This is a genomic window from Dyella sp. M7H15-1 (assembly GCF_004114615.1).
Classification (GTDB): domain Bacteria; phylum Pseudomonadota; class Gammaproteobacteria; order Xanthomonadales; family Rhodanobacteraceae; genus Dyella_B.
In genome coordinates, this window is the sequence record NZ_CP035300.1 from 3,225,532 (window position 1) to 3,282,854 (window position 57,323).

The 57,323-nt window shown below is 58.7% G+C and carries 53 protein-coding genes, 1 tRNA gene and 1 pseudogene (2 of these 55 only partly in view); 26 read left to right on the top strand and 29 right to left on the bottom strand.

From position 1 onward, the window contains the following. Positions 1–424, top strand: partial view of a HEAT repeat domain-containing protein gene (locus EO087_RS14785; protein WP_128899531.1) — the end only. The gene continues 482 nt to the left of window position 1, outside the view; only the last 424 of its 906 coding nucleotides appear in the window; the start codon falls outside the window, past its left edge; the stop codon is at positions 422–424. 720 nt (positions 425–1,144) lie between these two features. Here EO087_RS14785 and EO087_RS14795 read toward each other — a convergent pair. Then, positions 1,145–1,561: a hypothetical protein gene (locus EO087_RS14795; protein WP_164931864.1), complete on the bottom strand. Its 417-nt coding sequence runs from the start codon at positions 1,559–1,561 to the stop codon at positions 1,145–1,147. Between the two features lie 240 nt (positions 1,562–1,801). On the opposite strand from EO087_RS14795, the gene EO087_RS14800 reads away from it, so the two are divergent. Together EO087_RS14800 and EO087_RS14805 are read left to right on the top strand one after the other, a co-directional pair. After that, entirely contained in the window at positions 1,802–2,566 is a 765-nt protein-coding gene (locus tag EO087_RS14800) for an ABC transporter ATP-binding protein (RefSeq protein WP_128899533.1), read from the top strand. A 277-nt stretch (positions 2,567–2,843) separates the two neighbouring features. Further along, positions 2,844–4,179: pseudogene (locus tag EO087_RS14805) on the top strand (IS1380 family transposase). A gap of 428 nt (positions 4,180–4,607) precedes the next feature. Here EO087_RS14805 and EO087_RS14810 read toward each other — a convergent pair. Further along, on the bottom strand, positions 4,608–5,345 hold the full coding sequence (locus EO087_RS14810; protein ID WP_128899534.1) for a 16S rRNA (uracil(1498)-N(3))-methyltransferase: 738 nt from the start codon (positions 5,343–5,345) through the stop codon (positions 4,608–4,610). A gap of 177 nt (positions 5,346–5,522) precedes the next feature. Here EO087_RS14810 and EO087_RS14815 point away from each other — a divergent pair, with 177 nt between their 5' ends. After that, positions 5,523–5,852, top strand: coding sequence for a hypothetical protein (locus EO087_RS14815; protein ID WP_128899535.1), 330 nt, complete (start codon positions 5,523–5,525; stop codon positions 5,850–5,852). Between the two features lie 28 nt (positions 5,853–5,880). On the opposite strand, the gene EO087_RS14820 is transcribed toward EO087_RS14815, so the two are convergent. Continuing rightward, the gene (locus EO087_RS14820; protein ID WP_128899536.1) at positions 5,881–7,245 is read right to left on the bottom strand and encodes an adenosylmethionine--8-amino-7-oxononanoate transaminase; all 1,365 of its coding nucleotides are present in this window, start codon (positions 7,243–7,245) and stop codon (positions 5,881–5,883) included. A 98-nt stretch (positions 7,246–7,343) separates the two neighbouring features. Here EO087_RS14820 and EO087_RS14825 point away from each other — a divergent pair, with 98 nt between their 5' ends. The 6 genes from EO087_RS14825 to EO087_RS14850 all read left to right on the top strand — a co-directional run bounded on the left by EO087_RS14825 (position 7,344) and on the right by EO087_RS14850 (position 12,001). Then, complete coding sequence (locus tag EO087_RS14825) at positions 7,344–8,126, top strand: type II secretion system protein N (RefSeq protein ID WP_128899537.1); 783 nt, start codon at positions 7,344–7,346, stop codon at positions 8,124–8,126. Beyond that, positions 8,123–8,902 (top strand): inositol monophosphatase family protein, encoded by a 780-nt coding sequence (locus tag EO087_RS14830; protein ID WP_128899538.1) that lies wholly within the window; start codon positions 8,123–8,125, stop codon positions 8,900–8,902. Before EO087_RS14825 ends, EO087_RS14830 begins: the two co-directional genes overlap by 4 nt. Positions 8,903–8,973: 71 nt before the next feature. Then, positions 8,974–9,531 (top strand): ADP compounds hydrolase NudE, encoded by a 558-nt coding sequence (nudE, locus tag EO087_RS14835; protein ID WP_128899981.1) that lies wholly within the window; start codon positions 8,974–8,976, stop codon positions 9,529–9,531. A gap of 68 nt (positions 9,532–9,599) precedes the next feature. Then, the gene (cysQ, locus tag EO087_RS14840) at positions 9,600–10,349 is read left to right on the top strand and encodes a 3'(2'),5'-bisphosphate nucleotidase CysQ (RefSeq protein ID WP_128899982.1); all 750 of its coding nucleotides are present in this window, start codon (positions 9,600–9,602) and stop codon (positions 10,347–10,349) included. A 41-nt stretch (positions 10,350–10,390) separates the two neighbouring features. Beyond that, entirely contained in the window at positions 10,391–11,152 is a 762-nt protein-coding gene (mazG, locus tag EO087_RS14845) for a nucleoside triphosphate pyrophosphohydrolase (protein ID WP_240669213.1), read from the top strand. Between the two features lie 75 nt (positions 11,153–11,227). Further along, positions 11,228–12,001, top strand: coding sequence for a DUF4097 family beta strand repeat-containing protein (locus EO087_RS14850; RefSeq protein WP_128899540.1), 774 nt, complete (start codon positions 11,228–11,230; stop codon positions 11,999–12,001). 229 nt (positions 12,002–12,230) lie between these two features. Here EO087_RS14850 and EO087_RS14855 read toward each other — a convergent pair whose 3' ends face one another. The 7 genes from EO087_RS14855 to EO087_RS14885 form a co-directional block, all read right to left on the bottom strand. Continuing rightward, positions 12,231–13,364 carry an SLC13 family permease gene (locus tag EO087_RS14855; RefSeq protein ID WP_128899541.1) on the bottom strand — a complete coding sequence of 378 codons (1,134 nt, stop codon included), beginning with the start codon at positions 13,362–13,364 and terminating at the stop codon, positions 12,231–12,233. 56 nt (positions 13,365–13,420) lie between these two features. After that, positions 13,421–14,053 (bottom strand): glutathione S-transferase family protein, encoded by a 633-nt coding sequence (locus EO087_RS14860; protein ID WP_128899542.1) that lies wholly within the window; start codon positions 14,051–14,053, stop codon positions 13,421–13,423. Between the two features lie 184 nt (positions 14,054–14,237). Further along, positions 14,238–14,912, bottom strand: a complete 675-nt coding sequence (locus EO087_RS14865) for a DUF2931 family protein (protein ID WP_128899543.1) — start codon at positions 14,910–14,912, stop codon at positions 14,238–14,240. 5 nt (positions 14,913–14,917) lie between these two features. Then, positions 14,918–16,036, bottom strand: coding sequence for a DUF2235 domain-containing protein (locus EO087_RS14870; protein WP_164931865.1), 1,119 nt, complete (start codon positions 16,034–16,036; stop codon positions 14,918–14,920). After that, positions 15,942–16,784, bottom strand: coding sequence for a PAAR domain-containing protein (locus EO087_RS14875; RefSeq protein WP_128899545.1), 843 nt, complete (start codon positions 16,782–16,784; stop codon positions 15,942–15,944). The genes EO087_RS14870 and EO087_RS14875 overlap by 95 nt, the downstream gene beginning before the upstream one ends. Positions 16,785–17,026: 242 nt before the next feature. After that, a complete protein-coding gene (locus EO087_RS14880) occupies positions 17,027–19,510 on the bottom strand; it encodes an FtsX-like permease family protein (RefSeq protein ID WP_128899546.1) in 2,484 nt (827 codons plus the stop codon). A gap of 163 nt (positions 19,511–19,673) precedes the next feature. After that, positions 19,674–20,360, bottom strand: coding sequence for an ATP-binding cassette domain-containing protein (locus EO087_RS14885; RefSeq protein ID WP_128899547.1), 687 nt, complete (start codon positions 20,358–20,360; stop codon positions 19,674–19,676). Between EO087_RS14885 and EO087_RS14890 the strand changes: the two genes are divergently transcribed. The 3 genes from EO087_RS14890 to EO087_RS14900 all read left to right on the top strand — a co-directional run bounded on the left by EO087_RS14890 (position 20,359) and on the right by EO087_RS14900 (position 22,820). After that, positions 20,359–20,985: an arylesterase gene (locus EO087_RS14890; RefSeq protein ID WP_128899548.1), complete on the top strand. Its 627-nt coding sequence runs from the start codon at positions 20,359–20,361 to the stop codon at positions 20,983–20,985. The two genes, EO087_RS14885 and EO087_RS14890, sit on opposite strands and share 2 nt — an antisense overlap. Positions 20,986–21,087: 102 nt before the next feature. Continuing rightward, a complete protein-coding gene (locus tag EO087_RS14895; protein WP_128899549.1) occupies positions 21,088–21,819 on the top strand; it encodes a response regulator transcription factor in 732 nt (243 codons plus the stop codon). 20 nt (positions 21,820–21,839) lie between these two features. Next, positions 21,840–22,820, top strand: coding sequence for a HAMP domain-containing sensor histidine kinase (locus EO087_RS14900; RefSeq protein WP_128899550.1), 981 nt, complete (start codon positions 21,840–21,842; stop codon positions 22,818–22,820). Between the two features lie 94 nt (positions 22,821–22,914). On the opposite strand, the gene EO087_RS16920 is transcribed toward EO087_RS14900, so the two are convergent. From EO087_RS16920 to EO087_RS14920, 4 genes are all read right to left on the bottom strand, one after another. After that, positions 22,915–24,270 (bottom strand): 3-oxoacid CoA-transferase, encoded by a 1,356-nt coding sequence (locus EO087_RS16920; RefSeq protein WP_128899551.1) that lies wholly within the window; start codon positions 24,268–24,270, stop codon positions 22,915–22,917. Positions 24,271–24,376: 106 nt separating this feature from the next. Continuing rightward, the gene (locus tag EO087_RS14910; protein WP_128899552.1) at positions 24,377–24,964 is read right to left on the bottom strand and encodes a response regulator transcription factor; all 588 of its coding nucleotides are present in this window, start codon (positions 24,962–24,964) and stop codon (positions 24,377–24,379) included. A 74-nt stretch (positions 24,965–25,038) separates the two neighbouring features. After that, entirely contained in the window at positions 25,039–26,310 is a 1,272-nt protein-coding gene (locus tag EO087_RS14915) for an ATP-binding protein (protein WP_128899553.1), read from the bottom strand. Positions 26,311–26,447: 137 nt separating this feature from the next. Then, positions 26,448–27,998, bottom strand: a complete 1,551-nt coding sequence (locus EO087_RS14920; RefSeq protein WP_128899554.1) for an oligopeptide:H+ symporter — start codon at positions 27,996–27,998, stop codon at positions 26,448–26,450. Between the two features lie 251 nt (positions 27,999–28,249). On the opposite strand from EO087_RS14920, the gene EO087_RS14925 reads away from it, so the two are divergent. The 4 genes from EO087_RS14925 (at position 28,250) to EO087_RS14940 (ending at position 30,811) form a co-directional block, all read left to right on the top strand. After that, complete coding sequence (locus EO087_RS14925; RefSeq protein WP_128899555.1) at positions 28,250–28,624, top strand: diacylglycerol kinase; 375 nt, start codon at positions 28,250–28,252, stop codon at positions 28,622–28,624. A 202-nt stretch (positions 28,625–28,826) separates the two neighbouring features. Further along, entirely contained in the window at positions 28,827–29,447 is a 621-nt protein-coding gene (locus tag EO087_RS14930; protein WP_128899556.1) for a LemA family protein, read from the top strand. A 4-nt stretch (positions 29,448–29,451) separates the two neighbouring features. After that, on the top strand, positions 29,452–30,306 hold the full coding sequence (locus tag EO087_RS14935) for a YgcG family protein (protein WP_205744495.1): 855 nt from the start codon (positions 29,452–29,454) through the stop codon (positions 30,304–30,306). Between the two features lies 1 nt (position 30,307). After that, complete coding sequence (locus tag EO087_RS14940; protein WP_128899558.1) at positions 30,308–30,811, top strand: TPM domain-containing protein; 504 nt, start codon at positions 30,308–30,310, stop codon at positions 30,809–30,811. A gap of 301 nt (positions 30,812–31,112) precedes the next feature. Here EO087_RS14940 and EO087_RS14945 read toward each other — a convergent pair whose 3' ends face one another. Next, positions 31,113–32,618 (bottom strand): hypothetical protein, encoded by a 1,506-nt coding sequence (locus tag EO087_RS14945; RefSeq protein WP_128899559.1) that lies wholly within the window; start codon positions 32,616–32,618, stop codon positions 31,113–31,115. A 933-nt stretch (positions 32,619–33,551) separates the two neighbouring features. On the opposite strand from EO087_RS14945, the gene mltB reads away from it, so the two are divergent. From mltB to EO087_RS14970, 5 genes are all read left to right on the top strand, one after another. Continuing rightward, positions 33,552–34,541, top strand: a complete 990-nt coding sequence (mltB, locus tag EO087_RS14950; RefSeq protein WP_128899560.1) for a lytic murein transglycosylase B — start codon at positions 33,552–33,554, stop codon at positions 34,539–34,541. Further along, on the top strand, positions 34,538–35,446 hold the full coding sequence (locus EO087_RS14955) for a septal ring lytic transglycosylase RlpA family protein (protein WP_128899561.1): 909 nt from the start codon (positions 34,538–34,540) through the stop codon (positions 35,444–35,446). The genes mltB and EO087_RS14955 overlap by 4 nt, the downstream gene beginning before the upstream one ends. 80 nt (positions 35,447–35,526) lie before the next feature. Beyond that, positions 35,527–36,774, top strand: coding sequence for a D-alanyl-D-alanine carboxypeptidase family protein (locus tag EO087_RS14960; protein ID WP_128899562.1), 1,248 nt, complete (start codon positions 35,527–35,529; stop codon positions 36,772–36,774). Positions 36,775–36,991: 217 nt separating this feature from the next. Further along, entirely contained in the window at positions 36,992–37,672 is a 681-nt protein-coding gene (queC, locus tag EO087_RS14965; RefSeq protein ID WP_128899563.1) for a 7-cyano-7-deazaguanine synthase QueC, read from the top strand. 53 nt (positions 37,673–37,725) lie between these two features. After that, positions 37,726–37,801: transfer RNA gene (locus EO087_RS14970), tRNA-Lys, on the top strand. 33 nt (positions 37,802–37,834) lie between these two features. On the opposite strand, the gene EO087_RS14975 is transcribed toward EO087_RS14970, so the two are convergent. The 11 genes from EO087_RS14975 to pilB form a co-directional block, all read right to left on the bottom strand. Beyond that, the gene (locus EO087_RS14975; RefSeq protein WP_128899564.1) at positions 37,835–38,587 is read right to left on the bottom strand and encodes an SDR family oxidoreductase; all 753 of its coding nucleotides are present in this window, start codon (positions 38,585–38,587) and stop codon (positions 37,835–37,837) included. Beyond that, positions 38,580–39,785: an AMP-binding protein gene (locus EO087_RS14980; protein ID WP_128899565.1), complete on the bottom strand. Its 1,206-nt coding sequence runs from the start codon at positions 39,783–39,785 to the stop codon at positions 38,580–38,582. The genes EO087_RS14975 and EO087_RS14980 overlap by 8 nt, the downstream gene beginning before the upstream one ends. After that, complete coding sequence (locus EO087_RS14985) at positions 39,778–40,047, bottom strand: hypothetical protein (RefSeq protein WP_205744386.1); 270 nt, start codon at positions 40,045–40,047, stop codon at positions 39,778–39,780. The genes EO087_RS14980 and EO087_RS14985 overlap by 8 nt, the downstream gene beginning before the upstream one ends. 379 nt (positions 40,048–40,426) lie before the next feature. Beyond that, complete coding sequence (locus EO087_RS14990; RefSeq protein ID WP_128899566.1) at positions 40,427–41,161, bottom strand: VTT domain-containing protein; 735 nt, start codon at positions 41,159–41,161, stop codon at positions 40,427–40,429. Beyond that, positions 41,158–41,715, bottom strand: coding sequence for a nucleoside deaminase (locus EO087_RS14995; protein ID WP_128899984.1), 558 nt, complete (start codon positions 41,713–41,715; stop codon positions 41,158–41,160). The genes EO087_RS14990 and EO087_RS14995 overlap by 4 nt, the downstream gene beginning before the upstream one ends. Positions 41,716–41,886: 171 nt before the next feature. Continuing rightward, positions 41,887–43,635: a glutamine--tRNA ligase/YqeY domain fusion protein gene (locus tag EO087_RS15000; protein ID WP_128899567.1), complete on the bottom strand. Its 1,749-nt coding sequence runs from the start codon at positions 43,633–43,635 to the stop codon at positions 41,887–41,889. 48 nt (positions 43,636–43,683) lie between these two features. After that, entirely contained in the window at positions 43,684–44,334 is a 651-nt protein-coding gene (gene coaE / locus EO087_RS15005) for a dephospho-CoA kinase (protein WP_128899568.1), read from the bottom strand. 2 nt (positions 44,335–44,336) lie between these two features. Next, positions 44,337–46,049, bottom strand: a complete 1,713-nt coding sequence (locus EO087_RS15010) for a phosphoethanolamine transferase (protein WP_128899569.1) — start codon at positions 46,047–46,049, stop codon at positions 44,337–44,339. Positions 46,050–46,059: 10 nt separating this feature from the next. After that, positions 46,060–46,917 (bottom strand): A24 family peptidase, encoded by an 858-nt coding sequence (locus tag EO087_RS15015; RefSeq protein WP_128899570.1) that lies wholly within the window; start codon positions 46,915–46,917, stop codon positions 46,060–46,062. 75 nt (positions 46,918–46,992) lie between these two features. Continuing rightward, a complete protein-coding gene (locus EO087_RS15020) occupies positions 46,993–48,261 on the bottom strand; it encodes a type II secretion system F family protein (RefSeq protein ID WP_128899571.1) in 1,269 nt (422 codons plus the stop codon). Positions 48,262–48,410: 149 nt separating this feature from the next. Next, positions 48,411–50,135: a type IV-A pilus assembly ATPase PilB gene (pilB, locus tag EO087_RS15025; protein ID WP_128899572.1), complete on the bottom strand. Its 1,725-nt coding sequence runs from the start codon at positions 50,133–50,135 to the stop codon at positions 48,411–48,413. A gap of 267 nt (positions 50,136–50,402) precedes the next feature. Here pilB and EO087_RS15030 point away from each other — a divergent pair, with 267 nt between their 5' ends. The 4 genes from EO087_RS15030 (at position 50,403) to EO087_RS15045 (ending at position 54,040) form a co-directional block, all read left to right on the top strand. Continuing rightward, positions 50,403–51,257 carry a glycosyltransferase family 2 protein gene (locus EO087_RS15030; protein ID WP_128899573.1) on the top strand — a complete coding sequence of 285 codons (855 nt, stop codon included), beginning with the start codon at positions 50,403–50,405 and terminating at the stop codon, positions 51,255–51,257. Positions 51,258–51,261: 4 nt separating this feature from the next. Then, complete coding sequence (locus tag EO087_RS15035) at positions 51,262–52,377, top strand: UDP-N-acetylglucosamine 2-epimerase (protein ID WP_128899574.1); 1,116 nt, start codon at positions 51,262–51,264, stop codon at positions 52,375–52,377. 69 nt (positions 52,378–52,446) lie between these two features. Further along, a complete protein-coding gene (locus EO087_RS15040) occupies positions 52,447–53,469 on the top strand; it encodes a glycosyltransferase family 4 protein (protein ID WP_164931866.1) in 1,023 nt (340 codons plus the stop codon). A 43-nt stretch (positions 53,470–53,512) separates the two neighbouring features. Next, complete coding sequence (locus EO087_RS15045; protein ID WP_128899576.1) at positions 53,513–54,040, top strand: hypothetical protein; 528 nt, start codon at positions 53,513–53,515, stop codon at positions 54,038–54,040. Positions 54,041–54,047: 7 nt separating this feature from the next. Here the strand turns inward: EO087_RS15045 and EO087_RS15050 are convergent, their stop codons facing one another. From EO087_RS15050 to EO087_RS15060, 3 genes are all read right to left on the bottom strand, one after another. Next, the gene (locus EO087_RS15050) at positions 54,048–55,256 is read right to left on the bottom strand and encodes a lipopolysaccharide biosynthesis protein (protein ID WP_128899577.1); all 1,209 of its coding nucleotides are present in this window, start codon (positions 55,254–55,256) and stop codon (positions 54,048–54,050) included. 80 nt (positions 55,257–55,336) lie between these two features. Next, positions 55,337–57,313: a hypothetical protein gene (locus EO087_RS15055; RefSeq protein ID WP_128899578.1), complete on the bottom strand. Its 1,977-nt coding sequence runs from the start codon at positions 57,311–57,313 to the stop codon at positions 55,337–55,339. Next, positions 57,310–57,323, bottom strand: partial view of a tetratricopeptide repeat protein gene (locus tag EO087_RS15060; RefSeq protein ID WP_240669069.1) — the 3' end only. Its footprint extends 1,519 nt past the window's final position; the window shows 14 of its 1,533 coding nt (coding positions 1,520–1,533); the start codon falls outside the window, past its right edge; the stop codon is at positions 57,310–57,312. The genes EO087_RS15055 and EO087_RS15060 overlap by 4 nt, the downstream gene beginning before the upstream one ends.

The following is a 57,323-nucleotide window of genomic DNA, read 5'->3' on the forward strand; positions in this document are numbered from 1 at the left end:
TATGGGCAGGGTGATGGTATACAAGGAAAAGGAGGACGTTCATACCCAATTTCCACCAGATGAATTATCGATTTCCTTGAACGTCATGGTGACTCCAAATACCGATCTCATGTCTGACCAATATTTTTTTGATCCTCATCAAAAGCGGATCACAGACATGCCAGAGATTGCGCTGGTACATAAAAGAGCATCAATAATCGCCATGCTTGGCTTTATAGCCAACGACAATTCCTTGCAGATATTGCACGATTTAATCGCGAAAGCGCCTTGCCGACGGGTTCGAGAAGCAGCACTTGTTGCCATATCTAACATGGCAAATTTTAATTCTTCTGATAAAGATTACCTCTATCGCATCGGCGCATCGGACAAAGATGAATCTGTTCGACGCACCGCGAGGAAACATATTCAAGGACTTAAGGGCTAATCTGGTGATGCAATGAGAAAAGCCGTGGCATGCACCCAGCCACGGCATCCAGTCGATGGGTGCAAATTTGGACAGGAAAACAACATGAAAGCGATTCACCTAGATGATCTTGAAGTATCCATTGCGCCAACCGGAGCCTCTGATGCGGTCGGCGGCGCCGTTTGCGGCGGTGTTTTCGTAGTGCTTCTCCTCGTGCCAATGTGACAAAGCGATAGGGCATCGCAAGACGGCGAATGAACTTCACCGTCTTGCATGTCTCGTCTAATATGACCTACGAATCCTTGACGCAATTCGAGAAGAAGCTGGCACGACATCTTCCGCGCACGGCGGCAAATGTGTCGCGGCTTTATTCCCGACATTGGAGGGAGCGAACCAAGCGGCCAGAAACGCTTTATTTCGCATGTCTGATCGCGACGTGTTTATCTGCTTGCATATATCTTGTTATGGGTAAACATACGCCCTACACCAGGGCACTACCTGTATCCTCGTTAGTTGGTATTGCAAGCGTAGTCTTGTTTATCGGTGCCATCTTTGGTCTAAAAATCTCGTCTTGTTTACATGATTCACGAATTAGTCACTGGCTTTTTTGGTCTCATTCACCGTTGCAAGCTCGACGTCAGGCTATCTTTACAGTTATTGTCTCGCTCGGCTCAGCGCTGAGCATCTCGCAGCTTATAATTTTTGTTCTGTCAAAATTGTTTTTTTTTTGCCTGATCAAAGTCAGATGTGGATCGCAGGATCCTGCATTGCTGGATTTATGGCGACATTTTTCTGCACATCCGTATATCCAAGACGTGGAATATATTCGTCATCGTCGCTTATCTTGCGACGGCTTCCCACGGTCACTGCAACGCAAATAACGAATCTTCCGTTGCTCGCAGGAATAGCTGGCAGCTTCTTGTTCATAACTTGCGGATTGGCTGCCCTGGCTGTTTTCGAGAATGCCATCGGTGCGACGTATATCGGCGGCGCTTCTGCGAGCATAGGTTTCTGGTTGAGCTTAAGCGCTCTTAATTCAGGCCTGGTCCGGTTGCACAACCTCCTGTCTTGGACCGGCGTTGATTTTTTCACGATCGCTATTCGGGCCTTATATCTACCCTTGGTCGCGGCGATCTTGTTATTTTTGCCGCTTATCATTAGCTGTCTTTGGCTAGGACAATGGTTGTTATTGGCACTATTTGTGGCGGCGTTAATCTTTTTAAGTCATTTAACCTGGATCTGGCTCGTCTCAGACTTAATGGTCTTGCAGGAAAGGAGCGCCAGGCTTTTTCTGATCGTGAATGGTGTGATTGCAGCGTTGATTGTATCTAGCGGCCCCCTAGCCTTACTCCTCGGCCCTATTCATTGGTATTGGGTTGCACGTAAGGGGGCCTCATCATGGAACTCGACATGACGCCCGTGATTAGCATTGAACAGCTTTGTTTCAGCTACGGAGCGCGTTCTGTTTTGCAGGGCATCGAGGTTTCCATTGGTGTCGGCGAACTGATCGCGCTGATTGGGGCCAATGCTTCCGGAAAATCCACGCTGATAAATCTCGTTGCCGGCCTCTTGCGTGGATCTTCAGGGTCGGTCGTCTTTTCGGGGTGGCGCGAAGGCCAACGCTTGCCCATTGGGTATGCCGTGGCACCGGAACGCCTCCCCAAAGAGCTTACGGGCTATCAGGCTATGGAGTTGGTTGCCGCGGCGCTTCATGCGCATGATTTGCATCGCGCGCTTGCCTATGCCAAGACCGTCGACCTGGAAGGACAGCTCGGCCGCTCGCTGTCTTCCTATTCCCTGGGAACGAAGCAGAAACTTGCCATTGCCCTGGCTCTGATCGGATGCCCCCAGTTGCTGCTGCTAGATGAATCGCTCAATGGACTTGATATTTATAGCGTTGGCAAGACCTTGGCGTTTCTTAACCACGAAGCTCGGCAATCGCAACTAAGCACCTTGCTGGTGACGCACAATCTCGATCTCGCCCAACACTACGCTGACCGGGTATGGCTGCTGGAACAAGGGAGTCTGGTAAAAAAATGGACGCCTCAGGATCTTGCGTGCATGCGTCGTCGCGGCACGTCCCTGTCCAGGGAAGTGTTGGATCGAGCCTTGGGTGACCTCGCGCCGCTAAATCCTGCCGCCGCGCCATCAAGCCACGCGTAGCGGGAACTGGCCACAACGATCTACCCGTCTCCGTCCTAAAGGAAAAAGGGGTTGTACTTTCACTCGCCTGATTCCGTGAGCTCCCGACTCGCAATCCGCATACACACTTGCTTTGCGAATGATCTCCAACTCACCCACCGGGTGAGCGCTTGCCATGAGTGATCGCTATTCACGCCGCCCTAGCGCTCGATTACGCTAGCGACTGGTTCATCGCCGCGTCACTTTCATGCATCCCACGCCCTTCGTTATTCGCCAATCCCCCCGCGACCTAACCGCGATGTCGGGTCTGGCCTTTGTGGGCATCGCACTGCACCGCTTTGCCCAGATCGCGCAACACATCGATCCGAAGTTTCCCACGCGCCAGGGTTTGCCAAGCAGCCAGATTCTGGCCGGTTACATCGGCTTGCTGGCCGAAGGTAAAAGCGACTTCGAGGCGATCGAAGGCAAGCGTGGCGATCGGTTCTTCGCGCAATCGCTGGGCTTGTCCGGTGTGCCGTCGGCGGCGACCTTGCGTCAGCGCATGGACGCGCTGGGCGTGGCCGGTTCGGAAAGCGTCGATGCGTTCGCTGCGGGTGCCGCTGCTCAAGCGTGGCCGGGCGCATTTCTCGCCCGTGATCACCGGCCATGTGCCGCTCGATCTGGACGTATTTTGCCTGGACAATTCCGATAGCAAGAAGGAAGGCGTCGGACGCACCTATGCCGGTTACGACGGGTTCGCGCCCATCGCGGCCTATTTGGGCGGGGAAGCCGGCTATTGTCTGGCGCTGGAGCTGCGCGATGGCACCCAGCACAGCGCCAAGGAAACCCAGTACGTGCTGGAGCGGGTGATTCCACGGGCGCGGGCGTTGACCAGCGCGCCGATCCTGCTGCGCTGGGATTCGGGTTTCGACAGCGAGCGCATGTTCGTCACCGCGCTCGAACAAGGCCAAGGCCGCGTCGATGTGTTGGGCACATGGAATCCACGCAGCTTCGATGTCGAAGGCTGTGCGGCGGACAAGCGTGCCGATGCCACGACGGCGTGGGTGTCGCCCCGCGAGGGCAAGCGCATCACCACCTGGGAAACCCAAGGGCGAATGCTCACCTTGGCCGATGGCCGCAGCGTGCGCTTGCGGCGCATCCTGCGTCTGACCGAGCGCACGATCAAAGCCGACGGCACTGCACTGTTGTTTCCCGAAGTGGAGATCGACGGTTGGGAAACCACCCTGGCCGAGCCGATCGAAACGATCATCGCGTTGTACCAGGATCACGGCACTCACGAGCAGTTCCACAGCGAGTTCAAGAGCGACCTGGACCTGGAGCGCTTGCCGAGCGGCAAATTCAACACCAACGCTCTGGTGCTGAGCTTGGCGGCAGTGGCTTACAACTTCCTGCGTCTGATCGGCCAGCAAGCGCTGCTGGGCAAGGATGTCCCGCTGCGTCATCCGGTCAAACGTCGACGCTTGAAGACGGTGATGCAGGAGATGATGCGGATAGCCGCGCAACGGACCCTGCACGCGCGACGGGTGACGCTCAACTTCGACCGGCACTGTCCCGTGTTCAAGGTGTGGCGGACGCTCTATGTCACCTGGACCGCCGACGACTGGCTGCCGCCTGTGGCGGCGCGCTGCACCTAGCCCGGGCCTGGCCAGCAACTCATCAATCATCCCTACGCGCGAACGATCGCGAGATGTGCGGCTGCACGCAAGCATGGAAATGACCCCGGCGATGCCTGCAAGCGGCGGTGTAAAAGCCCGCGCGCCGCGGTGAGTGGTTCTTTTCCTGACATCCGATAGCCGAATGCGGCATCACCATCGCGCTGATTGCCTCCTTGGACGGCCAAGCGGAATCATGCCGAGGAGGGGTCACGGAATCAGGTAGTGTCTAAAGTAAATTACGACATGTTAATAGGGTCCACTTTAAGTCTGCAGAGCGACGTAAGATCGTGAATGGCAAAACATCCGATTCGAAAGAAGCGCTCCGCGAAGACAAAAGTGATAGCCCAAAGGAGTACATGCAGGTACCACGGATACAAAAGAAAAAAAGAGGGACAAAAATTGGGTGATTAAAAATCCCCATGCAACGCCTGCAGCGCGGCAAGCGTTGCCAGGCCAGCAGTCTCCGTGCGCAAAATCCGCGGCCCTAATCGCAAGCCCTGAAAACCCGCCTCCCGCAAGGCCGCCACATCGCGCTCGCCAAGGCCACCCTCCGGTCCCACCACCAGCAAGCCGCCGGCATCGCCAAAGCGCAACTCGCGCGCCCGCAACGTTCCTTCAGGCAACAGCGCCAAGCGTTGCGCACCGTTGTCATCAGCCAGGCTGTTCAGCCAATCCGGCAATGTCTGCGCCGGCATCACTTCAGGCATACGAACCCGACCACTTTGCTCACACGCACTAGCCATTACCGCACGCCAATGCAGCAGGCGCTTTTCCGCGCGCGATGCATCCAGCTTGACTTCGGAGCGTTCGGTAAGCAGTGGCACGAGACGAACAACACCCAGTTCGGTGGCCTTCTGCACGATCAGGTCCATTTTTTCACCGCGAGCGACGCCTTGCGCGAGGGTGAGCTTAAGGGGTGATTCGTTGCGGATTTGCTCGCGGTCTTCGATGCGCACGGTGGCGTCGCGTTTACCGATGGAGGTGAGGGTGGCGGTGTAGTCATAACCATCGCCATTGAAGAGGGTGAGTATGTCGCCGGCATCCATACGCAGTACGCGCGTCACGTGCTCGGCTGCCTGTTGGGGCAGGGCCAGTTCGGCGGTGAGGGAGAGCGGTTGGTCGATGTGAATGCGGGTGCTGCGCATACAAGTTTTGTTAACAAAAAGATTGTCTCAGCATACAACTTGCTGTGTTTGGCTGTTCATCCAGATGAACATAAATAGCCGTCTTTATGGATGGCCCTTGCGGTGGGGGCGGCACCGTATCAGCATTGCTGGTTGTCCACGAAGGCTCGTTTCCCCGATCGCGAGCAGGAGGTTGCCATGTCCAAGCTTGTTTCCGTTGTTGTGTTGCTGGCCACTGCCGGCTTTGCTATGGCGACACGCGGAGCGCCGCAAACGACCGTCCCGCCGTCCAACCAAGCCGCAGCCACCGCCGCCGCACCGAACAATCATTCACCGATCAAGCCCGGCGACCATAATTGTGTGCGTGATACGGGCAGCTTGATTCCGCCCAAGAAGGGCGAGTGTCTGCCCGTGACCGGTCGCAGCTACAGCAAGCAAGACATTGATCGCACCGGTAAAACCACGGTCGCGGGCGCGCTGAAGGATCTGGATCCGAGCGTTACGGTCCGCGGTAACGGTGGCAATTAGTCTTGTTATTTGATTGCTGGTCGGCGACTCAGCGCTTTACGGCTTGCTCGATGCCCTCACCAGCCACCCGCACGAGGTGGTCGATGTCGTTTTCGTCAACGACATAAGGCGGCATGAAATAAATCACATGGCCTAACGGGCGCAACAAGGCGCCGTGTTGCAAGCCGTGCAGGTAAACCCGCAAGCCGCGCCGTTCTTCCGCAGGGAAAGGCAAGCGCGTTGCCTTATCGGCAACCAGCTCGATCGCCGCGATCATGCCTTGCTGACGCACATCGGAGACATGTGGATGATCGCGGAACGGTTCCAGCCGCTTGGCAAGGTGGGCGGACAGCACACGATTGCGCGCTAGCACGGGTTCGTCGCGAAAGATAGCCAAGGTTTCCAATGCGGCACGGCAGGCCAGCGGATTGCCGGTGTAGCTGTGGGAATGCAGGAATGCCTTGCCCGCGCTGTATTCGGCATAGAACGCGTCATAGATAGGCTGTGTGGTCAGTACCGCCGATAGCGGCAGCGTACCGCCGGTCAATCCCTTGGACAGGCACATGAAGTCGGGCGCGATGCCTGCCTGTTCGCAAGCAAACAGGGTGCCGGTGCGGCCAAAGCCCACGGCGATTTCATCGGCGATCAGATGCACGTTGTAGCGATCGCATAGGCTGCGCAATCCACTCAGATAGCTGGGGTGATACATGCGCATGCCGCCGGCGCATTGCACCAGTGGCTCGACGATCACGGCACAGGTTTCATGAGCATGGTGTTCAAGCAGGTGACGCATGGCTTCGAGCCGCCGTGTGGCGGTCTGCTCTGGCGATTCCCCCGGCTCACCTTCATAGGCATCGGGTGATGGCGCAAGCAGGGGGGTAAGCAGCAACGGTGCATAGGTCTTGCGATACAACGCAACATCGCTCACCGACAAAGCCCCTAGCGTTTCACCGTGATAGCTGCCGGTGAGCGCGATAAAGCGGGTCTTCTGGCCATGGCCTTGGTTGAGCCAGTAGTGGAAGCTCATCTTCAGCGCCACTTCGATGGCGGCCGAACCATTGTCCGCGAAGAACACTTTGTCGAGCCCGGCCGGCGTGATCTTGACCAACTGCTCTGCCAGCTCAATCGCCGGTGGATGGGTGAAGCCGGCAAAGATCACGTGTTCCAGCGTTTTGGCCTGCTCGGCGAGGCCCGCCGCGATGCGTGGATTGGCGTGGCCAAACAGGTTGGTCCACCAGGAGCTGATGCCGTCCAGATAACGGCGACCGTCGGCATCGATCAGCCACGGACCTTCACCCCGCACGATGGGCACCATCGGCACGTGTTCGTGATCGTGCATCTGGGTGCAGGGGTGCCAGATGTGCTGCAGGTCGCGCCGGGCCAGGGCGATGTTGGCGTCGTGGGGTTGAGTCATCCGGCTATGATCGGGGGATTGGGCCGTGGTCTCAAGGGCAGACATGCCTCGCCGCTCCATCACTCCATAACGGCATCCCTTCAATGCGGTTTTCATGAATGAAATATTTGCGCACCGTACTGACAAGCCTTGCCGTATTCGTGGTTGCACTGGGTCTGCTGATCGGGTTCATGCCCGCGTACTTGGCGTTGCCACTGATGCAATCGCGGCTCCATGGACTGCGTTTCAGCGACGTGGGCGGCACGCTTTGGCAAGGGCACGCAGCGCAGGTGTCCGCGCCGGACGGTACGGCGTTGGGCAGCCTTACCTGGACTCTTTCGCGACGTGCGTTGCTTGGCGATGTGCAGTTGCGGCTGGCGCTCCACCAGCCGAAGTTTCAAGTGCGAGGACAGATGCACCGCATCTCGGACACGCAGGAAGATTGGCGCGATGTTGCCTTGCAGCTTGATATGTCGATGCTGGGAATGCAGCCGTTGTTGCAAGGAGAGCCGCAGGGACAGCTCGATGTGCACATCATGCAAGCACGCTTGCAGGGAGGGTGGCCGATGCAGGTCGATGCCTTCGGTACGTGGTCGCAGGCTGCCGTGCGTACGGCGCAAGGTGTGCTCCCGCTCGGCACGCTGTTGCTCCGGATCAATGGCCAGGCAGGCGTTTTGAAAGCGGTGTTGGACGATGATGGAAGCGGACCCTTGCAGACGGCTGGACGGCTATCTTTCAGTCCGCTTGGTTGGGACCTTCAACTGAGTCTGAAACCGCGTGGCGATAATCCGCCGCTCATGCACTGGCTGCATGATCTTGGCCCGGTGGCTGCGGACGGCAGCGTGCAACTTCGCTATCGTGGCGGCCTCTCTCACCTCAACGCGAACACGGAAAATCCATGAATGACCAGACATGGGATGCCGCGCTGAAAGCCGCGCGCGACGCAGCGGAGGCCGCAGCGGAAGTCATTCGGCATTACTGGCGTTGCGGTGTCGATGTCGAAATCAAGTCCGACGCCACACCGGTTACGATTGCCGATCGCGAAGCCGAACAGGCGATCCGCGCTATCCTCGCGCCGGCCTTGCCAGGCGCGGCGATCTATGGCGAGGAATTTGGCTTGGATGGCAGCTGCGATGGCTTGCTCTGGCTGGTCGATCCCTTGGACGGCACCAAGAGTTTCGTGCGGCGCACTCCGTTTTTTTCCACCCAGATTGCGTTGATGCATCGGGGGGAGTTGGTGTTAGGTGTATCGAGCGCCCCCGTTTACGGCGAGACCATGTGGGCGAGTGTCGGCGGTGGAACCTGGTTTAATGGCGCGCGTGTGCGAGTGGCACCGACGTCGGACATGGCCCAGGCCTCGATGTCTACCGGCAATGTAAAAACCCTTACCGCCGATGTTCGCTGGCAGGTGTTGGGCGGGTTGATCCGCGATAGCAACCGCATCCGCGGTTACGGCGATTTTTGCCACTACCACCTGCTCGCGCAAGGTGGACTGGATCTGGTGATCGAGTCGGACGTCAATATTCTCGATATTGCCGCGCTGGCAGTGATCGTGCGGGAGGCTGGGGGCGTGTTTACCGATCTGGAGGGACAACCGCTGACGTTGGAGACGCGGAGTGTGCTGGCAGGCACACCCGCTATCCACGCGCAGGCGCTGCGTCGCCTTGCCTTGTGCTAACTCCAGCCCTCGCGCCAGCAGGGAGGGAGCAAAGCGCAGAGATGAAACCAAAAGCCCGCTACAATCGCTCGATGCCACGCTATCCCATCATTCACGCCAAGTACGATTCGGATGCCAGCAGTTTCCTGCACGTAGAAAAGGTGGATCTGGAATTTTCCAACGGCGAACACCGCACCTACGAGCGCCTGAAGGGCCGCGGTCTGGGTGCGGTGATCATTGTGCCGATGATCGATGACGAGACCGTGCTGCTGGTGCGCGAATACGGCGTGGGCGTGGAGCGTTACGAACTGAGCCTGCCCAAGGGCCGGCTCGATCAGGACGAAACCGTGGAGCAGGGTGCGGATCGCGAGCTGAAGGAAGAGGTCGGCTATGGCGCGCGCAAGCTCAAGATCCTGCACAACCTGTCGCTGTCGCCGTCTTACATGACGCATATGGCGCATGTGGTGCTGGCGCAGGATCTATACCCTGAAAGCCTTCCCGGCGATGAGCCCGAGCCGCTGGAAGTGGTGCCGTGGAAGCTTGCCGATCTGCATACCCTGGTCTCGCGTGACGACGTCACCGAAGGCCGTTCCATCGCGGCGCTGTTCATGGCGCGCGAATACTTAGCCGGACGCCTGCAACGAACGTGAGCGATACACTCGATCACCCACTGTTACATGACATCGGCTTGCTGGCGCGTTGCGCCGGCGAAGCGATCATGGCGGTCTATCGCGAAGATTTTGATGTCGAGGTCAAGGAAGACTGCTCGCCACTCACCGCAGCCGATCTTGCTGCGCAAAAGGTCATCGCCTCCGGCCTGGCCGAACTCGACCCGGTGCTTCCGCTCGTTTCGGAAGAGGCCAGCCAAGCGCCTTGGGAACAGCGTCAGGTGTGGTCGCGCTATTGGCTGGTTGATCCGCTGGACGGCACGCGCGAATTCATCAAGCGCAATGGCGAATTCACCGTCAACATCGCCCTGATCGATCAGGGCGAGCCGGTGATGGGCGTGGTGCTGGCGCCAGCGACTGGGGAGCTGTTTGTCGCCGCACGCGAGCACGGTGCCTGGTGGCAGGTGCAGGCTGGCGCCGAGTGGGAGCGCATCTTTACGCGCGAGCTGGCCAAGCCGCCGGTGGCCGCTGGCAGCCGCTCGCACGGCGGCATGACCGAAACCGCGATGCGCCGGCTGCTGGGGGATGACTATCATCTGCAACCGCTGGGTTCCTCGCTCAAGTTCTGCCTGCTCGCGCGGGGTGCGGCGGATGTGTATTTGCGCCGTGGTCCTACCAGCGAATGGGATACCGCCGCCGCCCAATGCGTGCTGGAAGAAGCGGGTGGCGCAGTACTCGATCTCAATGGCAAGCCGTTGCGCTACAACCGTGGCGAATCGCTGATTAATCCGGAATTTCTGGCCGTGGGCGATGCCGGCATCGATTGGGCCTCGCGCCTGCGCGATGCGGGCCTGCCGTGAGCACGACGACGCGCCACAACCTTGCCGACCTGCTCGCCATCATGGCGCGCCTGCGCGATCCGCAACGCGGCTGCCCGTGGGATCTGCAGCAGGATTTCAGCACCATCGCGCCCTACACGATCGAAGAAGCTTACGAAGTCGCCGACGCCATCGACCGCAAGGACTGGCACGATCTGCGCGACGAGCTGGGCGATCTGCTGCTGCAAGTGGCGTTCCATGCGCAGATGGCGCAGGAGCAGGGCCTGTTCGATTTCGACGACGTGGCGCATGCCATCAGCGAAAAAATGCTGCGCCGCCACCCGCACGTATTCGGCGACGCCAGCTACGCCGACGTGGAAGAACAGAAGCGTGCCTGGGACGACATCAAGGCGGCCGAGCGCGCAGCGAAAGGCGAGTCGCACGACGACAGCGCGCTGGCCGGCGTCTCGCGCGGCCAGCCCGAATGGCAGCGCGCGCTGAAGCTGCAGCAGCGCGCAGCCACCGTCGGCTTCGACTGGCCGGATCACCGGCCGGTAATCGGCAAGCTGCACGAGGAACTGGCCGAAGTCGCAGCTGAATTCGATGCCGGCGCCGATCACGCGCGGCTGGAAGACGAGATCGGCGACGTGCTGTTCGTGGCGGTGAACCTGGCGCGGCACGCCAAGGTGGATTTCGCGCGCGCGCTCAAGCACGCCAATGCGAAGTTCGAACGGCGCTTCCGGCGCATGGAGCAGTTGGCGGCCGAAGCCGGCAAGCCGCTTTCCGCCTCGGAACTGGCGGAGCAGGAAGTGCTGTGGCAGCGGGCGAAGATGGAGGAGCGGTAAGCTGCAACCCGCAACCTGCAACCTTTTGCCGGCGGCCTGCATCAGAAGCATTCGAGCACCATCCGGAGAACCTGCATGCGTTACCTACTCGTTTCATTGGCCCTGCTGCTGGCCCTGCCTCTGACCGCCGCGGCCCATGAATGCCGCTACACCGCCCCACGCAACCTGCACGACGATCTTGCCGGCATACGCGGCGTGCAGATCGAACTGCACAGCCAGGACATGCACCTGACCGGCGACGGCAACAGCAAAACGCTGGATGTGACCGGTCGAGCCTGTGCCTCCTCGCAATCCGCTCTGGAGCATCTGCAGCTGACGACGCGCCGGGAAGGCGATCAGCTCATCATCGACGTGGGTGGCGGTGGATTCGAAGTTCGCCTGTTCGGCGTGTCATACGCCTATCTGGACCTGCAGATGAAGCTGCCCGCGAACATGCCGATCAGCATCAACACCGGTTCCGGCGACGCCTACGTGCATGGATTGGCGCAATTGAACGCGCAGGCCGGCTCAGGCGATCTGCATATCGATGACATCAGCGGCGAGGTTTCCGTCACCACGGGTTCGGGCGACGTGGAGCTTTCCGACGTGGGCAGCCTGCGTGCCGGCTCGATTGGTTCCGGCGATCTGCAGGCGCGTTCCATCCATGGGGATGCGCATCTGGGCAGTGTCGGTTCCGGCGACGTGACGTTGGAGAACGTAGGCGGCAACGTCGACGTGGGCACGATCGGTTCCGGCGATCTCGTGGTGAGGGATGTGCGCGGCAACTTCACCGTGGGCGCGAAGGGCAGTGGCGACGTGTCGCATAGCAATATCGGCGGCAAGGTGAGCGTGCCGCGCGACGACGATTGATTGAGCACGCGGGCTCGGATGTTCGTTCATTCGGCCACGTTCCCTTAAAAGCATGAAAATCCTCAAGCCGTCATCACGGCGAAAGCCGGGACCCAGTGACTTCGAGATCTAAAAAGTCGCTGGGTCCCGGCTTTCGCCGGGATGACGATTCAAGATTTTTCGCTGCATTCGAACGAATGGGCGGCTTAAGCTAGTGCGACTGCCATAAAGTTCCAAACAGAACGAACCATCACACTAACAACCGCATCAACAGATACACCAGCGGCGCGCAAACCAACAGAAACGGCACCGACACCTCGTGAAACAGCCGCATCCCATGCGACTGTTTCGCCAACCTCAGCGCAATCAGGTTAGCCAGTGAACCGGTTGCTACGCCGAAGCCGCCTACGTTCACCGCCACGGCCAGCGCCATCGCGTCCTGCGCGCGATCCAGCAGCAATACCGTGGCCGGCACGTTGCTGATGAGCTGCGAGCCGACGATGCCGCTCAGGTAAAGCGCGAGCGGCCGGCCGAAATCGATCTGGTCGAGCGCATGCTGCACGATCGGCAGCGCGGCGAAATGGCCAAGGCCCAGAAAGATCGCCGCGAAGGTGATCATCAACAGCCAGTCGATGTGCCTGACGGTGCGCCGGGAAAGCAGCGCAAAAGGAATCGTCAGCAGCAAGGCACCCAAGGGCGCGCGGCCGTGTTCCATCATCAGCACCATCAACGCGAGGGCCGCCAAGGACAGCGCTGCCAGCGGCGCCGACACGGGGTGCCCGTCGAGGCGATCCTCATTCAGCTGCACACGGCCTTTCGGTATCCAGCACCAGGCAAGCGCGGCGACCAGCACGAACATCAGCGCCGCAGCGGGCAGCATGCTGCCGACGAATTGCGGAAACGAAATCCGCGCATGCTGCCAGATCAGCAGGTTTTGCGGATTGCCGATCGGACTGAGCGTGGAGCCGGCATTGACGGCCAGCGCTTCCAGCACCGCCATGCGCGCGATCGGCAAGTTGGACATGTTTCCGATCGCCACCGTCAGCGGCACGATCAGGAACAGACTCACGTCATTGGTCAGCACCGTCGACAGCACCGCCGTCATGCTCACCAACAGCACGGCGACGCCGCGCAGCGTATGCATGCGCGCCACCAGCATGCCAGCGATACGCTGCACCAGCCCGCTGTCGCGAATGCCTTGAATGGCGATCAGCAGGCCGAGCAGGCCGCACAACGTGGGCCATTGCAGCCACTGCCGATAACGCGTGAGCGGCTGCGGATCAATACAGGCCAATACGACGGCAAGTGCGGCGAACAGCAGCAACAGCCATTCATGCTTGAGGCGATGAAGCCATGGGTGAGTGCGGGAGGTATGCGTGTTCATCAACGATGCGACGTGTCAGTTCCTTCTCCCCCGAAGGGGAGGAAGAAAAACAAGCATCACCACTCCGTCAAACCCTCCAGCTCATACAGCTTTTTCCAACTCGGTCGCGCCCGCACCCGATCGGCCAGCCGTTTCAACGCAGGCCATTCGGTAGCCGGGCGCGGCATGTTGCGCGACCAGCGCATCAGCATGGTGAGCATCAGGTCCACGCCGGAAAATTCAGCGCCCAGCAGATACGGCCCGTGCGCGGAAAGCTGCGCTTCCAGGCGATCCCAGATGCCTTCGATCTTGCGCTGCACGGCGGCGCGGATCTCCGGCGGCGACTCCTGGTGACCCAGTTCGCCGGGATAGAACCACAAGCGATAGGTGGACATCAGCGCATTGCTGAGGAATACCGTCCATTGCAGCCATGCATCGCGTTCCGGCGTGCTGGGCGGTGGGATCAGCTTCGCTTCGGGATGGCGTTCGGCCAGGATGATCAGCAGCGCGCCCGATTCGTAGACCGCACGTCCATCGATCAACAGCGTTGGCACGTGGCCGCCGGGATTGAGCTTGCGGTAATCGGCGCTGTCCTGTTCCCGCTTGTCGCTGATGTCGACCAGCTTGAGCTGATACGGCGCGCCGATCTCCAGCAGCGCCAGATGCACCACCATGCTGGCGGTGCCGGGGGAGTAGTGGAGGGTGTACATGCGCGGGCAACCCTTGTCAGGATGGAATCAAGCATCGTACCGCGCTCGTATGGTGCTTCGTTATCCCATGTGGGCGTTGGTGCAACCATCACGGGGAAGTCGGTTGCTCTGCGTGGCCGGGGCCAGCGCGCAGCCGCCCACCAGCAGTGCGATAAGGAAGGTCCAGGGGCGCATGCAAGTCACTTCACTTGGCGATGTTGTCGGGCCCATCGCTGTGGGGGCACCGCCAAGAGTCGTAGGGAATGGGTGGATGGGTGTTTACGTAGGCTTCGATGTCCTTGGCCACGGGGCGGTATTTGCCATGGGACAAGCCCTGATACGGCCCCTTGGGTTCGATCGGCACGCGGGTGCATAGCACTTCCACCGGCTTGCTGCCAGGACTCATGACCCAGGCTTTGACCCATCCGCCCGGTGCCAGGCCAAAGCTTAGAAAACGTTGATACTCGTAGCGCCCGGACACCAATGTGGATGGGGCCTCGGCAAGCATCATGCGCCGCGCATGTTCGGGAATCTCGATGATGCCGCCGTAGGTCTGCCGTTCCACCAGCGATTGCCAGCGCAGGTAGATACGGCGTGGCAGGCCGGCGTTGTAGATATCACGGCCTGCGCCGGAACCAATGCTGCTTCCCCAACCTGGTCGGTTGCTGCGGAACGCAATGGCAACCGTGCCTTGCATCACGCCGAGAAAAACGCGCCCTTCGATGTCTTCGACGTTGGCGGTCTCCAGCCAGACTTCCATGCGGTCGGGGGCCTGGAATCCCAGATACCAGCTGTCGTAGGGAAGTCGGTTGCTCTGCGTGGCCGGGGCCAGCGCGCAGCCGCCCACCAGCAGTGCGATAAGGACAATCAGGGGACGCATGCGGGTCACTTGTTCTGGTTGCCGAGCACGCTGCGCTTTGCCGACGGATCGGGGCGATTGAAGTAGATCAGCTCGGGGCCGGTGCTGCGCTGGAAACTGGAAAGATTCCAGTTGGCGGACTGATGCAGGTAGCGGCGCGCCAAGAGATTTTCCTGGGCGTGGCTCAAGGCTTGCCCGGCCAGCAACTGGTCGGCGATCGGCTGTAACTCGGTGGGCAAGGAATAATTCGGATCGTCGTCGTCAATCGATCCGAAAGCGACGCCTGCGGCCACCGCATGGCGATGCATCACCCGCAACGGGATCAGTTGATAGCGCCAGTCGATGGGACGATCCAGCCGCAGCGTGGCATAGGCGACGGGTTGCCGGATGCGTTGCGCGCCGGCATGCCTGGCGGTCTGCCCTTCCATCCTGACCCAGCCATCCACGCGCAGATGGTCGTCATCGATGGCACCCAGGTGCAGTTTCCATAATTGTCGCAACGTGTCGGCTTGGCGCCACGCTTCGGTCTGTTCGGGCAGCGGCATGTAGTGGTTGCCATCGCGTTCGATGGGCGCTTCCAGGCTGCGTATCGGCTTGATCAGCATCAGCGGGCCTTCGTGGTCGTCGCGATAACCGCCGCCGAGATCGGAATGGGCGCCGGGCAAGGCGATCTCCTGATGCGGCGGGCTGACAGTGGTGAGCATGAAGTTCGCGCGATGCTCATCGCGCGCTACAAGCTGCACCACTTTGCGGGCGCAGCCTTCGGGCAGGGCCACCTTGATCGGATCGGTGCCTTGGCGGCGCACGTCGAAGCCGTCGGCCTGGCTGGCGTGGGCGACCACGGTGTCGAACAGTCCGACGAAGTTGACCCGGAAATCGTGCTGGGCGACGAAGGTTGGCACCCGCTTGACGCCGGTGGCTTGCACGACAGGCAGCAGGGGGCTGGCATGGTCGCGTTTGATTTCGTGCACGAAGTGCCGAGCGGCGGCCGCACTGCGACTGAAGCCGAATACGTCGAATTCCAGGGCTTCAACGGCAATGTCAGGGTGATTACGGGCGAATAGGGAAATTTGTGTAGGAATCAGCTTTGCGATGGCCTGTTCCACTTTGGCGAGTATGCCCGTATCGCCAATGCCCAAGGCCATGCCCAGGAGGTTGTCCGGCTGGCCGGTGACGGGTGCCGATGCCTTCGACGTAGATGCGAATGAAGTATTCCTTGTCATCTTCTCCAAATGGCTCGGGTGTGCTGTCCCGATACAGCTGATACAACCGCCACACATTGGTATAGCCATTGGCATAGCTGCTGGAAGGATCGCTCACATAGGGCTTGCAGTGGCCGAGGATGGCGTCCTGTTCCTGCTGGTCCTGGCCGAGCGCGCTGGCGGTGGAGGCTTGGCATTGCGAGAACGTCTCGGTATTGCCGGCGTTGTTGCGCGTGCCGTCGAAGAATATGCCGATGCGCAGAATGCAGCGGCGTTCGGCGGCGCTTTGCGTGCGGTGTTGTGGCATGGCCGGTGTGGTGGTGGTCGCGGGTGGTGGCACGGCCTCGCGCAGCACCATGGCGGCCGGGATGGCGACCGCAGAGGTTGCCGCCGCCGTGGCGGCGCGTGCGCCACCATGCGGGTGGCGATAATGCATGTTGCGGGCTTCGGCGATGACCCGGTTTTTCTTGCAGGGGCAAATGATAGAGTCTTGATCCAGGACGGCAGCGCGTCCCATGCAGACCATGTGCGTGCCGGTTGCCGCGATGGGCCAGGCCCCTGGACAGGTGCCGCAGGTGGCTTGGTCGCCAGCTACCGCGAGGCGGCTACCATCGTTGAACATCGTGGAAAGGGTGGCGATGACGACGCCGCCCGTGGTGGTGGGGTCACCGTGTTTGCTGATGGTCGACATGACGAGTGCTTCCCGTAGCGATGGCGCCAAAGACGCGCGTGAACGGTGAAGCAAACAACGTCAGCACTCGGGCGTCATCGGGATTGGGCGCGTTGCATGGTAGGAAAATGACCACGTTTCTGTAGTCGGCCCGATGGCACTCGCGCTGCGGCCGGTACCGGCCCAGCAAGCGGATGTCCATTGCGGGGGTTGCTTGGAACCGCCTGCACCTGACCGTGCCAGGTGTCCCGCGATAGGCGCAATCACTCCGCCCGCAACAAGCGCATCGGCGGGGTATGCGTCACCTTGCGCGTACCGGCCAGGCCAAGCAGCATCACCACCGTTGCAGCGGCCAACGCGGCCAGCGCCAATGGCACGGCGTGCGGCATGAAATCCTTGATGTGAAACACGCTGCGTCCCAGCCACCAGCCGCCGGCCATCGAACCGAACGCGGCGGTGATGCCGGCGATCAGGCCAAGCAGGGCGAATTCGCATGCGGCGGCGATGCGCAGCAGATTGCGGCGTGCGCCGAGGGTGCGCAGCAGGGCCGCTTCGTGGCGGCGTTCCTGTCCGCTGGTGGCGAGTGCGGCGGCCAGGACCAGCGCGCCGGCCAGCAGGCTGAAGCCCAGTACCCAGCGCACTGCGCCGGTCACGCGTTGCACGATTTCGCGCACGCGGTCCAGCAAGGCATCCACGTCCATCAGGCTGAGGTTCGGATAATCGCGCGAGAGTGCGGCGAGTGCTTCGGCGTTGCCGCGCGGCAGGTAGAAGCTGGCGAGCCAGGTGTGCGGCAATGCTTGGGCGTGCGCCGGGTCGAGCAGCAGGAAGAAGTTCACGCGGAATGAACTCCAGTCGACGTGGCGAAAGCTGGTGACGCGCGCATCGAGCTGGCCTTCGCCCACGTCGAAGCGCAGGGTGTCGCCAAGCTTGAGTGCATACATGTCGCGCCACATCGTATCCACCGACACTTCCGCCTGCGCAGGATGCGGCGCGAACCAGGTTCCGGCGATCACGGTGTTGGAGGGCGGCAATGCGTCGGACCATGAAAGCCGCAACTGGCGATCGCTCCATTGCTTCGCGCGTTCGTCCTGGAAATGCATGGTGTCGATGGGGTGGCCATTGATAGCGGTGAGCTTGCCCACCGCCAGCGGCATCATGTTGAGCTGGTTGGCGCCGATGCGCGCGAGCGCCTGGCTGAAGCCGTCGCGTTGATCGTCCTGCAGATTGAGCACGAACCAGTTGGGCGTATCGCTCGGCAATTCCTTGCGCCAACCGTCCAGCAGCGAGGGCGCCACCACGGCCATCAGCAACAGCGCGGTGAGGCCCATGCTCAGCGCGGTGGCCTGCACGATGCTCAGTCCGCGTCGCCGCGCCAGCGCGGCCATGCCCAGCCGCAACGCTGGATGTCCGCCGGGCGCGATGCGCCGCGCGATCCACAGCAGCGAAGCGGCCAGCAGCGCTGCCACCACGGCGACGCCGAGCAGGCTGGCGGCGAGGATGCCGGCGAGTTTGGCCGAACCGCTGAGATTCCAGATCAGCGCCAGCGCCACCAGTGCGGGAATCAGGTACAGCACGTCGAAGCGGCGGATGCGCCGCGCCAGACTGGCGCGGAATACCGCGACCGGCGGCACGTCGGCCAGCCGCACCAGCGGCGGCAGCGCAAAGCCGACCAGCACCGCGATGCCCATGCCGGCGGCGGCGAAGGCAGGCAGGATCGGCAGCACCGTCGGCACGCCGGCGAAGAGCTGGCTGGCGAACATCCATGCCGCTTGCGCGAGCACCAACGCAAGCAGCATGCCGGTCGCTGCGGCGGGCAATGCCAGACCGCCCAACGTGCCCAGCAACAAACCGAATACGCGTGCGCGCGACGTGCCCAATGCGCGTAATAGCGATACCTCGCCTGTTTTGCGTCGTGCATAACGCTGCGCAGCGAGCGCGATCGCTACACCAGAAAGCAGTGCGGAAAGCAAAGCGGTGAGGCGAAGGAACGAACCTGCGCGATCGAATGCGCTGCGCATCCGCTCCTGCGTTTGTTCCGGCGTGATCAACTCTCCGCCTTGCGGCAATGCCGTGCCTTGCGCCCACTGGCGCCAGCGTTGCACCGCTGCCGGTTCGCCGGCCAGCAACAAGCTGTGCCGTGCACGGCTGCCGACGCCTAGCAATCCCGCTTGCCGCGCGTCATCCAGATTCATCAACGCACGCGGCGCCATTGCCACCAGTTCGCCGCCATCGGGTTGCTGGATCAGCTCGCCGGCGATGCGCAGGTCACGGCCACCCAGTTGCACGGTATCGCCAACGTGCCGATGCAAGGCGACCAACGCGCGATGATCGAGCAACACCGTTCCACTCGCCGGGCCGTGGCGCAGTTGTTGTCGCCCGTTGGCATCGCCGACCAGCAAGGTGCCGCGTAGCGGATAGGCGGTATCCGTCGCCAGCACGTCCAGCAACTGGCTTTGCTGTTGCGCAAAGGCAACGCTGGGAAAGCTGGCCGTGCGGCTGATGGCCAAGCCACGCTCGCTCGCTGCAGCGGCAGATGTTTCAGGGATGTCCTGTGGCGCGGAGACACCCACATCGCCGCCGATCAACTCGGCTGCACTGGCGAGTACGCCGTGTTCCATGCGTGCGGTAAGCGTGGCAACGACACCGAGCGCGACGACCGCGAGCACCAGCGAAGCGGCAAGGGTGCGCAATTCCGGCAGGCGCCATTCGCGGCGCAGGCTGCGCAGGGCGAGAAGCAGGATTTTCATGCGAACCTCTTCTTGCGCTTGCCATACCCTTCAACCTGTCGTCCCGGCGCAAGCCGGGACCTAGTGACTTTTATCGCCATCAAGACACTGGGTCCCGGCCTGCGCCGGGACGACGGGGTGGAGATTTCGGTGGGATGAGGTGTCTCGCTGGCGAGGTGATTGTTCATACCAACGCCTCCAACTTCCCTTCCCGCAATTCCACGCTTCGCGCGCAACGTTCGGCCAACTGCAAATCATGCGTCACCAACACCAGTGTGGTGCCGTGATCCTTGTTCAGCGCAAACAGCAAATCGCACACATGTCGTCCAGTGCGGCGATCCAGATTGCCGGTGGGCTCATCGGCAAACAACACACGCGGGCCATGCACGAAGGCGCGCGCAATCGCCACGCGCTGCTGTTCGCCACCAGAAAGTTGTGCGGGATAGTGCTTGCGGCGGCCACGGAGTTCGACTGCTTCCAGTGCTTCCCGTGCGTGCTCGCGGGCGGCGGGATTGCCTTCCAGTTCCAACGGCAACATGACGTTCTGCTCTGCCGTCAGCGCAGGCAACAGGTGGAACGACTGGAACACGAAGCCGACCAGCCTGCGCCGCAAATCCGCGCGTGCTTCCTCGTCGAGCTGTTCCAGCGAGTGGCCATCCAGCCGGATGCTGCCGTGCGTGGGGGTGTCCAGCCCAGCCAGCAGGCCGAGCAAAGTGGTCTTGCCGGAGCCGGATGCGCCGACGATGGCAAAGCTTTCGCCAGCGTTCACCTGCATCACGATGTCGCTGAGAATATCCAGCCTTCCCTCGGGACCGTTGACGGACTTGCTAACATCCCGGACATCGAGAACCAGATGCGAACCACCACTCATGCGTCGTTTCCTTTATCTGTTTGTTCTGCTTTGCGGTGCCGGTGCTTTGCAGGCTACGCCATCCAAAGTCGCCACCACGAAAAGTGTGCTGGTGCTGGGCGACTCGCTGTCCGCCGCGCATAACATTCCGGTGGAATCGGGCTGGGTGCATCTGCTGGAAGTACGTTTGAACGACATGGAGCCGGGCTGGGCTGTCGTCAATGCCAGTATCAGCGGTGAAACTTCGTTGAGCGGACGCCATCGTCTGCCAGCCCTGCTAGCGCAGCATCATCCACGCATCGTGGTGATTGAGCTGGGGGCCAATGACGGCCTGCAAGGGCTACCGCTGGCTAACCTGCGTGACAACCTCGGCGCCATGATCGATGCGGCCCAGCACGCAGGCGCCCGAGTGCTGCTGCTGGGGATCGAGTTGCCGCTGAACTATGGGTCGCAATATCGGGATGGCCTGCGTGCCATCTATGCCGATCTGGCCCGCGAAAAGCACACGGTCCTGGTGCCTTTCCTGCTCGACGGGGTAGCGCTGAACCCGGCCCTGATGCAAGAAGATGGCCTGCACCCGGTAGCCGCCGGGGAGCCGATCGTGCTCAACACCGTGTGGGCTCAACTCAAGTCATTGCTGCACTGAGAATTTCTCTACGGTTTTCTAGTCGGAAATTCACATTTCGCTTACGCCCGGGGCCGTTAGCCTTCACAAATGTGAAGACGCGCGGTAGCCGACGAGGGGAACATGAGTTCACGTGACGAACATGCTGGATTTATCCTGTTGGTCGAAGACAATCGCCAGATCGCCGAGATGGTGGGGGAATTCCTGGAACGGCGCGGCTACTCCATCGATTTTGCCCAAGATGGGGTAAGCGGACTGCACCTGGCGGTGTCGAACAGCTACGACGTGGTGGTACTGGACCTGATGCTGCCGGGCATCGATGGGCTGGATGTATGCCGCAAGCTGCGCTCCGAGGCCAAGAAGTCCACGCCGGTGTTGATGCTGACCGCGCGGGATACCTTGGAAGACAAGCTGGTGGGTCTTGAATCCGGCGCCGACGATTACTTGGTGAAGCCATTCGCAGTGCTCGAACTAGAGGCCCGTTTGCGAGCGCTGATCCGCCGCGACCGTCGCCAGATATCCAGCGAGGTGCTGCACGTGGGCGACATGACCCTGGACACCGCCACGCTGCGTCTGACCCGCGGCGGCCAGGAGCTGACGGTTTCACCGATTGGTCTCAAGCTGTTAGCGATCCTCATGCGAGAATCGCCACGCGTGGTAAGCCGGCGCGACATTGAGCGCGAGATCTGGGGCGATACTTTGCCCGATTCCGATACTTTGCGTTCGCACCTGTACAACTTGCGACGGATTATCGACAAACCTTTCCAACGTCCACTGCTGCATACCATCCATTCGGCCGGATACCGCCTGGCCGATCTTGACTCAGAGACCGTCGCAACCAGCCATTTTGCCTGACCGCTCAATCCAAACTATCCATGACACAAAAGGGTGCGCCAACCCAACGTGTTGCGTCCGCACGCGGTGGACTCCATCGCCGGTTGCTGCTGATTTTCGGGCTGCAACTGGTGGCGATCGTGTTGGCTTGTCTGATGGGTTATTACAATGTCGCGCCGGTAGGGGCGGTGCTGGCGCTGATCGTGATCGTCAGCGCACTCGCCTGGCTGGCCGCGCAACGCGCCTGGCGTTCCGTCAGTGTGCTGGCGCAACTTGTGGGCAACTGGCAAGAAGGGCAGGGGGGACTGGAAACCCTGCCGCCAGATCATCTGCTGCATCGCGTTGACGCGGACGTTGCCATGCTGGCGCGCAGCTTCCATCACTTCGCCAACCGCATCGCAGGCTATAACGAGCGTGAACGTAATTTCACCCGCGATGCCAGCCACGAGCTACGCAGCCCGTTGACCGTGATCAAGATGTCCATCGATATGCTGGAGGATGAGGCGGGTCTGAGTGATTTCGGCAAGCGTTCCGTGGAGCGCATTCGCCGTGCGACACGCGAGATGGAAGCGCTGGTGGAGGCGATGCTGATTCTGGCGCGTGAAGCCGACAACGGTCAGAGTGAGCAGGATTTCGTGGTGAACGACGTACTGCGTGGCGAACTGGCCGATGCGCGCGAAATGTTGCATGGGCATCCGATCGAATTGCAGTTCGAAGAGTCCGCCAAGTTTGCTTTACACGGTTCGCCACGGGTGTTTGCGGTGTTGTGTTGGCAACTGATTCGTCATGCCAGCCAATACACGGGACAGGGTACGGTGTTGGTGACAGTGTTGCCGGGGGTGGTGAGTGTGTGTGCTACCGCTGGTGCGGACCTCGATCCGCGTCTGCCTGGGCAACAGGGGTTTGAATACGCCATCGCACGGCGGATCAGCGAGCGTTTTGCATGGCCACTGGATTTGCATGTGCAGGGCGGCAACAGCTATGTAGCGGAGATACGGTTTCCGCAGACGTTGCCTGTTTAGCAGGAATTGGGAATTGGGAATCGCAAGATCGAGACCCGGCAAGCTTGTGATTTGCCGCCCTTAAACTATTGACGATTCCCGATTCCCGATTCCTTCACAGCAACGACGGATGTACTTCGAACGCACACCCCGTCTTCGCCTTCACTTCATCCACTGTCACGCCCTCCTGCAATTCGATCAAGGTCAGGCCCTTGCCCTTCGCCACTTCGAACACGCACAGGTCGGTGATGATCAAATCCACCACCTGTTTGCCGGTCAACGGCAGGTCGCACTGGTTCTTGATCTTGGGCGAACCATCTTTCGCGGTGTGCTCCATCAGCACCACCACGCGCTGCACGCCGCTGACCAGGTCCATCGCGCCACCAGGGCCTTTCACCATCTTGCCTGGCACCATCCAATTGGCCAGGTCGCCGGTGCAGGACACTTCCAGGCCACCGAGAATGGACAGGTTGATGTGTCCACCGCGGATCATCGCGAATGATTCGGCGCTGGAGAAATAGCTCGAACCGGGCAGGGCGGTAATCGTCTGCTTGCCGGCGTTGATCAGGTCGGGATCGACGTGCACATCATCCGGGAACGGGCCGATGCCAAGCAGGCCGTTCTCCGATTGCAGGGTGACATCCATGCCTTGTGGAATGAAGTTGGCCACCAGCGTGGGAATGCCGATACCCAGGTTTACATAGAAACCATCGCGCAGTTCCTTCGCGGCGCGGTGCGCCATGGCCATGCGGACTGGACTTTCCTTGCCGGCGTTGGCGCCGGCCACGGTGCGGAACTCGATGCGCTTCTCGTACTTCTCGCCTTTGATGATGCGGTCGACGTAGATGCCTGGCACGTGGATCTGTTCTGCGTCCAATTCGCCCACTTCCACCAGTTCTTCCACTTCCGCCACGCAAACCTTGCCGCAGGTGGCGATCATCGGATTGAAGTTGCGCGCCGTCTTGCGAAAAACGAGGTTACCGAGTTTGTCGCCTTTCCACGCTTTGACGATGGAAACGTCGGCGTGGATGGCTGCTTCCAGCACGTACTCCTTGCCGTCGAAATTTTTTGTTTCCTTGCCTTCAGCCAGCTGGGTGCCGTAGGCAGTACGCGTGTAGAAACCGGGGATGCCCGCGCCGCCGGCACGCAGCTTCTCTGCCAGCGTGCCTTGCGGCACCAGATGCAGTTCCAGCTCGCCGGCCAATACCTGACGCTCGAATTCCTTGTTCTCGCCCACGTAGGAGGCATATACGCGCTTGACCTGGCGTGTCTTCAGCAACGGTCCCATGCCGAAATCGTCCACGCCGGCATTGTTGCCAACGATGGTCAATCTTTTGGGGCCGGCGGCTAGCACTGCGCCGATCAGGTTTTCTGGAATGCCGCACAGGCCGAAGCCGCCTGCCGCGATGGTCATGTCGTCAAACAGCAGGCCGTCCAGAGCCGTTGCCGCGGTTGCATAAACCTTGTCCATGTGGGTGCCTTCTAGCGGGGGAGATATAGCTTCCAAGGATACGACGGAATGGTCTCCATGCACGCTAACGCATGGCGTTGCCTTAATGGCAAGGGCAACATGATGATCACAGCGATTGCTCGGGCCGCTCCCGCACCGGATGCTTGCTCAACTTGCGCTGCAGTGTGCGGCGATGCATGCCGAGCCGGCGCGCGGTTTCGGAGATATTGCCTTCGCATTCAGTGAGTACGCGCTGGATGTGTTCCCATTCCAGACGGCGCAATGCAAGTGGCGCTTCGGGTGCATCGATGACTTCGTCGTCGACATGTTGTGCGCTGTCGCCGTCAAGCAGGGCACGAACCACCACGTCGGCGTCGACGGGTTTGGACAGGTAATCATGCGCGCCACGCTTGATGGCTTCGACGGCCGTGGCGATCGAGGCGTAGCCGGTGAGCAGCAGGATGCGCATGTCCGGTACCAGCTCGTGTAGTTCCGGAATCAGGCGCAGGCCGTTTTCCTCGCTCAGCTTGAGGTCTAGCACACAATGGCGTGGCTGGTGGCGGCGTGAGAGGGTACGGGCTTCATCGGCGCGGCTGGTGGAGATGACGTCGAAACCGCGGGAGGTGAGGGCACGGCTGAGTACGCGTACAAAGGTGGCGTCGTCATCCACGATCAACAGTGAACGTGTGCTGCTTGCCTGGTTCGGGTGGATCATTTGCTGCTACCGGTCGTATTCGCCCGCCTATTTTGCCGCATTTGATGGCCGCATGCAGGCATGCGAGCCTGCGGTCAGGCAATCATCGACAATGGCAACCGCAGTCGCATCTCCGCACCATGTTCGGTATTGACGGCGATCAATTCACCATTCAATCGTTCGGCCGTGGCTTCGGCCAGCGCCAAGCCGATACCCAGGCCACTTTGCTTGCCGCTTTCACCAATCGAAGCCGTTGCGCCACTCGGCGTAAAGCCTGGACCGTGATCGCGCACGATCCATTCCAGCCAGTCACCATCGCGGCGGACTTCCAGTTCAACGCTGTTGGAATCACGCATCACCGAGGCGTCGGCAGCGTTGTTGAGCAGATTGATCAAGGCGTGCCGCAGGCCAGGTGGGGTGCGCAACACCAGCGGTTCGAGCGCTGATGATACGAGTAGTTCAAGTTCGGCTTCCGGGCGCAGCAGCTTGAAACGTTCGATGAAGTGGTGAATGAATGCCTGGAGTTTCAGTCGCTCTGGCTCCTGTGATAACTGAGTTTTGCCGAATGCCACCATCTCGCGCAGGATGGTGCGACAGCGTTCGACCTGGCCTTCCAGCAGTTCAAGATCTTCAGCCAACGCAGCATCGCCGGCATGTTCGCGCCGTAGTTCCGGTAGCAGGGTACGCATGGTCGACAATGGTGTGTTGAGTTCGTGCGCGGCACCGGCGGCTTGCGTGGCCATGGCCAGGATGCCTTCGTCGCGCAAGGCGCGCTCGCGCACACGCTGCACTTCCAGTTGCTGCATGCGCACGGCAGTCGCCAGACGGTTGATGAAGAAGCCAAGCAGCACGGCCGTGATGGCGAAGTTCACGCCCATGCCGGCCACATGCAGCGAGAAACCGTGGTCGGCACCCGTCAGCGCATTCATCGGCAAGGGCACGTACCAGCGCAACACGACGAAGTAGGCGGCGCCAGCGATGACTGCGACGGAAAGTATGGCACGCACTGAGAGTGCCGCGGCACTCAGCGCGATGGGCACCAGTAACAGGGTAACGAAGGGGTTGCTGGCGCCGCCGGTGAAGTAGAGCAGATAGCCCAGTATCAGCGTATCTGTGACAACATGACACACCGTTTCCCATTCCCGCACTGGCCAGGGCTGGCTGATACGCCAGGCGGCGAACACTGCAAAGACGGCGAGCAGGTCGATGCCGAGGAGCAGCGAGAGGGTGGGAATGTCGATCCGCATCCACCAGGAGCAGATCATCACGGCGATACTCTGGCCGGTAATGGCGCACAGGCGCAGCCAGACAAGGGTGCGCGTCAGTGCAAAAGGCCCGATGGGTTGTTTGAGCTGGTGAGGGGGCATAAGCGCGTGAACAGGTTTGTCTTCATCCCGCTATCGACGGGGAGGTGTGGAGGGTGTTGCACCCACCCACTTCAGCGCAAGCGTGAATAATCCTGCACCAACCCTCCCCCGCGAGCAGGGGAGGGGGGCTTGAAGCATTAGGGCGTGTCGAATTCTTCGCTGCGCACGGCGGGCAACGGGTTGTGATTCGTCGCCGCGCCGGAATGACTGGCGGAAAGGCGATTCATCAGCGGTAGCATGATGACGGCCAGCGCAGTGCAGCCGATGCCCACGAAGCCAAGGATGTTGAACAGGTGCGTATAGATCGTGAGCGACTGCAGCGGATCGGTAAGATCTTCGGGGATGTGGGCAATGTTCGCCACAACGCTGCCCAGGTACTGCGAAATACCCACTGCAACGAAGTACGCGCCCATCATGAAACCGCCCATGCGCGCGGGCACGTAGCGGGCGATCATGGCCAGGCCAAGGCCGCTCACCAGTAGTTCGCCGAGTGAGTACAGGCCGTAACCCCAGATCATCACCCACGACGACACCTGGCCGTTCACCGCCCAGACCGCGCCGAAGCCATACATGAAAAAGCCCAGCGCCACGGCCGCGAAACCCCAGGTAAACTTCGCCGCAACCGAAGGATCCTTGCCGACGCGGCCGAGCGAGTTATAGATGAAAACCAACACCGGGCTGAGGATCACGATCCAGATGGCGTTCAAGTTCTGGTACTGCTCGGGAATCCAGTTGAACAGATGCACGCCGAACACGTCGAAAGACAGGTCGACGTTGCGCTGCGCAAACAGATTCAGTGACGTGGCCATCTGCGCATAGAAAATGAAGAAGAAGATCGTCTGCACGGTCAGTACCAGTGCAGCGATTAATCCGGCACGTTCACTGGGCTGGCTGCTGCGGATAAGGTGCACGAAGATGCCGAGAATCACGATGCCGGCTGCGTAAACGCAGAGTTTGGCAATGCCCTGGTCTTGTAGGATGAATGCGGATGCGAACACCATGGCGACGCCGCCGGCCAGCACGGTGAGCAGGTGTTTGAGATTGACCGGACGGTTGTCCGCGGGAGAGCCGATATGCTTCAGTGTGCGGCTCATCATAGAGTAATTGATCAGGCCCAGGATCAGGCCGATCGAGCAGACGCCAAAAGCGGTGTGCCAACCCATTGAGTCGCCGTAATCCGCTGCCACCACGTCGCGGATAAGCGGCGTGGCGGTCATCGAGATCATCGAGCCGATGTTCACCGCCATGTAGTAAATGGTGAAGGCGCTGTCGATGCGGGTTTCATCGCCCTCGTAGATCTTGCGCACCAGATTGCCGGCATTCGGTTTGAAGAAACCGTTGCCCACTACAATCACGCCGAGGGCGGCGTAGGTCATGTAGGCATCATTGGAAGGTATCCATAGCATGGCGTAGCCCAACGCCAGGATGGTTGCGCCCATCAGCATGGTGCGGCGGGTACCAAGCAGTTTGTCGCCGACCCAGCCGCCGATGGCGGGCGTGGCGTAAATCAGCGCCGCGGCGGCGCCCCAGACCAAATTGGCCTGGGTATCGACGAAGCCCAGCTTCTTCATCATGTAGGTGACCATCAACACCTGCATGCCGTAGAAGCCGAAGCGCTCCCACATTTCGATCAGGAAGACCGTGCTGAACGAGCGGGTTTGTGAAAAGGGGCGAGTCTGAGTTGCCATGTGGTATTCCATAAACGTGTACTACCAAGGTCGTAGTGACCTGTTTTTGCGCCCTTTGGGACGGACGCAACCGGCGAAGGGTAACCCATTCGTCATCAACTTGAAGTTGCAGTGCGGCATGCAAAATCCTGCGGGCGCCGGGGAAGGGCGTGCGGCTTGTGGCATCATGTCGCGCTTGTGACCGCCCTCGGGAGCTTCGCCCGCTATGCCGAAAAACGCTGTAACTCCCTTGGCGACTTGCCATTCCTACCATGCCTGGTAGTGGATTTCGGGGCGAGCCGCGCCAGCTCTGGCGCGCCTTCCTCTGGTCGATGAGCGGGCTGCGCGCCGGCTGGCGCCACGAGGCTTCGTTCCGGCTTGAGGCCATGCTCACTGTCATTCTGGTGCCGGTCGGTTTGTGGGCGGGGCACGGGGCGCTGGAAAAGATCGCGCTGATCTCGCCGGTGATTCTGATGTTGTCGGTGGAATTGCTCAATTCCGCCATCGAGGCCGTCGTGGACAAAGTCAGCCCGGAATTTCATGAGCTGGCCGGTCGCGCCAAGGACATGGGCTCGGCGGCGGTATTCATGCTGCTGGTGCTGGTGGCGCTGAGCTGGGGGCTGATCCTGGGCCCGCGTTGGTTCTAACTGCCGTGGCCGGTAGCAAGCGAAGCGAACCCCAGCCCGACCTACCCCAAGTTAGGCGTATGGGGTCCGCTCCGCTTGGTCGTTAGCTTATGGGCTTCGTTGCATTTTAGGTCGTAGGAAAAGGATTGTTTGTTGTCCGTAAGAGATTGCATCTGTGTAATCCTGATGCTGCAATGACCCCGTACTGGAAAGGAGTACTCCAATGAAAATTGTCCATTTGGCGCTGTTGATGCTGTTGGTCGTTGCATTGTCAGGCTGCGGCTATAACTCGATTCAGAAGCAGGATGAGGCGGTCAAGGCGCAATGGTCTGAAGTGCTCAACCAGTACCAGCGCCGCGCCGACCTCGTACCCAACCTGGTGAATACCGTGAAAGGGTATGCCACGCATGAAGAGAAGGTCTTCACCGAAGTGACCGATGCCCGCTCGCGCGTAGGTAGCATCCAGATCAATGCCGACGATGCGGAGTCGCTGGCGAAATTCCAAGCTGCGCAGGGGCAGTTGACCGGAGCACTGTCCCGTCTCATGGCGGTCAGCGAAAACTATCCGAACCTGAAGGCCGATGGCCTGTTCCAGAACCTGCAGGCGCAGCTCGAAGGCACGGAGAACCGCATCACCGTAGCACGCAACCGCTATATCCAGGCGGTGCAGCAGTACAACACGATGATCCGCACCTTCCCGAACAACCTCACTGCGAAGATGTTTGGCTATCAGCCCAAGCCGAACTTCACGGTCGAGAACGAAAAAGCGACCTCCACCGCGCCGACCGTCGATTTCGGCAATTCCGCACCAGCCAATCCGGCGCCTGCTGCCTCGGCACACTGATATGATGCGGCGCTGGGTGTGCCTGTGGATGCTGTTGGCGATAGCCTTGCTATCGCCGTGGCCGCTGCACGCCGATGATTTGCCGCCAGTGCCGACGCTTGCGCGGCACGTCACCGATCTCACCGGCACACTGACTTCGCAGCAGGTCGATCAGCTCGACGCGCAGCTCACCGCACTGGAAAAGCAGAAGGGCGCGCAGCTGGTAGTGCTGATGGTGGGAACCACTCAGCCTGATGACTTCGACGATTACTCCCTGCGCGTCGCCGAGCAGAACAAGCTTGGTCGCAACGGTGTCGACGATGGCGTGTTGCTGCTGATCGCCAAGAATGATCGGCAGGTGCGCATCGAAGTGGGTTACGGATTGGAAGGCGCGATACCCGACGCAGCCTGCGCACGCATCATCCGCGAATACATCGCGCCGAAGTTTCGCATCAGCGATTACGCGGGAGGCATCAACGATGCTGTGGGTGCGCTGACACAGCTCATCAACGGGGAGCCCTTGCCACCGCCGGTGCGTGGCAATGAAGTCGAGCACCGTGGCGTCGATCTGCAAGGCCTGTTCTTCCTCGCCATCTTTGCTGTGCTGTTCATGCGTGGCGTTTTCGCGCGTGCACCAGCACTGGTGCGCGTGCCGATGGGCGGTTTTGTGGTGGGCGGCCTGCTGTGGATGCTGGCCTCAGCAGGTGTCGGAATTTTCGGTGGCGTCGTCGGTGGCTTGCTGATGTTGTTGCCGGCGGGAGCCGGACGTTCCATCGGCGGCGGTGGCTGGGGTGGATTCGGTGGCGGCGGCTTCGGCGGCGGGGGATTCAGTGGCGGTGGCGGCAGCTTTGGCGGCGGCGGTGCATCAGGGAGCTGGTGACATGTCCATATCGCAACGACTGTTCGCAAACCTCTTTGACGGCTGGTTCCAGTTGCATCGGCGCTTTCCGCCCGAACTGCTCGATGACATCACGGCGGCGATTGCCGACGGCGAACATAGCCATCTGGGCGAGTTGCGTTTGGCCATTGAATCGAGACTTTCCGCACTGGACGTGTGGGCGGGGCTCGATGCGCAGACACGCGCGCGGCAGGTGTTTGGCCAGCTTAGTGTGTGGGATACCGAGCACAACTGCGGTGTGCTGCTTTATTTGCTGATGGCCGAGCACCGCATCGAAATTGTTGCTGATCGCGGCATAGCACGGCGGGTGAAGCCGGAAGAGTGGACGTCGATCTGCACGGCGATGCAGGAAAGCTTTGCCGCAGGACAATGGCGTACGGGCGTGTTGCATGGCATTACCGAAGTGCATGCCTTGCTGGCGACGCATTTCCCGAGTCATGGCAAGGCTCGGCCGGATGAGTTGCCAGATCAGCCGGTATTGCTTTGATCTCCAAGCTTTTTACCAACGGCTTTCCTGATTCGTTCCGAAGTTCAGCTGCCTTCGACTCGTAAGCCAACTGCCATGCGGGGTTCAGCCAAATTTGTAGGGTGCGAACACGCACCATCAGTGGAGCCACTAATAGTGGCTGTATCAAGCCGGTTCCTCAGCCTTATCAGCTGAACTCTGGAACGAATCAGGACGGCTTTTGCGTCGAATTTATTCGTAGGTCAAACCTTGGTGAGTTATAGCGCAATAACGTGCTGCCATTGTCCCGTTTTTCCCTTTTTGTTCATTTCATAAATCGTGATTATTGTTCTGTCCACCGGCCATTGTTGAATACAAGGTTTACCGTCGTTCCACGAGCGATTTCATGTGACTTGTTGCCATAGGTCAGTTGAACCGGGTATTGAGATTGCACAATCAAATTGAATTTTGCTTTCTCCCTGCTGTGTGCCGGCAAGATGATTTCACGAGTCCAATTGCCATCGCTGGTTCGCACACTAACGCGATAGCCACGAAGGAATTTTTCATCCAGATAGTTGGGGTCGGCCGCAATGCGGTCCATTTCCTGTTGAGTGGTTATGTATTCGTAAGGATTGTTGAGACTCAGGTGGGCGTTTAGCCTGCTCACCGCACCATCAGCAGGCTCGCCGATGAAACGATTTCCGCCTGTACTCAGAAAGAAACCATGAATGCGCTGCTCCTTGGGCACGGCTAGTAGGTCGGTATCGCCGTAATCGTAGTTGAAACATAGTGAGCCGTGGCCATAGCCGGGGTCGTAGGGCCTGGAGAAGTAACCTTCCTCCACGGCTTCGATGTGCTCGCCTCCCGGCGCCATTTTGTAGATGGAAGAGAAGATCGCGCTACGCTCTTCCGAGGCTGCACAGGAATATTGGTCATCCGCATATTGCTCCAAGAATGCGGCAGGCGTTGTTGGATAGTAATCGGACGGCGCAGGAACACGGATGACGGCATACGTCGCACCATTGATGGTCAGTGCGAAGTCTATGTTGTCGGGTATCGTATGGCGCGCTTCAATCTCAAACGCATATGTTTTTTCGGTGTCCCAATTGTAGTCCTGAAAGCATTGCATGAATGATCCCTCGGCCGAATCCATGTGCTCCTTGCAGTACTCGCTGGGGCCTTCGATGAGATGCGCTACACCAGTGCCGCGATTCCATATCGTAAAGATAATCTTTTTATTTTCTGGATTCGTTGACGGTCCGGTTTGTTGCAATCCAAAATATCCGCCGTTCCAGTTCGCAACCTGAAAAAAGGTCATCGGCGCAGATGCTATCGGCGTGACGCTGACCAGGAATCTTGTCCATGTTTTGTTGCCATCAAGTCCATAGAGCAAGTAAGGTGCCGGCGCCAGGTTTCTGAAATTGATGTCCGAAACGATGCCATTCAATTCGACCTTTTGGCTGCTTCCCGGAATTTCTGCTACAAGCTTGGGTAGCGGATTGGTTCCTGCAATCCACCAACCGGATACATAGCCGTTTGAGTCAGAGACAGGCGGCTGCCCATGCTCGTAGTAGAAATGGCCATCATTGCCTGCGGCCGGATGAATTTTTACCAGGCAACCTTCGACCGGAGAACCTGAGGCGATGAGCCTGAAGCGAATCAGCTTCGGTGTCCATGCGGAATTGCCTTGTTGGTATTGCGTGTTCGAAAATAGCGAGTTGGGCATGGCCAATAGATTGCCGCTTTCCGTTTGAATAGCGGCACTACTGCAGTGCGGATTGTTCTTGCCGGATGCAGGTAATGTTGATGAGCCAGATTTAGCCCATGCAAGGGATTGTGCGTTTGGCATGGAGAGAAGACACATTAGGAAAAGTGACAGCACCGCACACCGACGGCATATGGATGACGCCTTGCAAGGCCAATGTTGGGATGGCAATCCTAGCTTCGTGATGGTCTCCCGATGCAGGGATTTGCATCCCAGCTGATGTCTGGCTCTCATTCCTAAAGAAAGTATCCCTGGGTCCGTGAAAGTGGTGTCATGACTCTGTTTGGCTTGCCCCACCATCACACCGAAATCCGCTCCCATCACACCTAGCTCGGCATGAGGTAATCCCCCGGTTTTGGTGTGTCACGAACACGAGCGCAAGCTTGTGATGCTGTATCAAAGATGAGAGAGGGCCTCTCGAAGTCGGCTTGCAGGAGCAGGCTTCAAACCGCCCGATGCCGCGGCGTTCAAAAGGCGCGGTGGTGAGCAATCGGGAAAAGTCACCGTAAAGTGGCAGGTACGTGTTGGGAAGATGAGCGAGAGCAAACCGTCCGACGATGTGCATCGGTACTTGGCCTCCCTTGTCCGGTTGTACCGTTCCCTTCGCATCGTGGTCTCCTGCGTTCCGTGTTGAAGCTTGTACCTCGGTCACGCTGCCTGAATACGGAGGCCAGAAGACCCACATTCCCGTTAGCTGTCTGCTTTTGCTCATCAGGCTCGTCCCCAGCCCGACTTTCGATCTCATCTCATGCGTTTCGGTACGTCGCGGGCAGTTCACTCTCGTTCGTCTCCACAGCGCTCACTTTTCGACCCTGCGCGTTCACCACCACAACCTCGCGGCTGCAGCAACACCGGGGTTTTGCGCGTTGTCCAGGGTGGCGTAGAGGTCGTAGTAGTAGGCGTAGCTTTGGCTGCCTGTATGAGCAGAGGGGCAATGGACTGGGAAGGGTTGGCCTGGTCTTGCCGATAGCCGTCTTCGGAGACCATCAGATTTTTACAACATGCTACGCTTTCGGCATGAAAGAGCGGATTAAGTTTCTACTTTTAGCACTTTGCTTCATCGCGCCGATAGCCGCCTGGGCCGAGCATCCCGGCCAGATGCAACTGGTCAGCGAAGTGGCGAAAGACACTGGCAAGAATCCGGCCACCTTGAACGCTTTGCTCGATGGCGCGAAGCGGCAGCAAGGCATTCTCGATGCGATCAGTCGTCCGGCCGAAGCGAAGCCGTGGAGTGAATATCGCCAGATTTTCCTCACCCAGGCGCGTATTGACGCAGGCGTGCGGTTCTACCTCGATCATCAGGCACTGCTGGAACAGATCGGCAAAAAGTACGGCGTTGACCCGGAGTATCTCGTCGCGATTCTTGGTGTGGAAACCTTCTATGGTCGCAACACCGGTAAGTACAAGGTGCTCGATGCGCTGGTGACGCTGGGCTTGTATTACCCGCCGCGAGCCGCTTTTTTTCGCGGTGAGCTGAAGACGCTGTTGGAACTGCCTGACAACCACCTTGCCAGTCCTGTCGACGCGCTTACGGGTTCTTATGCTGGCGCGCAGGGCTGGGGGCAGTTCATGCCCAGCAGCATTCGAGACTTTGCCGTGGATGAAGACGGCGATGGCCGCATCGATCTGCAGAATTCCATGCCGGATATCCTGGCCAGCGTTGCCAACTATTTCGCCAAGCATGGCTGGGTCACTGGCGGCACGGTGGCAGCGCGTGCGCAGCCGGATGCCGCCGCCAAGCCACTCACCGTTAAAGACTCCACGCCGCAATGGACCATCGAGCAGCTCGAAGCCTGGGGGTATGCACCGGTGCAGCACCTCGATCCAGGGGCCAGCAGCAGCTTACAGACCTTCCAGGGGCTCCATGGTCCGGAGTATTGGTTCACCTTCCAGAACTTCTACGTGATCACTCGCTACAACCGCAGCCCGATGTATGCGATGGCGGTGAACCAGCTCGCGCAGGCCATCACCGAAGGCGTGAACGCACAGGAGCGCTTCACGCAATGAGGGCAGCCTGGCGCCTGACCTGGTTGCTCGCGATCACGTGGGTGCTGGTCGGCTGCGGTGGCCATCGCAGCACGCGGCCGTCTTCGTCGTCGCGCGGCGGCAGTTCCAGCAACTATGCCTCCGGCGCCTCTGACGACACCCGCCGACCGCAGAGCAGCCGCTATCGCAGCAGCAGCGACAGCGTGCCGGGTGGTCCGCCACCCGATCTGAGCAACCTGCCCGAGCCGGTGCCGAAGGTCGAATCGCGTTCGCTTTACGGCAACAAGTCACCCTACACCGTGCTGGGTCAAACCTATGCCGTGTTGCCAAGCGCGCGAGGTTACGACGAGCGCGGCATCGCCTCGTTCTACGGCAGCAAATTTCACGGCTACAAGACCTCGAATCTCGAGGACTACGACATGTACCAGTTCACCGCGGCCAGCAAGGTGCTACCGCTACCCAGCTACGCGCGAGTGACCAATCTGCAGAATGGCAAGAGTGTCGTCGTGCGCATCAACGATCGCGGGCCGTTTCGCGAAGACCGCATCATTGATCTTTCTTATGCCGCAGCCGTGAAGATCGGCGTGTGGCCCAAGGGCACTGGCCTGGTGGAAGTGCAGGGCATCGATCCTTCCGCCCCGGCTCAGCAAGCATCCCCGCCACCGCCAGTGGTGACGCCCTTGACGCCGCCTCCGGGTATTTATCTGCAGGTGGGGGCCTTTGCCGACCCTGTCAATGCCCAGAAAGTGGCTGCCCAGTTGCGCGTGGCGAATTTCGCTCCGGTGCAGGTGGTAGATGCCACCATTGCTGGCAGGCTCGTGCATCGCGTACGAGTGGGGCCCCTGGCCAATGTGGATACCGCTGACCGGGTGACTTCCCAGATCGATCAAATGGGCCTACCACACCCGCAGGTCGCGGTAGACTGAGCGTTCTCTTTTTGAGTACTCCCTCTTTTAGCGGCGTCACACGCGCCGAGATCTAAAGCAAAAACGGATGTAAGCCCACGATGAATTTGTTCCGCCGTCCCCTATACGTTATTGCCGCTGCCGCCCTGGTATTCGGCGCCAGCGCCATTGCGCAGCAGACACCCAAGCCCGACGCGCTGCCACCCAAGCCGGTCCCCAACGCGCCCGCAAACCCCGCCGCGGTACAGGTGCCGGTGCCGCCACCGCCGGATGTGGACGGCAAGGCATGGGTGCTGATGGATTATGCCACTGGGCAGATCCTCGCCTCCAAGGAAGAGGATGCTCGCCTCGTGCCGGCTTCGATCACTAAAGTGATGACCGACTACGTGATCTCCGCGCAGATCGCCGCAGGCAAAATTCATCTCACCGATCAGGTCACCATCAGCGAGCATGCATGGCGCTCCGGCGGTGCGGGCACGGATGGTTCCACCAGCTTTCTCAAACTCAACAGCCAGGTGCCGCTGAAAGATCTGTTGTACGGCATGATCATCCAGTCCGGTAACGACGCCGCCATTGCGCTGGCCGAACACACCGCCGGTTCTGAAGAGACCTTTGCCAACCTCATGAACGCCTATGCCAAGCAATTGGGCATGGTGAACACCCACTTCGTGAATGCGTCGGGCTATCCAGTCGACAACCACTACACCACTGCGCATGACATCGCGATCCTTACTCGCGCGCTGATCCACGACTATCCCGAAGACTACGCGATCTCCGCGATCAAGGAATTCGAGTGGAACGGCATCAAGCAGGGCAACCGCAACACGTTGCTGTGGCGTGACCCCAGCGTGGATGGCGTGAAGACCGGCCACACCTCCGAAGCAGGCTTTTGCCTCGACGCATCGGCCAAGCGTGGTGACCAGCGCATGATCGCCATCGTCATGGGTTCCAGCAGTGAGAAGACGCGCGCCAATGCAGCGATGGCGCTGCTTAACTACGGATTCCGCTTCTTCGAAACCCACAAGCTCTACGAAGCCGGCAAGCCGCTGGCCACGCCGCGCCTGTGGAAAGGTGAAGAGGACCAGATCCCGCTCGGTGTTGAGCAAGATGTGCTGGTGACTGTGAAAACCGGGGACTACGACAAGCTCAAGGCGACCATGGACATCCCGTCCACGCTGATCGCTCCGTTCAAAAAGGGGCAGCAAGTGGGCACACTGCACGTCACCGAAGACGGTCATCCGGTGCTCGACGTGCCGCTGGTGGCGATGAACGATGCGCCGCAGGGCGGTTTTTTCAAGCGCCTATGGGACAGCATCCTGTTGTGGTTCCACGGCAGCGGCAAGAAGTGAGCGCTCCGGTTCTCATAATCACATGCATGGATTCGCCCTCGCCTGGTAAGGGCTCACGGGCCAGTGGAGAAGAGTAAAACGGTCCACCGTCGATTTGATGAGCAAGGGTGAGCCCAAGTGATTATGCGTTCGTCGCGTTTTTCATACGCACTGATCTGTGTCGCCGGTAGCGTCTTCCGGCCGGTGACCGGTCGTTTCAAAGTGTTGGAACCAAACCATGTCAGCAACAACTCTCCGCAAGGCCGTCGTGCTAGTTTCCGGCGGCATGGATTCCGCCGTCACCATCGCTATCGCTCGTGAGCAGGGTTATCAGGTTCATGCCTTGAGCGTGGCCTATGGCCAGCGCCACCATTCCGAACTGGAAGCTGCTGAGCGCGTGGCGCAGATGCTCGGCGCGGTCAGGCACAAAACCGTCTATGTCGATTTACGCAGCATCGGCGGCTCGGCCCTCACCGCCGATATCGATGTGCCAGAACAAGGTGGCGAAGGTATCCCTGTCACCTACGTGCCGGCGCGCAACACCATCATGCTGTCGATTGCCATGGGCTGGGCCGAAGTACTCGGTTCCACCGATATCTGGTGCGGCGTCAATGCCGTGGATTATTCCGGCTATCCCGATTGCCGCCCTGCCTTCATCGAGGCTTTCGAGCGCCTGGCCAACGTCGCCACCAAAGTCGGCGTGGAAGGCGCGGACATCCGTATCCATGCACCGCTGATGGTCATGAGCAAGGCTGATATTGCGCGCGAAGGCCAGCGCCTGGGCGTCGATTTCGCTGTCACCGTTAGTTGCTATCGGGCCGATGCCGAAGGCCGCGCCTGCGGTCATTGCGATGCTTGCCGCCTGCGGACCCAGGGTTTTCGCGAAGCTGGGTTGCCCGATCCCACCCGATATGCCTGATTTACTTGTGCCTGAGGCGCTAAGGCCATAAAATGGTCAGCTAATTTTCTTCCGGGCCGTTAGCTCAGTCGGTAGAGCAGTAGACTTTTAATCTATTGGTCGACAGTTCGAATCTGTCACGGCCCACCAATTGCAGACCCATCTGGCTGTTGCAAATACAGCTCAAGCCCGCGCGCCGCCATCCACCACGATCACCTGGCCATTCATGTCGATCGCATCAAGCATCAGCATGCGAATCACAGGGACGACGTGCTGAGGCTTCATCAGTCGGCCGGTGACGGTTCTGCGCGCGATACTGGCGCGCTGCGCGGAGCCCAGTGGCGCGGACATGTCCGACTCGAAGAAACCCGGTGCTACACAATTGACCAGGATGCGACCGCGCGCTTCGTGGGCGAGCACGAGTGTGGCCGCCTCCATGCCTGCCTTGGTGGCAGCATAGACGGCCAAGCCTGGATAGGTGCGACGCGCAGCTATCGAGGTGATCGTGACGATCCGGCCGGGTCTGCGCGCATGTAGCAGCTTGCGCGCGAAGCTGCGGATTAGGCATAGCGGATGGGTCAGGTTGCTGCCGATCAGGGCGGCGATCGTTTCCGTCGAGGTGTGGCATAGCAGGGAATCTTGTCCGACCGCCGCGTTGCAGATCAGGCCGTCCAGTGATCCCAACCTTTCGGAAGCATCCAGCATGAAGCGATTCACTGCGTGCATATGGTTGGCGTCGACGCAGGCGGCGAACAGCCACTCGCCGAACTCCTGTTGCAATTGCTGGAGTTCTTCGCTCATCGTTCTGGCAAATGTGGCGACGCGAACGCCGTTTTGAAGCAGCTCGCGCACCACGGCCAAGCCGAGTCCGCGCGAGCCGCCGGTCACGAGTACGGCAGAGGCAGGCGGCACTGTCGGCGCAGGAGGCTCATACATGGCTCTTGCCCGTCAGGGTTTCCGGGATATGGGCGAGGATGCGGAAGCCTCGCGGCACGCCGTAGTCGGGCAAGCGCGCCGCACACCATTGGCGTAATTCCGCCGTATCTACCAGTGTCTGCAAGACTACCTCGGCCACGGGTATCTGTCCCACCAGCGACGAGCGCCGTGGGCTCAGGTGTGCCCAAGCTACCGCCGGGTGCTGCAATAAAACCTGTTGGATCACCGAAGCGGCAATCTTGGCGCCGCCTACCTGGATTTCGTCCGCGCAAACGCGTCCCGGCAACAACACTCGTTCGCCTACGATTACTGCGCGGTCGCCGGTGGCGCTGAAGTGCTGCGAACCGGGACAGGTCTCGATCCATAGTTCGCCATCGACGATGCGTAGGGCACGCTGTCCGGGCAGGCGTTGCTGCAGCCATGTTGCGGGGAATCCCGCGCGTCCGTCGCGAACGATGATGGACGCGCCGTGCTCGGTCGATGCGTATGTCCACCACACATGCGCTCGAGGCAAGGCTTCGTGCAGCCGGTCCAGCAGTATTTGCGGCACCGGTTCGCCGCCAAGTGCAATATGTTCGATGGGCAGGTGCGACAATCGGTCCCAGTAATGCAGTACGGCGCGCCACCAGAACGTGGGCGTGCCGGATACGGCAGTGACACCCTCCCGTTCGGCAATCAGCGGCCAGACTGGGCGATCGTCCGGTTCCAGCAGTACCAAGTCTTGCCCGGGTTGTGTCAATGCGAGCGACACCAATTGCCACCATGCGTAAGTGCCGGGTGAATAGGCACATAGCCATCGCCGTGGTGGTTGCTTGGAGAGGTGCGTCATCAGTGTGCCGAATCGATGCGGCACGCGTTTGGGACGTCCCGTGCTGCCGCTGGTCGATAGCCATAGCAGGCCGGGTGTGGGGTCGCGTAACGTGAACGGCGATTGCGTGGTCTGGGCGTCTGCGTCGACTAAGGCGAAGCCTGCGTGGCGCAGTTCGCGCTGGCTGCTGGTGTCCAGTCGACGCGGTTCGGCGATCAACGTTTCCAATGGCGCTGTACGGACGTGACCGTACAGCGCGCGCAGGCCCAGGTACTGGTTCGATACCAGGCAAGCGGCTACGGTGGGACGTTCGAGTGGCGGCAATTCCTGCCAGCAGCCGCGAAATCCCCGTGTAATAAGCCTGTTGTCAAGGCCGGCCAGTTCATCCATGAGCAGGTACCTGCGCAATTTGTTGCAGAAAGAAATCCAGCAGAGCCCCCACGGTCTCCATCTGGCGCATGGGGGCGGCATCGAAGTTCAACTCGCGGCCGATCTCGTCTTCCACCAACATCGCTGCTTCGGAGATATCAAGCGACTGGAAACCGATTTCAGCCAGCTTCACGTCATCATGCAAGAGCGCTGGCACAATACCGGTTCCCTTGGATTGGGCATGAACACGTTGCACGATCTCGCGTAACTCTTCCCTCGTCATCGGTTTGCCTCCCGCATTTATGCACATCCGTGTAAGCGAATATCGACACTGTGAAGAAGACTCGCAAATCGTTCTGCGGTGGCGATCTAGCAGCGGCGGAGCGTCATGAAGCGATAATCGTTAAGTTATGCACGTTCGACGTCATGCACGACGCCTGGCGGTATTCGCAAATTTCGTTGCAATCGCCGCATTCACGTACCTATGGATACGCTTCATCAACATGGCAATATCGCTAGAAAAGCGTCGTGATTTTTCTGTGACTGGCGTGTCGAGCGTCTTGTCCGATGATGGAAGCGTGATGCAGGTCAAACGGCGTCGGTCAACTGCTTTTTTACCTACGCGGCATGACGCAAGTTTCCCGACCCAAGGTATTGGGTAATCAGGACTGGTTCCCAGCGTTATCTGAGTGCGACGTCGACGGATGCCAGCGCGACTTGAGCCGCTCCAGCGCCAGCGGCACCAGCGACAGCAGGGCTAGTACACCCAGCGGAGCGATCACACTGGGCTCGAAGATCAGGTTGAATCCGAACTGCTGACCATGGCTCAGCGCATGCCCAAGGCCTGCACCTATGGATGTCTCAAAGGCCAGCATGATGGTGCCGCCGATCCACGTGGCGCCCAGGAACAACCAGAACGGGCAGCGCAGCCAGGCCAGCGCTACTGTGATAAGGCCAAAAGGGGCAACTGGCACCAGGCGCAGAAACAGGGTGTAGACCACTGGGTGGCGTTCAAAGCCGTGATGGAGTTTGTCCGCGATGGCAGGCGGGTGCTTGCTGCCGGCGCCAAAGGCATAGCGGCTGGCGAGGAACAGGATCAGCGAACCCAAGGTAAGGCCGATAGAGGAGTAAGTGGTGCCCTCAACCACGCCAAAGGCGAATCCGCTGGCCAAGATCAGCACGATGGTGACCGGAATGCCAGTACACGTCGCGAGCGTCAGCAGGCCGATATAGACCAGCCGGCTCAGCCAGGGGTTTTCATTGATGTGCGCGCGAAATTCTTGCTGATGCGCGACAAGCTGTTCCGGATGGATGCGGTCGAATACGCCAGAGGCGACTAGCACCATGCCTGCTGCGATAAGCAACAGTAGCGGCAGAGCAGCGCGCAGGCGGTTCAATAGCTCCTCCCGGTGGCACCGTAGGTGGCCAGTATGGTGCGAGCGTCGTCGCGCAAGATATCCCGGCGCACGGCGATACCACGGCGTTCCAGCTCGCCGACCCAGTCAGCGGGCAGGGGACCTTCGTCGAACTCCGTAAGTTCCTCCACGTCTTCGGCACGTGCGCCGATCAGCAATGTGTCGATACCCGCCCAAACCGTGGCGCCATAGCATTGGCAGCAAGGCTGGGAACTGCTGGCCAGGGTGTAGTGGCCACCATGTTCGTTGAGCCGGTAGCTGGCCAGGCGCTGCTGGGCGGCCATGTAGGCCAGCATCTCGGCATGCGCGACGGAGCAAGCCTGCGGCATCACACGGTTGGCCGCGGCGGCAATCAGCCGGCCATGTTCGTCGAACACAGCCGCGCCGAATGGTCCACCCGTACTGTGCTGGATATTGCGCCGCGACAGCTCGATCGCCAGACCTACCCGCTCCTCATCGGTGAGATAGCGCGGCCGGGTGTCGGCCACTTCTTCGATCCAGGGCGGGAGAGTAAGGTGGATCTGCAGCGGCAGCATCATGCGAAGAGTCTGCCGGCGGCCGCACTGTGGCAACCCTTCGGACCGGGTCTGTTTGCTCGCCGAGCTGCGTCCTCTTTCAGTTGTGTATCGACATACACGCCTTCGTTCCTCCTTGCCCGTCAGGCAAACAGATCCCGGCGCGGGCCACGCCGAGACCGCCGGCGGGCTCTAACGAGCCCAGGTATCGCGTAGGGTTACCGTGCGGTTGAACACCGGAGCATCCGGGCGGTGGTCGATGCGATCGGCCACAAAGTAGCCCAAGCGCTCAAACTGGAAGCACTGCTCCGGTTTGGCGCTGGCTGCGGAGGGCTCCAGCCACCCCTGCACGATGCGTTTGGCATCGGGATTGATGTGCTCGATCCAGGTCTTGCCGCCGCTTTCATCGTCCGGTGTGGGAACGTTGAATAGGCGGTCGTAGATGCGGATTTCCGCGCTGACGGCGTGCTTGGCGCTGACCCAGTGAATGGTGCCTTTCACCTTGCGATCGGCGCCGGGCATGCCCGAACGGGACTCCAGGTCGAGCGTGCAGTGCAGTTCGGTGACGTTGCCGTCGGCATCCTTGACGATCTGCTCGCATTTCACGATGCCGACGCCACGCAGGCGCACTTCACCTTCCGGCTTCAGGCGGTGGAAACCCTTCGGCGGCACTTCGGCGAAGTCTTCGCGCTCGATCCACAGCTCGCGCGCGAACGGTACTTGACGGGTGCCAAAGCTCTCATCCTTGGGATGGTTTGGGAGGCTCAACGTTTCCTCGTGGTCTTCAGGCAGATGGGTGATCACCAGCTTGAGCGGATCGATCACCGCCATGCGGCGTGTTGCGCTGGCGTCGAGATCTTCGCGCACGCAATTCTCCAAGATGGCGTAATCGATCACGCTATTTTGCTTGCTGACACCCAGGCGCTCGATCAGCAGGCGGATGCCACCCGGCGTAAAGCCGCGACGACGCAGGCCGCGCAAAGTGTTCATGCGCGGATCGTCCCAGCCATCCACCCACCCCTCGTTCACCAACTGCGCCAGCTTGCGCTTGCTGGTGATCATGTAGCTCAGGTTGAGGCGCGAGAACTCGATTTGTCGCGGCTTGGCCGGTTCGGTGCGAAACCCCGCTTCCTGCATGTGCTCCCACAGTTCCGGGTGGTTGGGCAGGTCCACTTTGTCCACGAACCAGTCGTAGAGCGGGCGGTGATCTTCGAATTCCAGCGAGCAGAGCGAGTGCGTGATGCCTTCCAGTGCATCGGACAGGCAATGCGCGTAGTCGTACATCGGGTAGATCGGCCACGCATCGCCGGTGTTCTGATGAGTGACCTTGCGGATGCGGTAGATCGCCGGATCGCGCAGGTTGATGTTGCCCGAAGCCATATCGATCTTTGCGCGCAGCGTCTTACTACCATCTTCGAACTCGCCTGCGCGCATACGGCGGAACAGATCAAGGTTTTCCTCCACGCTGCGGTCGCGGAAAGGCGAATGGCGGCCCGGTCCGGTCAGTGTGCCGCGGTATTCGCGCATCTGCTCGGCGGTGAGGTCGTCCACGTAGGCGTGCCCGTCCTGGATCAGCTTGATCGCGGCACGGTAGAACACCTCGAAGTAATCGGACGCGTGGCGCAAGTCATGCCATTCGTAGCCTAGCCAACGCACATCGTCCTTGATGCCTTCGACGAATTCCGGATCTTCCTTGCCCGGGTTGGTATCGTCCAGGCGCAGGTTGCACCAGCCGCCGAATTCCCGGGCGATACCGAAATCCAGCCAGATCGCTTTGGCATGGCCGATATGCAGATAGCCATTGGGCTCCGGCGGAAAGCGGGTACGGATGGCGCTGTGCTTGCCCTTGGCCAGATCCTCGCGAACGATCTGGCGGATGAAATCGCGCGGCGCATCGATTTCGGGGCTGTCGGCTGGCTTGGCGGCGGATTCGTTGGACATCGGGTCAAAGCTTCGTGCGAGGGGTGGGAATCCCCCAGTTTAACCGTTTCAAATCCGACCCGCCGCCAATTCCAGGTAGCGTTGGTGAAGCTTCGCTACTTGCGCATCCAGTACAGCCTCCGGCCCCGAGTTGTTGATCACATCGTCCGCCAGCGCCAGGCGCGCAGAACGGGACACCTGGCTGGCGAGGATGCGATGGGCCAAGGCCTCGTCGATTCCATCGCGCGCAATCAGCCGCCGGATCTGGGTCTCCTCCGACACATCCACTACCACGATTCGGTCGACCCAACGGTAGTGCCTGATGTTCTCAATGAGCAGTGGAATGGACAGCATGACGTAGGGCCCTTCAGCATGCTGTGCATGCTCCAGCATCCATTGCCGTACCCGCGGATGCACGATCGCCTCAAGGGTCGCGCGCGCGGAGGGATCGACAAAGATGCGTTGGCGCATCGCGGGCCGATCGAGGCGGCCTTGCGAATCAAGCACGTCTCCGCCAAACACATCAACGATGGCCGCCAAGCCATCGCTGCCAGGTTCCACCACCACGCGTGCCGCGTAATCGGCATCGCACACAGGCACGCCCAAATCCATGAAGCGTTGTTCCACCAGGCTCTTGCCGGAGGCGATACCGCCTGTAAGAGCTATCGTATAGTCGGTTTGGTGGCTGGATAAGGGCAAAAAATTTTCCTTATCTTTCATGCCTAAGGATTGGCAGGGATAACCACCTCACAACCCTTGCCAAACTGTGCTTTGTCGAGGTCTGTGGGCCAGAATCCGTTAACGATGCGGGGGTGATAACTCCATTGCGAGTTGAATAGACTCCAGGATTCATTATGTCCAGGAAAGTCGATGCCGGCCATGTCGGCAAGTGACTCGAAGGTGGATGCGCTTAACGTGCGCTGGCTTGCGTTCTCGCGTAGTTTGGCGACACGCTCCGGAAATTGAGCCGCATACGCATCGGAATACCAGAACAGGGCGGGCACCATATAGTCGTATCGTGTTCCGATGTCGTGTCCCGACATGGAGCAGGTCGGCGTAGGCAAGGTTTCACCATGATCGGACTCATACCACAATGCCGAAACCGCCCTGCTCTTGTTCAATATATCTATCACCTGAGTGAGAACGTGGTCTGTGTACAAGATCGTATTGTCGTAGCTATTTCTAAAACGTAATTCTTGCGAGGCGCTGCCGTGGGCTTCGTAAAGGATAGGGGTGAACTTCTGGTAGGCCGGTGGATAGCGTAGGTCATAAGGTTGATGGCTCCCCATCATGTGGAGAACGATAAATAAGTTCTTCTCAGACGTTTTCGTCAGAGCTTCTTGTAGGGATGGGGCGAGATTACCGTCAAAATTGTTACTTTCAGTCCAGGTTGCATGATTAATGAATATGAGATGTTTGGCTTCTAGCGCGTATGTGGATACCGGCGAATCGTATTTTCCAATGGCGAGCTGATTTGATATCCACCACGTATCATAGCCAGCCTCTTCCATGGCGCGCAGAATCGACGCTTCATGCCAGGTGAAGCTTTTATAAGTGATTGGCTTTCGCGTAAGAATCAGGGGCACAGCCATCATGGTTTCCGGCCATGAAGTGACCATGTCGGTAATGCGGATCAAATTCCGGACTTTTGTGAGTCCCGGATTGGTCGGGCGTTCATAGCCGAACAGTTGCCAGTGATTACGCCGGCTGCTTTCACCGATGACAAGGACATAGATCTGGCGTTGATTGACGGGCGTGCGTTCGGTGGCATGGAAGCGAAAAGTACTAAGTTGCGCATAGGTGGCATACATGGCCTTCCACGCGATCCAAAAGTTCCATATACGAAGGGCCGGCCCGAATGGATATCCGTCTTCGATGGGTGAGCGCAGAGATGTGAGTGTGCGTGCTCCGTCCGTGAAGTGATCGCGCAGGTTGCCCTTTCCATTTATGCCGCCAACGATAAATATCATCAATGGCAAAATGATTCCGCTTGCAAATATCCACTCGCGAGTACGGTTTGACCATCGTAGCTTGGATCGATAGCACATTCGGGCTGCGAGCAATGCCAGCAGGAGCCCACCCAGCATGCAAAGTGCAAGTGGCAGAAGCAGCTTGCCGAAGTAACCAAGCGTTTCGCCCGGGTTGGTTGCGAAGATAGAGCCTAGTATTTCCGCGGAGCTAGGGCGCCGATACGCTGCGATGTAAAAGCATTCGATCGGAGCCAGCATGGCAAACGGCGATAGCGCCAAGCATGCGAACCAGAGGCGCGTGCCAAATACCGCGAAAAGTAACAGCAAAAGCAGCGTCGGGATGATGAGCGCACTGTCCCACTGGCGACCCCTCACGCCTTCGATCAGCCATATGATATTTGGCAGCATCAACAGACTGATCAGTACTGCGAGGGTTACTTTTGCCAACATTTTATTGTCGATCATTTGGTGGTTACTATCCCATCCCAAACAGAGTCAGGTAACAATGCTGCAACCAGTCGCCCCCCATGAACCAGATCCATCCGGCCATGGCGAGGAACGGCCCGAACGGTATGGGGATCTCACGGCTGTGCCGTCGCATCACGATCAAGGTAACCCCAGTCATGGCCCCAACAAGCGACGACAACAAAACGATGGGCAGGATCGATAATGGTCCCATCCATGCCCCGAGGGCACTCAACAATTTGAAATCACCAAAGCCCATTCCCTCTTTGCCTGTCAGAAACTTGAACAACCAGTACACGCTCCAAAGGCTGATGTAGCCGATCACGGCACCAAGGATGGCTGTTTTAGGTTCGGTAAAGAGATGGCAAAGGCTTAGCAGCAAGCCGGCCCAGAGCAAGGGCAAGGTAATCTGATCGGGTAGTAGTTGGGTGCGAAAATCGATACCAGATAGTGCTATCAGCGACCAGGTAAGGAATAGCCCGGCCAGGGCAGTCCAGGTAAGGCCGAACTTCCAGACCACGATCGCACTGAGAATCGCAGTCAGCAGTTCCACCAAGGGGTATTGGGCCGAAATAGGTGCATGGCAATAGCGGCAGTGCCCTCTCAGGAAAAGCCAACTGAAAAGCGGGATGTTGTCGTAAGCTGCCAAGAGGTGCTTGCAGTGGGGGCAATGCGATGACTCGCGCACAATCCCTGGTGGCAAGGGGTCTGGGGAGGTTTCCAGGCCCAGCACATCATGGGCTTCCTGACGCCATAGTGCATCCAGTCGCACAGGCAGGCGCAGAATAACCACATTGAGAAAACTGCCAATCAGCAGACCGAATATTCCAGCAATGAGCACCCACATGATAAGCGGCAAGTCCGGCATGCCTGGATCCTGGTTACGAAGGCGCGCCACGTTATCGCCGCAATGTGGCAAATCATGTGGCACAGTGTGGAACGATTAGAACGTGCCGGCGAGTTTGAAGATGGGGAGGTAGAGTGCAATCACGATGCCGCCGACCACCACACCCAGGATCACCATCATTAAAGGTTCGAGCAACGAGGCTAAGGAGTCGACGGCATTGCCAACTTCTTCTTCATAAAACTCAGCACACTTGAACAACATATGGTCCAATGCGCCCGATTCTTCGCCGATCGCGACCATCTGCGTGACCATGTTTGGAAAGAGTCCAGTTTGTCGCATGGCCAATTGCAGTTGGTGACCTACAGCTACGTCATCGCGCATTTGGTGCACGGCCTCGGCGTAAACACTGCTGCCAGTCGCGCCGGCGACAGCGTCCATAGCTTCAACCAGGGGTACGCCTGCGCGGAAGGTGACGCCCAAGGTACGCGAAAAACGTGCAATAGCTGACTGGCGAAAAATATTGCCGATCACCGGTATTTTTAGGGTCATGCGATCGAGGAAATGGGCAAATTTCACTGATCGCTTCTTTGCCATGATGATAGCCACGATGCCGCCGGCAACACTGCCGAGAACAAGCCACCAGTACTGTTGCATGAACTGTGACATTGTCACTAGCAGTTGAGTGGGTGTCGGCAGTTGCGCGCCAGCGTCCTTGAAGGTCTTGGCAAATATAGGCACCACGAACAGCAACATGATCATGATGACGGCAACGGCGACCATCATCACCATGATCGGATAGAAGAGCGCCTTCTTGATCTTGCCTTTGATGCTTTCGGTTTTCTCTTTGTAAGTAGCGACAGTTTCCAGAATCGTGTCAAGCACACCCGCCGATTCGCCAGCGCGGACCAGGTTTCGGTATAACGCGTCAAATTGCACCGGGTATCTACCCAGCGCTTCATTTAGCGTCGAGCCGCCCTCAATGTCCTGTTTTACATCGATCAGCATGTTCTTGAAGCGAGGATTCTTCTGGCCATCAGCAATGATGTCGAAGGCCTGCACCATGGGGACGCCGGACGCCATCATCGTGGCGATCTGACGGCTGAAAATTGCTACATCCCTGGGTTTGACCACGCTGCCGGTAGAGCCGAACAGCGGCTTGGCGCGCTCCTTCACCGTTTGCGGGTTCATGCCTTGACGGCGTAGCTCGGCCTTGACCAGCGAGGCATTTTTCGCTGGCATCGAACCTTTCATCCGTTTGCCGCGCTTATCCAGCGCCACCCATTCATAGACGGGCATCTGGCTTATCTGGGCGCGTTGAGCACCCTGTTGCCGGGTATTTTTCGTGGCAGCGGTAACCGTGGCCATGCGTAATCTTTCCCCAATGATTCGAACCAGCACTGCCGCAAATACTTTCAGCAGATCAGTCTGCAGCTTATGTCACTTTAGAAGGGCATTTCCGTGGTCCTCGGCGCAAGTCCGGCACAAAATACCCCCGGTTTAGTCGCTTTGGGCCATCAATCTTTGGTTACGCGATCAATTTCGGCAAGGCTGGTTATCCCATTTTTGACCTTCAACAAGGCTGAAGCGCGTAGGTCATCGATGCCGATTTTACGGGCGGCTTCGGCGATTTGCAGAGCATTTCCGCCCTCCAGCACGATCTTCTGAATATCTTCCACCATAGGCATAACTTGATAGATACCCACGCGTCCTTTATAGCCCTCGTTGCATTCCGCGCAGCCAACCGCCTCATAGATCGTCATTCCTGCATCGATCTCTTCCTGGGTAAAGCCAGCGGCAAGCAAGGTCTTGGCCGGCAGGGTCATTTGCTTTTTGCAACTATGTAGGCGGCGTGCCAAGCGCTGAGCGATAACCAGTGTCACTGATGAGGTGATGTTGTAGGGGGCGATACCCATGTTCATGAGTCGCGAGATGGTTTGCGGTGCATCATTAGTGTGCAGGGTCGACAACACCATGTGGCCTGTCTGAGCCGCCTTGATGGCAATTTCGGCCGTTTCCAGATCGCGGATTTCGCCCACCATGATCACGTCAGGGTCTTGGCGCAGGAAGGAGCGCAGGGCCGCTGCGAAGGTCATGCCTCGCTTGGTGTTTTGCTGCACCTGATTGATACCTTCGACGCGAATTTCCACCGGGTCTTCCACGGTGGAAATATTGCGTTCGGTGGTATTGAGAATGTTCAGCGCGGTATAGAGCGAAACGGTTTTGCCAGAACCCGTGGGGCCGGTGACCAAGACCATCCCATACGGTTTGTGGATGGCGTCAAGGTAAAGCTTTTTTTGTTGGTCCTCATAACCCAGCTTGTCGATGCCTAGCTTGGCTGAAGAACTATCTAGGATACGCAAGACAATCTTCTCGCCAAACAGGGTTGGTAAGGTGCTGACGCGAAAATCCATTGCGTGGCTTTTGGAAAGATTGAGCTTGATGCGCCCGTCTTGAGGTACGCGGCGCTCGGCGATATCCAGTCCGGCCATCACTTTCAAGCGGGAAGAAATGCGGTTGGACAGTTTCATCGGGGGACTGGCAACAGCTCGTAACATGCCGTCCATTCGCAACCGCACCCGGTACTGGGTCTCATAAGGTTCGAAATGGATGTCCGAGGCGCCACGGCGAATGGCATCCACCAGAATCTTGTTCACAAATTTGACGACGGGGGCGTCGTCATTTGCGGTGGCGTCAATACCACCCCCCGTATCTGCTTCATCGTCCCTGGACTCTAGGGCCAAGTCGTCCAGGTCACCGCCGCCCAGGTCGGGGGTAACGTTATTGAGCGCACTTATGGCATTCTCAATCGCGCGTCCCAACTGAGACCTTTCAACCAGAATTGGTTCCACCATGCAATTGGAGTGGAACTTGATCTCATCCAGTGCATGTAGCTGCATCGGGTCGGCAATACCGACAAACAGACGTTTGCCTCGTTTGAAAAGGGGGAGCGCCTGATGCTTGCTTATCAACTCCTGGCTGATAAGGCTTAAAGGCATACTGGATGGATCGAGCGCCATGACATCCAGCATGGGCATGCCGAATTCGGCGGATGAGACTTGGGCGAGCTGTGCGCTGTCCAACAGGCCCCGGTCCAAGAGCCAAACGGTCAGCGCTTTCTTTTGCTGGCTCGATTCGAGCACGGCCCTACGGACATCGGCCTCTGGAAGCAGTCCTTCGGACACCAGGCGGCGGGCCATGCCTGACAAGCTATGTGTGGTGGGCTGCGGTTGTGATGACATGAATGAAACCTGCTAAAACCACCGATTGGTCTCGAATCTAGCGCACATTTGACCTGTAGGCTATCGGTTCGGAACCGTTTGCGTGGGCAAGTTGGTCGCAATTCCGGCGATGGGGCCCTTAGCAATACCTATCCTGGCGACTCGGGGTCGATTCTTGGGTGATGTGCATGGCAGTTCCGTAAAAATTTTAGGGCATGACTGTCTGAGGCCATAGGTGCTTTCTGATCCCCGCGCTATGATCAGCCGTCGTTTCGGGAAGCCATCTGATTGAACAGTCTCAGTATCGTCCTGCCTGCCAAAAATGAAGCGCTGGCGTTAGCAGAATTGTTGCCTCGTCTACGTGCCGTCCAGCCCGCCGCTGAGATCATCGTGGTAGATGATGGCTCTACTGACGAGACCCCGGAAATCTGTGCGCGGCATGGAGTCAAGTGCCTGACCTCGCCCTATTCAATGGGCAATGGTGCTGCAATCAAGCGAGGGGCCCGCGTAGCACTGGGTGAAATTCTGGTCTTCATGGATGGCGACGGTCAACACGACCCCATCGACGTGTCGCGTCTGGTTGAAAAATTGGAGCAAGGCTACGACATGGCTGTGGGCGCGCGCGATTGGGAGAGTCAGGCGGGCGTGGGACGTGGTCTTGCCAATACGCTCTACAACTGGCTTGCCAGTCGTATGACAGGTCACGTGGTGGCCGATCTGACCTCCGGATTCCGGGCGGTGCGCGCGGCGCGTTTTCGTGAATTCTTGCACCTTTTGCCCAACGGTTTTTCCTACCCGACGACCAGTACCATGGCGTTTTTCCGTAGCGCCTATCCCGTGGCCTATGTTCCCATCAAGGCTGCCCAACGGATCGGCAAAAGCCATATCAAGCCCTTGCGTGATGGCCCGCGTTTCTTGTTGATCATTTTCAAGATAGCTACCCTCTATTCGCCGCTGAAACTGTTCGTTCCTACAAGTGCGTTGTTCTTTGTAGTAGGGGGGCTCAATTACGCATGGACTTTCATCCATAGCGATCGCTTGACTAACATGAGCACTTTGATGTGGAGCGCGGCGGTCATCGTCTTTCTGATCGGTCTGGTTTCGGAACAGATCACAGCGTTGACTTATCGACGCGATACCTGAATCGATGCAGCGACAGTTTATTTTTGTCATCGGTACGCGGGCGCAATTGATCAAGGTTGCGCCGGTTGTAGTTGAGTGCGAAAAGCGCGGTATGTTGACGACTTTGCTCATGACCGGTCAGCACAAAGAAACCATGCGAGACCTGCTTGAGGAGTTTTCGATTACTTCCAGGCAGGTGGAGGCTTTTCCCGCATCCGAGCGGCTGACGATCAGGTCTTTGCTGCGTTGGCTTCCCCAAGCCTATCGAGGTTTGGAAAGACAGCTCAAGCAATTGAGGCAACCCAATATCGAGCAGTACGTGCTTGTGCACGGTGATACGCTTTCCACCTTGCTGGGAGCATTTGCAGCGAGAAGGTGCGATGCCAGGGTGGTTCATCTGGAAAGCGGCCTTACCTCTGGAAGGTTGTTCAATCCCTTTCCAGAGGAAATATGTCGTCGGTTGGTGTTTCGGATGACCGACGTCGCCATGTGTCCGGATACCCGTGCGGCCATGTACATGCGGAATCATCACAAAGCGCAGGTAGTCGATACCGGCGGTAACACCATCGTCGATGCCGTCAACTTGGCGTGTGTTTCGGATGCATGGGACGGTGTGCGCTCGACTTACTTGGTCGCCTCGCTCCATCGCTTTCAAAATATCTATAACACTCGGCGGCTACGGTACCTGGTGGATTTGATCATCAGGCTTGCGGAAAACAATCCCGTCCATTTCGTCTTGCATCCGGCAACCCGTAAACGTCTTGACGCCGAAGGCTTAATGGTTGAACTGGCTGAAAATAAAAACGTAAAGTTGTTGCCGCGCATGGGATATCGCGATTTCCTCCGCCTGGCGGCAGGCGCTACGTGTGTGCTGACGGATGGAGGCTCCAACCAGGAGGAGCTTGCGGCGCTTGGCGTTCCAACGCTGGTGATGCGTGAGTACACGGAACGGCAGGACGGACTTGGCGGCAATGCCATCATGGAGGCGGATATCCAGGGGGACGTCGAGTCATTTATACGGCAAGGACGCTTCGAGGGGCTGAGAAAATCGCCAGCTACTTTTCCAGGTAGTGGCCCCTCTCATCGCATTGCGACGTTCCTCGGCGGGGACGCATCGATATCTGAATCGGTCATCCGCTGACAGCGCGGCTCCTCGTAACAAGTGGTTGGATGATGTTGGCGGATGGGATCAATATCTGCTGTGGATAGCATGATGAACAAACCTTTGAGAGTTTGGCTGCCGGCTATCCGCGTTGGAAGTGGTGCTGACGTTTTTGTCGAGCGATTGGCTGAAGGCCTCAGTCGAGCTGGACATTTGCCACGTTTGCAGTGGTTTCCTCACTCCTATGAGTTCTTTCCGGAGCTGATGCGCGTCTACGTGCCGGTTAAGGAAATCGACCTGATTCATGCAGGGAGTTGGGGCGGGAATGCCTTCATTGGAATGCGGGTGCCATTGGTGACAACCGTGCTGCATCTGGTTCACGATCCTGCTTATGCACCCTATAGAACCGCGGCACAAGCCATCTACCACCGGGTGCATGTACGCTGGCGCGAAGGCATGGCCATACGTGCCAGTGCCGCGATCACCGCCATTTCGGATTACGTGGCTGGCACGGTGCGTTCCGTATTCAAACGTAACGATGTTCACGCGATACCGTGCTGGGTGGATCTGGATCGCTACAAGCCTGTAAGGCTTTCCTCGAGTGAGGTTGGCAGGCCTTTCCGTTTGTTGATGGTCGGCAACCAGACCAAGCGGAAAGGTGTGGATCTGTTTGAAGATTTGGTGAAAGGACTTGGTGAGTCGTTCGAGCTTTCCTGCACGGGAGGGCTACGAATGGTCCACTCCCGCACCTTCCACGCTGCGGGAGTGAGGTTTCTCGGTCGAATCTCCGAACAGGATCTGATTCAGGAGTATCAGCGCTGCGATGCCGTGGTTTCCCTGTCGCGCTACGAGGGTTTCGGTTACACCGCTTTGGAAGGCATGGCTTGCGGCAAGCCATTTATCGGATTTGATACCAGTGGTTTAAGCAATGTAGTCGCCCATGGCGAAACAGGAATGTTGGTGCCCACCAATGATTTGCGGGCATTGATTGAGGCATGCAGGACGCTGGCCGCGGATGCGGCCAAGTGTGAAACCATGGGGCGGTCTGCGCGCGCGCGCGCTGTGGATCACTTCAAGGGAGAGGACGCCATCGAAAGATATGTGGCGATTTACAGAAATGTACTGTCCTGAATCGAAAGGGTCGTACAGATGACCGCTCGTATGGGGATAAAGCATGGGATTGGATAAAGAAGCTTGCAAAATTCTGAATTTGGGTTGTGGTGAGCTCTATGCCGATGACGCAGTCAATGTTGACCTCTATGCCAAGCGTGTGGATAGCAGATTCGATTTAAACGTCACGCCTTATCCTTTCGAGGCGGGACGTTTTGTGGAGATAAGGTGCCTGAATATCATTGAGCATCTTGATGACGTTTTTCGAATCATGCTCGAGCTTCATCGCATATCTGACAAGGGTTCGCTCATAAAGATCCGTGTGCCCCATTTCAGGAGCGCATGTTTATATGAGGACATCACGCATAAACATGGTTTTGCCTGGCGAAGCTTCGATATCTTTACAGATCAGAAGACAATTTACGGTGAGTATACGGAACCTAAGTTCCGCATAGCGGGCCGGCGTTACACGCCTTATTTGCTGCCATTTCTCTACAGATGGCTTTCGAAGGCGCCGGTGCTCACCGACAATTTGATCAGCAAATATATTCCGATGGCATCCATCGAGTTTGAGCTGGAAGTTTTAAAGTGAAACTTGGTTAATCGATACAGGCGAAGTCGAGCCTTCGCACATTTTTCTGAATCCGCCACCAGCCTATGATCATCATGGATAGTTCCGAGCCAATAACAGCAATGATCAATCCGATCGTGTGCAGTATCGGTGTAAGGCATACGATGCCTGTTATCAGAAACATTGCGCCGCTAAGCTCAAAGAGCAGTCGTTCGAGAGGTTTGCCCAGTGCTACCAGGATCCCTCCCGCCGCCATGCGCAGTGTAAGGAATGGCATAGTGATGGCCAGCCATGGCACGAGCTTCCCGGTTTCGGCATAGGCATTCCCGAGTAGCCAAGGGATCAATGGATGAAAGCTGGCAAACAGAAAGGTGCCCGCTATACCCCAAGCCAGTGCGATCAAGCCGATGATGCCGATCAGACGCCTGTTTTGCAGATGCGTATCTTTGGAATGGCGCAGCAAACGAGGTTGCGCGGCCAGCAAAAGTGCCGCAATCGGAGTCGCAAAGGCGCCAAGTATGCGGGATGCGGCTGTATAGATGCCCGCACCATGAGCCCCAAGGCTACGCACGGCAACGATCTTATCCAATTCAGAGGGGTTGTATGCAACAAGAAGCATCGCAGCGTAAGAGGCTCCCAGGCGAAGCTCTTGGCGAGTCATGAATCTCGGGCGCCATGTCAGTGACACTAGTCGTCTCACGACAATCAAGCCTGCTCCACAACCCAGGAATGATGCAATCAATTGGAGTCCGGCGAAACCAGTCAGGCGATCGGACTGGGGAAGATTGAAGCAAGCGAGCACGGCGATAGCGCGCAGAAGTAACGGGAGCCATTGCAGAAATTGACTGGTGGCGACTTTTTCGCACCCTTGCATGATGAAGCTAAACAACATGGTGAGCGGGTTGAAGATCAGCTCCGCCATGCCTAGAAATACTAGGATTTCAACGGAAAAGCCGGTGTTTCCGGTGATGTATCTACCGAAGCCCGCATAGATGACGAGCAGAAAAAGGCCGAGGACGAGGGTGAGTGGCCACGCATAACGCCACGTATGCGCAACGGTGGTTTTATCTACGGCAGCACGTGCAAGCAAGATGTAGCCGGAGCCCATGCTGGGCAAGGTTCCCAACACGACAGCTAGCGATGCTGCCGAGGCATAGTCGCCGTAAGTCGCCGGGGCAAGAAGCCTGGAAAGAAGGATCAAGGTTGCAGCCTGGGTGACTATACGCAAACCGAGCATCAAGGCTGTACGCAAGGTGCTTTGGGCGAGCCGCCCTCTCACTTGATAATCCAATTTTTATATAAGGGATGTGTCATGAGTCATTGCTGTAATGATTTCAGGTCAGAATCAAGGCTTCCGCCAATATTCAACTGTCTCAGTTCGTCGATTTGATCCTTTGCTTCATCACGCTTGTTCGATGCGATCAGCATACGGATCAGTGTGATGCGATAGGCGGGCTCTCGCGGAGCGAGCAACACCGTTTTTCTGGCCACGCGAAGCCCTAGTTCGTGATCTTGCATCATGTTCCATGCGAAATCAGCATACATGGCAAGAAGGCGGGCATTAGGGTTGGGGTGCGAGAGCGCGGCCGTGTAAGCACGCTCCATCTGATCAAGCGGCAAGGTGCAATCCTGCTCGTGATCGCATCGAGTCAGTGCTTCCAGCGAACTTTCATCTTGTACGGTTGGTTTGCGTGCTTTGAGCTTGGCGACCATGCTGTCCCACCACGCTTGCCGGAGCGGCAGGCGCATGCGCGAATTCATGAAGATCAGGGCCTGTTCCGGCAATATTGACGACCCTGGAATCGCTGCGGACCGCTCCAGCGGCGCATAGGCGAGTTTGGTAAAAGGTGAGTTGGGATCGTAATGAGAGTAGATAATATAGGTACGCCCCAATTCATATTGGGCACGCGGAGAGTCGGGGGCGCGAGTGGCCAATTCGATGGACAGTCTCAGTGGCGTGCTCCATGCCATGGCTGTCATCGCAGTCTCACATGCCCACAGTGCGAGCAGGCCGATGAGCAATGTCCAGCGAGCAATGGAAAATTTGGCAGGTGAATGGTTGATCGCCTCCTGCTTCGGTACCAGTACCGGCACTAGCGCCAGCAAAAGCCCCATGCTGGCAAAATAATTGCGGTGTTCATAAACAAGTTCCAGGGGAAGAATGGTAGCTGTCAGCCATTGGCACCCTAGAAAGAGCAGGATGCCAAGGCTGACGAGTGGTTTTCTGCGGCGCAACCACAGTGCAACAGCAACCAAGCCGACAAGGGCAGCCATGCTGGCAAGTGTCGTCGCGGGGCTCAGTAGTCCGGTCGAGATTTGGAAGTTGTCGTGATAGAACGACAACTCGTTGGGAACCGGCAGCAGAATCCAGGCGATGTAGTTCACCACGATACGTGCTTCGCTCAACAGCCGTTCGCTCAGGCTGAAGCCGCGCGCAACCCATGTGGCCGAATTCAAAACGTTTGGCAGAAGCCAAAGCATGCCCAGGATAAATGGAAGGGCAAGAACCGCAACAAACAAAATGATGATTCTCGAGTCCCTACCTTCGATCTGAGATTCGTTGTTCTGGGTGCCAATGGAAAAGCGCTTGAAGCCGAACAACACCCACTCCATCAGAAAGGCATATAGCGGCAGCATCGCGGCTGTTTCCTTGGCCAGGCATCCGATCCCAGTGGGAATGATGATGCTGCCCGCGCAAAGCAGAAACCCTTTCCATTCCATCTTGGATAAAGTTGGATCCTGCATGGAGGCGTTGCAGTCTCGCATGTGCCGGCGTCCGGCCAGATAGCCGATCATGCCGGCAAGCACAAACAGATTAGCCATGCTTTCCATGCGCTGCACGACGTACAGCACGGCCGTTGCATTGATGGGCAATAGGAGCCAACCGGCGGCTATCAAGCTTGCTACAAAACCATGTCGCTTCTTGTTCGATGCTTGGCTTTCGTAAGTCAACAGAGCCTTGGCGAGGACAAATACCAGTACGCCATTCAAAAGATGAATGAACAGATTGGTGAGCTTCATCCAATAAGGGTCTAAACCGCTGGCCAAGTAGTTCACCGCAAAAGTTAGCGAGGCCAGCGGGCGCTTGAAGTCGCTGGCTGGGGACGAAAGCGCGGCGCGAACCAGCGATCCAAGATCGGCTGATTGTGGCTGTACCCCTCTGTTGTCGACAATGTTGGGATAGTCGTCGAACAGGAAGCCGCCGGAGAGGCCAGGCCAGTAAACGGTTGCAGTTAGTAGAAGCGCGGCGGCAACAACAAACCAATGAGCGGTCAATCGGAAGCTTTTATTCATCGATGCGTGT

Bases quoted from the DNA above. Each gene is read 5' to 3' on its own strand.
- EO087_RS14865 (WP_128899543.1), bottom strand. From the start codon at position 14,912: ATGCGTCCCCTGATTGTCCTTATCGCACTGCTGGTGGGCGGCTGCGCG.
- EO087_RS14915 (WP_128899553.1), bottom strand. From the start codon at position 26,310: ATGCCCCCTCACCAGCTCAAACAACCCATCGGGCCTTTTGCACTGACG.
- mltB (WP_128899560.1), top strand. From the start codon at position 33,552: ATGAAAGAGCGGATTAAGTTTCTACTTTTAGCACTTTGCTTCATCGCG.
- EO087_RS14810 (WP_128899534.1), bottom strand. From the start codon at position 5,345: ATGCGCAGCACCCGCATTCACATCGACCAACCGCTCTCCCTCACCGCC.
- EO087_RS15015 (WP_128899570.1), bottom strand. From the start codon at position 46,917: ATGCCGGACTTGCCGCTTATCATGTGGGTGCTCATTGCTGGAATATTC.
- EO087_RS14985 (WP_205744386.1), bottom strand. From the start codon at position 40,047: ATGACGAGGGAAGAGTTACGCGAGATCGTGCAACGTGTTCATGCCCAA.
- EO087_RS15040 (WP_164931866.1), top strand. From the start codon at position 52,447: ATGATGAACAAACCTTTGAGAGTTTGGCTGCCGGCTATCCGCGTTGGA.
- EO087_RS15000 (WP_128899567.1), bottom strand. From the start codon at position 43,635: ATGTCCAACGAATCCGCCGCCAAGCCAGCCGACAGCCCCGAAATCGAT.
- EO087_RS15020 (WP_128899571.1), bottom strand. From the start codon at position 48,261: ATGGCCACGGTTACCGCTGCCACGAAAAATACCCGGCAACAGGGTGCT.
- EO087_RS14960 (WP_128899562.1), top strand. From the start codon at position 35,527: ATGAATTTGTTCCGCCGTCCCCTATACGTTATTGCCGCTGCCGCCCTG.
- EO087_RS14885 (WP_128899547.1), bottom strand. From the start codon at position 20,360: ATGAGTGGTGGTTCGCATCTGGTTCTCGATGTCCGGGATGTTAGCAAG.
- EO087_RS14895 (WP_128899549.1), top strand. From the start codon at position 21,088: ATGAGTTCACGTGACGAACATGCTGGATTTATCCTGTTGGTCGAAGAC.
- mazG (WP_240669213.1), top strand. From the start codon at position 10,391: ATGGCGCGCCTGCGCGATCCGCAACGCGGCTGCCCGTGGGATCTGCAG.
- EO087_RS14860 (WP_128899542.1), bottom strand. From the start codon at position 14,053: ATGTACACCCTCCACTACTCCCCCGGCACCGCCAGCATGGTGGTGCAT.
- EO087_RS15055 (WP_128899578.1), bottom strand. From the start codon at position 57,313: ATGAATAAAAGCTTCCGATTGACCGCTCATTGGTTTGTTGTTGCCGCC.
- EO087_RS14980 (WP_128899565.1), bottom strand. From the start codon at position 39,785: ATGGATGAACTGGCCGGCCTTGACAACAGGCTTATTACACGGGGATTT.
- EO087_RS14880 (WP_128899546.1), bottom strand. From the start codon at position 19,510: ATGAAAATCCTGCTTCTCGCCCTGCGCAGCCTGCGCCGCGAATGGCGC.
- EO087_RS14850 (WP_128899540.1), top strand. From the start codon at position 11,228: ATGCGTTACCTACTCGTTTCATTGGCCCTGCTGCTGGCCCTGCCTCTG.
- EO087_RS14925 (WP_128899555.1), top strand. From the start codon at position 28,250: ATGCCTGGTAGTGGATTTCGGGGCGAGCCGCGCCAGCTCTGGCGCGCC.
- EO087_RS14940 (WP_128899558.1), top strand. From the start codon at position 30,308: ATGTCCATATCGCAACGACTGTTCGCAAACCTCTTTGACGGCTGGTTC.
- EO087_RS14930 (WP_128899556.1), top strand. From the start codon at position 28,827: ATGAAAATTGTCCATTTGGCGCTGTTGATGCTGTTGGTCGTTGCATTG.
- EO087_RS14995 (WP_128899984.1), bottom strand. From the start codon at position 41,715: ATGCTGCCGCTGCAGATCCACCTTACTCTCCCGCCCTGGATCGAAGAA.
- EO087_RS14900 (WP_128899550.1), top strand. From the start codon at position 21,840: ATGACACAAAAGGGTGCGCCAACCCAACGTGTTGCGTCCGCACGCGGT.
- EO087_RS15050 (WP_128899577.1), bottom strand. From the start codon at position 55,256: ATGCTCGGTTTGCGTATAGTCACCCAGGCTGCAACCTTGATCCTTCTT.
- EO087_RS14945 (WP_128899559.1), bottom strand. From the start codon at position 32,618: ATGCCAAACGCACAATCCCTTGCATGGGCTAAATCTGGCTCATCAACA.
- EO087_RS14955 (WP_128899561.1), top strand. From the start codon at position 34,538: ATGAGGGCAGCCTGGCGCCTGACCTGGTTGCTCGCGATCACGTGGGTG.
- EO087_RS14920 (WP_128899554.1), bottom strand. From the start codon at position 27,998: ATGGCAACTCAGACTCGCCCCTTTTCACAAACCCGCTCGTTCAGCACG.
- EO087_RS14825 (WP_128899537.1), top strand. From the start codon at position 7,344: ATGAAATATTTGCGCACCGTACTGACAAGCCTTGCCGTATTCGTGGTT.
- EO087_RS14800 (WP_128899533.1), top strand. From the start codon at position 1,802: ATGGAACTCGACATGACGCCCGTGATTAGCATTGAACAGCTTTGTTTC.
- EO087_RS15045 (WP_128899576.1), top strand. From the start codon at position 53,513: ATGGGATTGGATAAAGAAGCTTGCAAAATTCTGAATTTGGGTTGTGGT.
- coaE (WP_128899568.1), bottom strand. From the start codon at position 44,334: ATGAAAGATAAGGAAAATTTTTTGCCCTTATCCAGCCACCAAACCGAC.
- EO087_RS14935 (WP_205744495.1), top strand. From the start codon at position 29,452: ATGCGGCGCTGGGTGTGCCTGTGGATGCTGTTGGCGATAGCCTTGCTA.
- EO087_RS15010 (WP_128899569.1), bottom strand. From the start codon at position 46,049: ATGATCGACAATAAAATGTTGGCAAAAGTAACCCTCGCAGTACTGATC.
- nudE (WP_128899981.1), top strand. From the start codon at position 8,974: ATGCCACGCTATCCCATCATTCACGCCAAGTACGATTCGGATGCCAGC.
- EO087_RS14830 (WP_128899538.1), top strand. From the start codon at position 8,123: ATGAATGACCAGACATGGGATGCCGCGCTGAAAGCCGCGCGCGACGCA.
- EO087_RS14870 (WP_164931865.1), bottom strand. From the start codon at position 16,036: ATGGCCTTGGGCATTGGCGATACGGGCATACTCGCCAAAGTGGAACAG.
- EO087_RS14875 (WP_128899545.1), bottom strand. From the start codon at position 16,784: ATGTCGACCATCAGCAAACACGGTGACCCCACCACCACGGGCGGCGTC.
- EO087_RS15035 (WP_128899574.1), top strand. From the start codon at position 51,262: ATGCAGCGACAGTTTATTTTTGTCATCGGTACGCGGGCGCAATTGATC.
- queC (WP_128899563.1), top strand. From the start codon at position 36,992: ATGTCAGCAACAACTCTCCGCAAGGCCGTCGTGCTAGTTTCCGGCGGC.
- EO087_RS14975 (WP_128899564.1), bottom strand. From the start codon at position 38,587: ATGTATGAGCCTCCTGCGCCGACAGTGCCGCCTGCCTCTGCCGTACTC.
- EO087_RS14820 (WP_128899536.1), bottom strand. From the start codon at position 7,245: ATGACTCAACCCCACGACGCCAACATCGCCCTGGCCCGGCGCGACCTG.
- EO087_RS14815 (WP_128899535.1), top strand. From the start codon at position 5,523: ATGTCCAAGCTTGTTTCCGTTGTTGTGTTGCTGGCCACTGCCGGCTTT.
- EO087_RS14855 (WP_128899541.1), bottom strand. From the start codon at position 13,364: ATGAACACGCATACCTCCCGCACTCACCCATGGCTTCATCGCCTCAAG.
- cysQ (WP_128899982.1), top strand. From the start codon at position 9,600: ATGGCGGTCTATCGCGAAGATTTTGATGTCGAGGTCAAGGAAGACTGC.
- EO087_RS14795 (WP_164931864.1), bottom strand. From the start codon at position 1,561: ATGATAAGCGGCAAAAATAACAAGATCGCCGCGACCAAGGGTAGATAT.
- EO087_RS14890 (WP_128899548.1), top strand. From the start codon at position 20,359: ATGCGTCGTTTCCTTTATCTGTTTGTTCTGCTTTGCGGTGCCGGTGCT.
- pilB (WP_128899572.1), bottom strand. From the start codon at position 50,135: ATGTCATCACAACCGCAGCCCACCACACATAGCTTGTCAGGCATGGCC.
- EO087_RS16920 (WP_128899551.1), bottom strand. From the start codon at position 24,270: ATGGACAAGGTTTATGCAACCGCGGCAACGGCTCTGGACGGCCTGCTG.
- EO087_RS14910 (WP_128899552.1), bottom strand. From the start codon at position 24,964: ATGATCCACCCGAACCAGGCAAGCAGCACACGTTCACTGTTGATCGTG.